At 61.7% G+C, this 57,671-nt stretch carries 36 protein-coding genes, 1 other RNA gene and 1 pseudogene (1 of these 38 running past the window's edge); 15 read left to right on the top strand and 23 right to left on the bottom strand.

Annotated features, from left to right (window positions below):
• Positions 1-39: 39 nt before the first annotated feature.
• A complete protein-coding gene (locus tag VHX65_18125) occupies positions 40-2,451 on the bottom strand; it encodes a diguanylate cyclase (GenBank protein ID HEX4000475.1) in 2,412 nt (803 codons plus the stop codon).
• 572 nt (positions 2,452-3,023) lie between these two features.
• Here VHX65_18125 and VHX65_18130 point away from each other — a divergent pair.
• Entirely contained in the window at positions 3,024-3,956 is a 933-nt protein-coding gene (locus VHX65_18130) for a PDZ domain-containing protein (protein ID HEX4000476.1), read from the top strand.
• A 476-nt stretch (positions 3,957-4,432) separates the two neighbouring features.
• Positions 4,433-4,837: a PilZ domain-containing protein gene (locus VHX65_18135; protein HEX4000477.1), complete on the top strand. Its 405-nt coding sequence runs from the start codon at positions 4,433-4,435 to the stop codon at positions 4,835-4,837.
• A 12-nt stretch (positions 4,838-4,849) separates the two neighbouring features.
• Here the strand turns inward: VHX65_18135 and VHX65_18140 are convergent, their stop codons facing one another.
• The 4 genes from VHX65_18140 to VHX65_18155 form a co-directional block, all read right to left on the bottom strand.
• Positions 4,850-5,188 carry a hypothetical protein gene (locus tag VHX65_18140; GenBank protein HEX4000478.1) on the bottom strand — a complete coding sequence of 113 codons (339 nt, stop codon included), beginning with the start codon at positions 5,186-5,188 and terminating at the stop codon, positions 4,850-4,852.
• 108 nt (positions 5,189-5,296) lie between these two features.
• Complete coding sequence (locus VHX65_18145; GenBank protein ID HEX4000479.1) at positions 5,297-6,589, bottom strand: DUF1552 domain-containing protein; 1,293 nt, start codon at positions 6,587-6,589, stop codon at positions 5,297-5,299.
• A 302-nt stretch (positions 6,590-6,891) separates the two neighbouring features.
• Positions 6,892-7,722, bottom strand: coding sequence for a formylglycine-generating enzyme family protein (locus tag VHX65_18150; protein HEX4000480.1), 831 nt, complete (start codon positions 7,720-7,722; stop codon positions 6,892-6,894).
• 202 nt (positions 7,723-7,924) lie between these two features.
• Positions 7,925-10,366, bottom strand: a complete 2,442-nt coding sequence (locus VHX65_18155) for a DUF1592 domain-containing protein (GenBank protein ID HEX4000481.1) — start codon at positions 10,364-10,366, stop codon at positions 7,925-7,927.
• Positions 10,367-10,659: 293 nt separating this feature from the next.
• On the opposite strand from VHX65_18155, the gene VHX65_18160 reads away from it, so the two are divergent.
• The 3 genes from VHX65_18160 (at position 10,660) to VHX65_18170 (ending at position 13,565) form a co-directional block, all read left to right on the top strand.
• Positions 10,660-11,676, top strand: a complete 1,017-nt coding sequence (locus VHX65_18160) for an NAD-dependent epimerase/dehydratase family protein (protein ID HEX4000482.1) — start codon at positions 10,660-10,662, stop codon at positions 11,674-11,676.
• A 133-nt stretch (positions 11,677-11,809) separates the two neighbouring features.
• Positions 11,810-12,938, top strand: a protein-coding gene (prfB, locus tag VHX65_18165; protein ID HEX4000483.1) for a peptide chain release factor 2 whose coding sequence is annotated in 2 segments (ribosomal slippage) — positions 11,810-11,878 and positions 11,880-12,938 — 1,128 coding nt in all. Because the reading frame shifts where the segments join, the coding sequence is not laid out codon by codon here.
• A gap of 87 nt (positions 12,939-13,025) precedes the next feature.
• Complete coding sequence (locus VHX65_18170; GenBank protein ID HEX4000484.1) at positions 13,026-13,565, top strand: hypothetical protein; 540 nt, start codon at positions 13,026-13,028, stop codon at positions 13,563-13,565.
• A 296-nt stretch (positions 13,566-13,861) separates the two neighbouring features.
• Here VHX65_18170 and VHX65_18175 read toward each other — a convergent pair whose 3' ends face one another.
• The 3 genes from VHX65_18175 to VHX65_18185 form a co-directional block, all read right to left on the bottom strand.
• On the bottom strand, positions 13,862-14,329 hold the full coding sequence (locus VHX65_18175; GenBank protein HEX4000485.1) for an ATP-binding protein: 468 nt from the start codon (positions 14,327-14,329) through the stop codon (positions 13,862-13,864).
• A 171-nt stretch (positions 14,330-14,500) separates the two neighbouring features.
• Positions 14,501-14,854 carry an STAS domain-containing protein gene (locus VHX65_18180; GenBank protein ID HEX4000486.1) on the bottom strand — a complete coding sequence of 118 codons (354 nt, stop codon included), beginning with the start codon at positions 14,852-14,854 and terminating at the stop codon, positions 14,501-14,503.
• Positions 14,855-14,972: 118 nt separating this feature from the next.
• A complete protein-coding gene (locus VHX65_18185; GenBank protein ID HEX4000487.1) occupies positions 14,973-15,527 on the bottom strand; it encodes a hypothetical protein in 555 nt (184 codons plus the stop codon).
• A 442-nt stretch (positions 15,528-15,969) separates the two neighbouring features.
• On the opposite strand from VHX65_18185, the gene VHX65_18190 reads away from it, so the two are divergent.
• A complete protein-coding gene (locus VHX65_18190; protein HEX4000488.1) occupies positions 15,970-16,893 on the top strand; it encodes a hypothetical protein in 924 nt (307 codons plus the stop codon).
• 167 nt (positions 16,894-17,060) lie between these two features.
• On the opposite strand, the gene VHX65_18195 is transcribed toward VHX65_18190, so the two are convergent.
• Positions 17,061-17,348, bottom strand: a complete 288-nt coding sequence (locus VHX65_18195) for a hypothetical protein (GenBank protein ID HEX4000489.1) — start codon at positions 17,346-17,348, stop codon at positions 17,061-17,063.
• 731 nt (positions 17,349-18,079) lie between these two features.
• Between VHX65_18195 and ssrA the strand changes: the two genes are divergently transcribed.
• Positions 18,080-18,442: a transfer-messenger RNA gene (gene ssrA / locus VHX65_18200) on the top strand.
• Positions 18,443-19,150: 708 nt separating this feature from the next.
• On the opposite strand, the gene VHX65_18205 is transcribed toward ssrA, so the two are convergent.
• Positions 19,151-19,972 (bottom strand): hypothetical protein, encoded by an 822-nt coding sequence (locus VHX65_18205; GenBank protein ID HEX4000490.1) that lies wholly within the window; start codon positions 19,970-19,972, stop codon positions 19,151-19,153.
• A gap of 153 nt (positions 19,973-20,125) precedes the next feature.
• Positions 20,126-20,380, bottom strand: a pseudogene (locus VHX65_18210) (NAD-dependent epimerase/dehydratase family protein).
• A gap of 466 nt (positions 20,381-20,846) precedes the next feature.
• Here VHX65_18210 and VHX65_18215 point away from each other — a divergent pair.
• Together VHX65_18215 and VHX65_18220 are read left to right on the top strand one after the other, a co-directional pair.
• On the top strand, positions 20,847-22,181 hold the full coding sequence (locus VHX65_18215) for a DUF6807 family protein (protein ID HEX4000491.1): 1,335 nt from the start codon (positions 20,847-20,849) through the stop codon (positions 22,179-22,181).
• Between the two features lie 236 nt (positions 22,182-22,417).
• Positions 22,418-23,173 (top strand): DUF1080 domain-containing protein, encoded by a 756-nt coding sequence (locus tag VHX65_18220; protein HEX4000492.1) that lies wholly within the window; start codon positions 22,418-22,420, stop codon positions 23,171-23,173.
• Between the two features lie 57 nt (positions 23,174-23,230).
• On the opposite strand, the gene leuS is transcribed toward VHX65_18220, so the two are convergent.
• Positions 23,231-26,101 carry a leucine--tRNA ligase gene (gene leuS / locus VHX65_18225; GenBank protein ID HEX4000493.1) on the bottom strand — a complete coding sequence of 957 codons (2,871 nt, stop codon included), beginning with the start codon at positions 26,099-26,101 and terminating at the stop codon, positions 23,231-23,233.
• Positions 26,102-26,570: 469 nt separating this feature from the next.
• On the opposite strand from leuS, the gene VHX65_18230 reads away from it, so the two are divergent.
• Positions 26,571-28,154 (top strand): AMP-binding protein, encoded by a 1,584-nt coding sequence (locus VHX65_18230; GenBank protein ID HEX4000494.1) that lies wholly within the window; start codon positions 26,571-26,573, stop codon positions 28,152-28,154.
• 223 nt (positions 28,155-28,377) lie between these two features.
• Here VHX65_18230 and VHX65_18235 read toward each other — a convergent pair whose 3' ends face one another.
• The 4 genes from VHX65_18235 to VHX65_18250 form a co-directional block, all read right to left on the bottom strand.
• Entirely contained in the window at positions 28,378-29,766 is a 1,389-nt protein-coding gene (locus tag VHX65_18235; protein HEX4000495.1) for a DUF1501 domain-containing protein, read from the bottom strand.
• Between the two features lie 307 nt (positions 29,767-30,073).
• Positions 30,074-30,607: a transposase gene (locus tag VHX65_18240; protein ID HEX4000496.1), complete on the bottom strand. Its 534-nt coding sequence runs from the start codon at positions 30,605-30,607 to the stop codon at positions 30,074-30,076.
• 197 nt (positions 30,608-30,804) lie between these two features.
• On the bottom strand, positions 30,805-32,028 hold the full coding sequence (locus tag VHX65_18245; protein HEX4000497.1) for a C45 family peptidase: 1,224 nt from the start codon (positions 32,026-32,028) through the stop codon (positions 30,805-30,807).
• Positions 32,029-32,385: 357 nt separating this feature from the next.
• Positions 32,386-34,593 (bottom strand): thioredoxin-like domain-containing protein, encoded by a 2,208-nt coding sequence (locus VHX65_18250; GenBank protein HEX4000498.1) that lies wholly within the window; start codon positions 34,591-34,593, stop codon positions 32,386-32,388.
• A gap of 435 nt (positions 34,594-35,028) precedes the next feature.
• Here VHX65_18250 and VHX65_18255 point away from each other — a divergent pair, with 435 nt between their 5' ends.
• The 3 genes from VHX65_18255 to VHX65_18265 all read left to right on the top strand — a co-directional run bounded on the left by VHX65_18255 (position 35,029) and on the right by VHX65_18265 (position 42,051).
• Positions 35,029-35,955 (top strand): glucosamine-6-phosphate isomerase, encoded by a 927-nt coding sequence (locus VHX65_18255; protein ID HEX4000499.1) that lies wholly within the window; start codon positions 35,029-35,031, stop codon positions 35,953-35,955.
• 617 nt (positions 35,956-36,572) lie between these two features.
• A complete protein-coding gene (locus VHX65_18260; protein HEX4000500.1) occupies positions 36,573-37,355 on the top strand; it encodes a PIG-L family deacetylase in 783 nt (260 codons plus the stop codon).
• A 112-nt stretch (positions 37,356-37,467) separates the two neighbouring features.
• Positions 37,468-42,051, top strand: coding sequence for a tetratricopeptide repeat protein (locus VHX65_18265; protein ID HEX4000501.1), 4,584 nt, complete (start codon positions 37,468-37,470; stop codon positions 42,049-42,051).
• Between the two features lie 419 nt (positions 42,052-42,470).
• On the opposite strand, the gene VHX65_18270 is transcribed toward VHX65_18265, so the two are convergent.
• From VHX65_18270 to VHX65_18300, 7 genes are all read right to left on the bottom strand, one after another.
• On the bottom strand, positions 42,471-46,409 hold the full coding sequence (locus VHX65_18270) for a c-type cytochrome domain-containing protein (protein HEX4000502.1): 3,939 nt from the start codon (positions 46,407-46,409) through the stop codon (positions 42,471-42,473).
• Between the two features lie 10 nt (positions 46,410-46,419).
• The gene (locus VHX65_18275; GenBank protein HEX4000503.1) at positions 46,420-48,966 is read right to left on the bottom strand and encodes a DUF1553 domain-containing protein; all 2,547 of its coding nucleotides are present in this window, start codon (positions 48,964-48,966) and stop codon (positions 46,420-46,422) included.
• On the bottom strand, positions 48,966-50,387 hold the full coding sequence (locus tag VHX65_18280; protein ID HEX4000504.1) for a DUF1501 domain-containing protein: 1,422 nt from the start codon (positions 50,385-50,387) through the stop codon (positions 48,966-48,968). Before VHX65_18280 ends, VHX65_18275 begins: the two co-directional genes overlap by 1 nt.
• 410 nt (positions 50,388-50,797) lie before the next feature.
• Positions 50,798-51,544 (bottom strand): polyprenol monophosphomannose synthase, encoded by a 747-nt coding sequence (locus tag VHX65_18285; GenBank protein HEX4000505.1) that lies wholly within the window; start codon positions 51,542-51,544, stop codon positions 50,798-50,800.
• A 194-nt stretch (positions 51,545-51,738) separates the two neighbouring features.
• Positions 51,739-52,806: a hypothetical protein gene (locus VHX65_18290; GenBank protein ID HEX4000506.1), complete on the bottom strand. Its 1,068-nt coding sequence runs from the start codon at positions 52,804-52,806 to the stop codon at positions 51,739-51,741.
• 80 nt (positions 52,807-52,886) lie between these two features.
• Positions 52,887-54,902 carry an AAA family ATPase gene (locus VHX65_18295; GenBank protein HEX4000507.1) on the bottom strand — a complete coding sequence of 672 codons (2,016 nt, stop codon included), beginning with the start codon at positions 54,900-54,902 and terminating at the stop codon, positions 52,887-52,889.
• A gap of 401 nt (positions 54,903-55,303) precedes the next feature.
• The gene (locus VHX65_18300) at positions 55,304-56,350 is read right to left on the bottom strand and encodes a hypothetical protein (GenBank protein HEX4000508.1); all 1,047 of its coding nucleotides are present in this window, start codon (positions 56,348-56,350) and stop codon (positions 55,304-55,306) included.
• A 114-nt stretch (positions 56,351-56,464) separates the two neighbouring features.
• On the opposite strand from VHX65_18300, the gene VHX65_18305 reads away from it, so the two are divergent.
• On the top strand, positions 56,465-57,163 hold the full coding sequence (locus VHX65_18305; GenBank protein ID HEX4000509.1) for a phosphoribosylanthranilate isomerase: 699 nt from the start codon (positions 56,465-56,467) through the stop codon (positions 57,161-57,163).
• A 178-nt stretch (positions 57,164-57,341) separates the two neighbouring features.
• A protein-coding gene (gene ahcY / locus VHX65_18310; protein ID HEX4000510.1) for an adenosylhomocysteinase crosses the window boundary here: on the top strand, positions 57,342-57,671 show its beginning. Its footprint extends 984 nt past the window's final position; 330 of the gene's 1,314 nt are visible here — the first part of the coding sequence; it begins with the start codon at positions 57,342-57,344; its stop codon lies off the right edge, out of view.

Here is a 57,671-nt window from a genome sequence, read left to right on the forward strand (position 1 = left end):
CGCCGCGCCCCTTCTTGGCCGCCGGAATTGGCAATGAACCTACCGCCGCTCGTCCTTGTTCAATAGCCATGGGACGAGCATGTGAGTCGCGCGGCGGAGGACGTTTTCATCGTCGCCGGCACGGCCGTGGTCTTCCGTGGCCATAAGATAGGATCGCAGGCTATTCAATACACCGCGGGCGCGCTCGACCGCGCCGCCTCGACGGCGATCGCGGTTGCGCTTCGGCCGCACGACAACATGAATTCGTGTGCGGGTCACGGTGCCGGTGATGTTCGAGCTTGCGTTGGCGCCTCGCACTTGTTCTTCGGCCAGCGAAAGCTCCATCAACAGCGGTGTGCCGCGGTCGTTCGAGCGGCGATTGAACGTGACCGGGCCCCCCTGGATTGAAATGCAAATGCGGCTGTCTTCGATCGTTTCGACATTGGCCCGCTGATCGGCCACGAAGCCGCGCAGTTTCTCGATCGTCACCTTCATCGGCACGGTGGTGATCAGATCTTGCTCGATCAGCGCATCGGGCAACGTCGACTGCCAGAACTGCCACCAGCGTCGGGGTGGTTGTTCGGCGGTGTCGTTGGCGGCGCCGAGTTGAACGACCAGGTTGCGGCCCGACTCCTTGGCCGACAAGAGCGCTCGGTCGGCTCGATTCAGCAGCGTTGCGGAGGTGTCGCCGGTCTGCGTTTGCGTGACGCCGAAACTGGCCGTGATCGACCGGCCGCCGGTGACGGGCTGGGGCAGCGCGGCGAAACCGCGGCGAATCCCTTCGGCCCGATCGAACGCCGTAGCCACGTTGCAATCGGCGCAGAGCATGACGAATTCTTCGCCGCCGTAGCGCGCCACGAGATCGCCGGAGCGGCACGAGCTTTTGAGCAATTGGGCGAAGCTGCGAATCACATCGTCGCCGGCCGGATGGCCCCAGGTGTCGTTGACGTGTTTGAAATGGTCGATATCGCAGATGATCAGGCTGCAAGGCAATCCGCGTTGCGAATGGGCTTCGATGAACAGGCCTTGCACACGGTCGAACTCGGCGCGATTGGCCAACTGCGTGAGCGGATCGCGGATCGCCTTTTCATGCAACGCCTGGCAGCGTTCTTCCAGCGACGTTTCCGGCGAGGCGTCGTGCAACAGCAGCGTGACGCCGTGCAACGTGCCTTCGCTCGATGCCACGGGAATGATGTGTGCATCGATGGTCACATCCTCTTGGTTCCGCCCGCGGATTGTCAGCCGCAACCGCGATTGCACGCCGGTTTGCAGCGAATGGGCGACGGGGCATTCGGCGTCGCTGAAGCGATCGCCATTCTGGTCGCGCATGTGGAGCATGCTGGGGATGAAATGGCGGTGCAAGACGGCGCTTGAGTCGAAACCGGTCAGGCGTTCGGCGCCGCGGTTCCAGAGCGTGATTTGCAGATCGCCATCGAGAAACACCACGCCGTCGTACATATTGTCCAGCAGCTTTTGCTGAAACAAATTGTCTTCGGCGGCGAGGTGTAATCCTCCTTCGGGAATCGAGGGACGCCAACTGGTTGCCGCCGCGGCGGGATCGAGCGCTTGCAGCCATTGGGCCGCCATGCGGCGGTGTAGCCGCTTCATGTCGTGTTCTTGCAGATCGGCGAAACAGGCCACAAGCCGCGGATCGAACTGCGTGCCCGCCGCGCTCTGCAACTCTTTCACGGCCCGTTCGTGCGAGAACGCGGGGCGATAGATCTGGTTGCACGTCATCGAATCGAACGCATCCATGATGGCGATCAATCGCGAGCCGAGCGGAATTTGTTCGCCCGCCGTCCTGTCTTTCGAGCGGCTGCCGTCGTACCAGGCCGAACTATGGGCCACGATGTTCAGCACTTCGTCCGACGCCGAGCAAGCGGCCAGCACCTGCAGCGTCATCGCCCGAAAGCGCTCCATCATCACCGCTTCTTCGCTGGTGAGCGGACCCGGCTTGAGCAGCACGCGGTCGGGCACGCCAATCTTGCCGACATCGTGCAGCAGGGCGGCGATTTCGATCGCATCGTGCATCGGTTCCGCGAGGTTCAAGGCCGTGGCCCAAGCCGAGCAGCCGAGCGCGACGCGGAGCGAATGGCTTGCCGTCGGCGTGTGCTTGCAGCGCAGGGCCAGATAGAGCCCGCCGGCCATTCCGAGCCGCGCTTGCACCAGATAGTTTTCCACGGCCAAGCCGGTATCGCCTTCGAGCGATCCGCCCGGGCCGCCGAGGGCGCCGACCGGCTTTTCCAGCCGCTCGAGCAGCGAGTTCAGTTCGCTGAGGCGCTCGTCGATCCGCTGGCTTGAGTCGGCCGACGCGTTCGATGCGGGTTTCGCCTGTGGAGCGGAAGGCGGCATGGGCAAAGGCGCTGTTGCTTGCGGCGCCAGCGATCGAGGCGGCGCGGCGGGCAGCACCACCGGCGGCAAGCCGCCCGGTAGATGGTGCGCGAACGCGAATTGATCGGCGGGGCGATTCATGGGGAGCATTGCAAGACTGGCATCAATACGCTGGACCGGCAAACGAAGTCGGAGCGCGACCCGCTAGCGGCGAGCCGGGAGACAACGGCCATAACACTAAAATCTAGGTTACGGTTCACCGCCGGTCCAATGCGCGGAATCCAGCGGTTTTGCCGGCAATGCCGAACGATCGCATCGTGCCGAACGAGCGGGGCCGCGAGCCGCTCGCGCGTTTGCCACTGGGCATCCCGAGTCCGCAGGCGAGCGGCAAGGCGCTAGCTGCCGGTTCTTGGCTGACGGAAGAGCGTTGCGATAGTTTCGCCCAACTTGCTCGTTCCGCGCCCAAGCCGGAGGCGCCTTTGACTCTGCGGCCCGTACAGATTCGCTGCTGACGCCCATGAACACGGAGATGGTATATCGATTGCTTGAAGGGTGTGTTTTCCGCACGGCGTTTGGTTCATGGTATTTTCCCGATGCGGGGGCATGCATGCGGCAATTCGAGAGCCGTGGCAAGGCGGGGGAGCAAGGGGGAATGCGGGGCCGGCGCGCCGCGTTTTTCGTCGCCCAGGTTTTTTTTCTAAGGAGTCGTCGTCATGAAGCGAATCTCATTGGTGTTGTCAGTCGCCGCGATCATGCTCGCCGCAGTTTCGATCGCATCCGCCCAGACCAGTCCGGCCCAAAATACTGCGGCCCAAAATACTGCGGCCCAGAAGAGTCCGGCCACCCGCCAGAACAATTCGGGACAACAGCAGGCCAGCAGCCAAGCGAACGAACAGAATCAACAAAACGACCGTGCGTTTCTCGGCGTCGCCTACGAGCCTGTCCCAAAGGCCATTGCCAGCCAACTCGCGAGCGGCTTCCCGCAGCTTGCGCACGGCTCTGGCGTCTTGATCACGCAAGTCATGCACAATTCACCGGCCGCCAAGGGAGGCATCAAGCCCTACGACCTCGTGACCGAAGTGAACAACAAGCCGATCAAATCGGCCGATGAACTGATGAAGATGGTCAGCCAGGAAAAGCCGGGTGAAAAGCTCGCACTGCAAATCGTCCGCGCCTCCAAGGCCGAGAATCTGAATGTTACGCTCGGCGAACGGCCGATCGTCCGTGGCCAAGCCCCGGAAAATTCCGCGGAAAACGACCAGAACGAAAACGCCGAGGGGAACGACCAAGCCTCGCAGGGCAACGTCGCAGCCGAGTTGGAATCGTTCGATGCCCTGTCGTTGGAGCGCACCGGTAAAGATCAATTCAAGGCCGAGATCAAATTCCGCGACAAGCAAGGCAAGATCGATACCCGCACGTTCCAAGGAAACCGCGAGGAGATCCGCAAAGACATCCTGTCGCAAAACGATCTTCCCAAGAGCGAACGTCATCAGTTGCTCGGCTCGCTCCGCCTGCCGATGGAACTCTTGCCCGCCAATTCCCAGCAATCCGGATCGCAAGAAAGCGGCACCCAGACGAAATCCGGCAATTCCTCGCAAGCGAAGGGCACGCGAGAAAACGGCAACCCGTCAAACAGCACGCATTGACGCCGCGTGACCGGTAAGCGGGCGTCAGCACACCTGCCGCGAACGGCTGCATCCGACCCGGGCTCTTGCCCGGCGACGAAGCAGCCGTTCCGCTTTGGTGGCCAGGCCCCGGCCGAAAAATCAATTCTCCACAGATCCCTCTCCCCTTGCGGGAGAGGGCAGAGTGAGGGGTTCGAAAAGCGGGAGTCAATTTTCGGCCCAGCCTGGGCCCGCGCACTGTGGCTCGAACAAAGTGCAACGAGCGACCAGATTCGAAATTCAATCGGCGCGGATTGTAGTGATCGTGGCGGTCCCAGCGCTCGTTGCAGTCGCAAAGTTTCATGGTCGCCCGGGCCGACCGATGGGGAAAAGCTACGATTGTTTGGGCATCCATGGAGTTGCGCGCCCGGAATCCGGTGAAAGTCTTGTTCAGGAAGATCGGCGCCGAAACTGGCGCGGTTCATTCGACAAACGCTCCATTCTGCGGAGAAGGGGAAATGACGACGCCAGCCACTCCATCGACTCCCGGACAGAAGTCTCTTCCGCTAACCTCCGCGGGAGAAATCGGATGTTTTGTGCGCGACATCGTGTTCGCCGTGCAAGGCTACGATGGAGTGGAGCGCCGCGCCGAGCCCCGCTTTGCAATTTCGATTCCGGTGGAAGTAACTCCCTACGACGTCGACCCGCTACGAGCGCATCCGAAGTTCGTCGCCGTCACGCGCGATATTTCCGCGTCGGGCGTCACCTTCCTGCATACCACCTCGATCGAAGAGACTTATTGGCTACTGAAATTCGCACATCCGCGAGCACGCGGCGTTCGGCTTGTGCTTGAGGTTCTCTACCGCCGCCCGATTGGCCCGCTCTGGGAAATCGCCGGGCGGTTTGTCACCGAGCCGCGCTGAGCGAATGCCGATTCATGGCGATTGCAATTCTTTCGCTAGCGCGGTAGCGGTGGCGTTGCCGGGATCGAGGGCCGACGCTTGCGCGAACAGATCGCGTGCCATCGCCTTTTCATCCTCCCCAGCGAGCACTTGCCCCAACTCGTTCATCACCGCCACGTCGGCAGCCGTGGCATCGAAGAACTCGGCGGCTGGAATCCTATTGCCCGTCGCGGCATCCGCCTTGCCCAATTCCTTGAACTCGTTGGACACGGCAAGGCTCGACGGATAGGCGACCAGCAGTTGCCGCACGAGGTCGGCCGACTGGGTGAACTTATCTTGCTTCCGCAGCGAAATGTGCCGCGGATCATGCACCGTCGTTGCGGCATTCGTCTGCCCTTTGAGAGAGGATATTAACGGGCACGAGCAAACGCTGGTGGCCCTGGCAATCGAAAAAGGGTGGCGAATGGCTGCCGTGAAGGATTATCCCGCGTCCAGGCCGGTTACGGTGCCGGTGCTGGTGCCGAATTTTTCCTGTTCGATGCCCATGCTTTGCATCATGGAAACGAACAGGTTGCTGAGAGGCGCGCTGTTCTTGAGATCGCCCTTCGGCGCGACGACGAGGTGCTGTCCGTGCTTGAAGCGTCCGCCGGCCAGCAGGATCGGCAGTTGATTGGTGCTATGGCTGCTGGCGTTTCCGAGATTGCTGCCGAACATGACGGAGGTGTTGCGCAGGATCGATTCGCCCCCTTCCTTCGTCGTTTTTAGCTTGGCGATCAAGCCGCCGATCGATTTCATCATCGCTTCTTCGACCCGTCGCAACTGTGCGATTTTTTCCGGCTCCTGACCGTGGTGCGAGAGGGCATGATGGCCCATCGTGACGCCCGGGATGGGCATCACATAATCATCGCCGCCGATGTGGATCGTCACGACGCGGGTGCTGTCGGTCTGCAGCGCCAAGGGCATGAGGTCAAACAGCAGATCCATTTTCCCGATAACGTCGGCGGCATTCTGCACGTCGCGCGGCACCGATGCACTCACCTTCGGCTTCGGCTTCTTCGACCAGGCTTGCATCGCCTGGAGGCGGCGCTCCATCTCGCGGACGCTATTGAAGTATTCATCGAGCTTGTCGCGGTCGGCCGCTCCGACGCGGCCGCCCAAGCGTTTGGCATCGTCGCTCACCGCGTCGAGAATGCTGCGCCCTTCGTTCAAGCGATCCATCTCTTGCCGCACTTCGTCGGGCGAGCCATCGAGAAACAGTTTTGCGAACACCTTCGACGGTTTGGTTTCCGCCGGCAACACGACGCCGCTACGATTGACCGAGATATTGCTATTCTCCACGCCCAGAATCAGCGACGAGAATCGCGTGACGGCGCCCAGTTTCTCCGCCACGAATTGGTCGACCGAGATGCTGTTGCGAAAGCCGGCGAGCTGCGGATTCGGAGCCGCAGTGAGAAACGTCACTTCCGAATTGTGGCCGCCGGCTTCGTTTCCCGGATGGGCGAAGCCGCTGAAAACCGTGTAGTCGCCACGATGGTCTTTCAACGCTTCGAGATACGGCGATTCTTTGAAGTCGCGGCCGATGCCGCTTGGAAAGAAGAGCGGGCCATGCATGCCCAGGGCCGTGCAAATGCAAACCATGCGCCTCGGTTGCCGCGCAGCCGCGGCGCCCCAACCACGCGGCATCATGGCATCCAAAAACGGCAACGCCAGTGAAACTCCGCTGGCACGCAGGAAAACGCGGCGAGTGAGAGCAGAGGCGACCGTGCGGTTCATCGTCTTCTTTCCTGGGAAGTTCATCGAGCCCGGCTGCGGGCGAATATATTCTTCGGCGAAAGCGCTAGAACCTGCGAACTACTGAGAATCAATGTCACGCTTGGCGTCGCTGTCCGCATTTATGCTTCGAACTAGGAATTGTCTCGAAACACCAGTCCACAACCCAAATAAGACCGAGGCGGTCACGCGTGTCAACGGCTTCCTCGCTGACGCTTCGGGCTAGTGTGGTTTCCTCGCTGACGCTTCGGGCTAGTGTTTTCTTTCGCCCGTAAAATTGCAATTGGCTCGGCGTGCCATCCAATTTAGTCGATGCTGAATGCCAGACGCAATCCGACGAGACTATGGCGTAGGCCCGGCCGGCTCCCGCCGCGATAGGCCGAGCGGCATTCCAGTGGATTATCGATCCACGAGCCGCCGCGGATCACCCGGCTTTCGCCGGTCGTGCCGATCGGATCGACCACGTCTTCCTTAGAGTATTTCTGTCCGAGCCAATCTTGGCACCATTGCCAGACGTTGCCATGCATGTCGTAGAGCCCCCAGGGATTGGGCGAAAAACTCCCGACCGGCATGCTTCGCTCGCGAAACACGCCCTTTTTGCCGTCGCCGTAGGCATAGCCGCCGTTGTAGTTCGCCTGATCGGTAGAGATGGTTTGGCCGCAATAGAAGGGCGTCGTGGTGCCGGCGCGGCATGCATATTCCCATTCGGCCTCGGTCGGCAGCCGATACGGCTTGTGATCTTTCTGCTGCAATTTCTTGATGAAGGCCTGGCATTCGTTCCAATTTATATTTTCGACCGGCAGGTTCTTCTCGCCTTTGAATTTGCTGGGATTTGAGCCCATGACCGCCGTCCACTGCTCCTGCGTTACGGTGTCGACGCCGAGGTAAAACCCCTTGGTCAGCGTCACTTTGTGCAGCGTTTCGTCGTCCTTCCGCTCCTTTTCTTCCTTGGGGCTGCCCATCATGAATGTGCCCGGCGGAATCCAGACGAACTTTACGCCGAGGCTGTTGGTCAATGATTTTTCGGGCGTTGGCGTCGAGAGTGCGGCAGCGGCGGCCGGCGCGATGGGTTCCGCGGCAAGCGCCGGGGCGCAAAGCAACGCGAACACCAGCGCCATCCGATAATTCAGCTTCATCAGGTCCTCCGATGCGACGCGTCGGCCCTGACAGGGCCGTTCAATAACGCGGCGCGAATTGTCGAACGGCCCCTACAGGGCCAGACAACGCGTCGCATCACCCAACCAGGGCTACACCGCCTATGCGGCTCCGCCCTGGTCTGACGGAATGAGCCTTTCAGGCTCGGGTTTCGGATGCAGCAACTAAACCGCCCCGGCCGACCTATTTCGACCGGAACAGCGGGCTTTGCACAAGTTCGTGGATCAGCGTGCGGAGACCGTAGGCATGGGGCTTCGAGCGATCGAGAATTTCTTGCACTTTGGCCCGATCGGAAAACGTCACGCCTGCGCCGGTTGAATAGGCAACCAGATTGTTTACAAGATTCCGGGCCACGGCTTCCTGGTCGTCGAGCAACAGCTTTTTGAATCGCTCGATATTGTCGAATTTTCGGCCGTCGGCCAACTCGCCGCTAGGATCGACCGGCGGTCCGAAGCAATACTGAAGGCCGCGATGGGTAAGCGGATCGACGGCCCGCTTGCCTTTTCCTCGGCTGCGATACGTCTCGCGCCAGCCGCCGATCACGTCGTAATTCTCCAGCGCGAAGCCGGGCGGATCCATGTATTTGTGGCAGGCGGCACACGTCTGCGAACGGCGGTGCTTGGCCAGTTGCTCGCGGATCGTCGTCGCGCCGCGCGTGTCGGGCTCGATGGTTCCGGCGTCGGCGGGCGGCGGCGGAGTTATCCGGCCAAGCAGGCGCCTCATCACCCAATTGCCGCGCACCACGGGCGAACTCAGCGTGCCGTTGGCGGTCACTTTCAAAATGCTCGCTTGGGTGAGCAGGCCGCCGCGATGGCTGCCGGGCGAAAGCGGCACTTTGCGAAATTCCTCGCCGACCACGCCCGATATGCCGTACTCCTCGGCCAGCCGGCGATTGAGCATCGCAAAGTTGGAATCGATCATAGTGGCCACACCCAGATCTTCTCGCAACAGTTCGTCGAAAAAAGATTCCGTCTCCTGGACCATCGCCGCTTGCAGAAGTTCGTCGAACTCGGGATAGAGGGCCCGATCGGGAGTGGTGGCGTCGATGGCGCGAAGATTCAGCCACTGGCCGCAAAAATTCTCGGTAAACGCTTCGCTCTTGGCATCGGCCAGCAGCCGATCGGTTTGGGCCCGGAGCGTTGCCGGCTCGTGCAGTTTTCCCTCCGCGGCGAGCTGCAACAATTCATCGTCGGGCATCGTGCTCCAGAGGAAATAGGAAAGCCGCGACGCGAGGGCATGATCGTCGAGCCGGCCCGGATTTTCCTGGAGGAAGAGAAACTCCGGCGACACGAGAATGGCTTTGTAGGCCCGCCGCAGCGCGCTTTGCAGCGACCCGCCTTCCGCCACAGCATCGTGGGCAAGTTGGATATATCGAGCCGTCTCCGCTTCGGAAACAGGCCGGCGAAACGCGCGGCTGGCAAATGCCGCTACGAGTGTGCCGATGTCCTTTGTCGGATTGGTCGAAACGACTTCGTAGGCAATTTCGCGGCGCTTCGGCTTGACGATTGCCTTGATCGGAAGATCGCCGAACAGGCGGCGCATGCTCGGGAGGGGCCACGAATCGAGCAGCGGCCCCTCCATTTCCACCCACTGAATGGCCATGCCCGAGCCCGCGTATTTCTCGCCGCCGATGTCTTGCACGTGAGTGCCATCGGCGGCGAAATCGCAACCGGCCGCGCTCATAAACAGCAACTCGCCCTTTTGCATTCGCATCGTGATTTCCGCGACGCGTGGTTTACCGACGGGAAGGTCGAAGGCGGCGGCCATGCGATTGCGGGCAAAGTTGGTCACCATCAGCTTGGCCACGACCGTCGGCCGGCCCGTGCTTTGATACGCGTAACCCGATAGCCGCACGCGATACATGCCGCTCACATCGGCATGCGCGTCGCGGAGCAGCGTGCCGCCGTAGGTCTCGTTCGGAAAAATCACCAGCGCATCGGGCAGGGCGCGGTAGTTCTGCTGAAATCGCGAACCGTCTTTGGTGAGCGATCCAGTCGGCTTGGCCAGTTGCTCTTTGATCTGTGGAAGATCGAGATACGAAATCCGCAGTTTCTTGAACGCCGGCCGAGGGCTGAAGTTCAAAGCCGCGTCGAGGGCCGCATCGGCAGCCTTGAGATACGAATCGATCTGCGTCGATGAAAGCCGGAGCGCTTCGGACACATTGTCGAAACCATAGGCCGAACCATCTTCCGGCAGCATTCCGGCGAGCGGGATGTCGATCGACAGCAGGTCGTGCACCGTGTTTTCGTATTCGACGCGGTTCAGCCGGCGCCAGGGCACTCGTCCGGTTGCGGCGTGCCGGGCGGCGTCGTGCTCGCTCAGAAAACCGCCGAGCGATTTCAGAAACGCGGCGACTTCATCCGCCGGCGGCTTCGCCTCATCCTTGGGCGGCATTTCGCGCCGCTGCACGCGGTCGAAAACGTACGTCCAACGTGCCTCGATCGGCGGATCGTCGAGTCGCGTCGAAAGGGATTCCAGATCGAGGCCCCCCTTTTTGCTCTCCGCATCGTGGCACTCGACGCACCGCGATTCGATGAATTCGCGAGCCGGCTTGGGCAGTTCTGCGGCATGCAGAGCCGCCGCTGCAAACGGCAGAACGAAGATTGCGAACACACAATGCTTCATGGCAGAGGCGGCGTCCACGCTCGCTCGACAGTCGGCAAACCAAGCGGGCGAGACGGAAGGCAAGTCGGAAGGCGGGGCTGGACTGGGCAGTCCTCCATCATTTCCAGTACACCGGCCGCTCGTCAAGACGATCGCGTCAATCCATCAAAGGTCTTGCCCTTAAAGCTGGCTCGGCAACCATTGTCGCCCTACAATGTCGAGCGACTCGAGCGCTGGCACTCGAAATCCCATATGCGCCGCGCTTCGCCGTTACTTTGGTCATCGCCGTTGGTTTGCTGAGGCGCCCATCGAAAATGCTGACTCTCGTTACCGGGGCCACCGGGCTTGTCGGGAATAATGTCGTGCGGCTGCTGGTCGAACGTGGGGAGCAAGTGCGGGTTTTGGTGCGCGCGAATTCCGGAAGCGGCCGCGGAGCTCAGGCTTTGGAGGGCCTGCCGGTCGAACTCTCGATCGGCGATGTTTGCGATGCCGAGTCGGTGCGGCGGGCTTGCCACGGCGCCCAGCGCGTCGTGCATGCCGCTGCGATGGTGCAAATCGGTTGGACCGGCTTGGAAGCACAGCGAGCGATCAACGTCGGTGGAACGCGCAATGTCGTCGCGGCCGCCGCGGCCGAAGGGGCCCGGCTGCTCTATGTTTCCACGGTGAACACGCTCGGCTTGGGCGACCGCGAGCATCCGGCCGACGAAGAGACCGCCGGCGTCGAGCCAGTGCTCTGCCCGTACGTCATCACGAAGCGCGAAGCGGAGCGCGTGGTTCTGGATGCGGCCGGCAGCGTAGCGGCCGGCAGCGTAGCGGCCGGCAGCGGATTGGACGCGGTGATCGTGAATCCAGCCTATATGCTCGGGCCGTGGGACTGGAAGCCGTCGTCGGGCCGGATGCTTTTGCAGATCGCGGGTGGTTGGGCCAAACTCGCGCCGCCGGGAGGCAACGATTTTTGCGACGTGCGCGACGTGGCGACCGGGATTCTTTCGGCGCTTGCGCGCGGTCAGCGCGGCCGGCGATATATCTTGAGCGGCGAATACATGTCGTTTCTCGATGCGTGGCGGATGTTTGCCCGCATCATCGGCGTGAAGCCGCCCTGGTTTGCCGCCCGCCGGCCGGGTCTATGGGTTTACGGCCATGCCGGCGATTTATGGGGAAAACTGACCGGCCGGGAACCGGAGCTGAACAGCGCCGCCGTGGAGATGGCAAAGCTCGAGCACCATTATTCCTACGCCCGCGCCGCCGCCGAACTCGACTACCGCCCCCGCCCCGCGCTCGAAGCCGCCGAAGCGGCGTGGGCATGGTTTCTGGAGCATCGGTACGCATGAAGGCGCTGCTAGCCTCGCCGCTTACGGCGGGTGGAACCGCCATTGAACCCTGCTGTTTGATCATCGGGTTGGCGGTTATAATTCCCTGCTGTTCAGGGTTGCAATTATTTCGCGGCAAAGGAATCGTGTCGTCATGGATAAAGAGTTGAGCGATCGCGTGGCGTCGTTTCATCGGAGGTTGGTCCAATTGCGGGATTCTCTTTGACTTCGCTACGAAGCAAGCCGAAACCGCGAAGATCGACGAGCAGATGGCGACGGCCGGTTTTTGGAACAACCAGGAACGGGCTCAGGCCGTCGTCGGGCAGCGGAAAGCGCTGAACGCCATCGTCAAGCCGATGGAAGAACTGCTCCGCACCGACCAGGAACTCGATGCCCTGGTGGAAATGGCGCGCGAGGATGACACGTTCGTTCCCGAATTGCGCAGCGAATTGGATCGGGCCGAGCCGGCGCTGGCCGATCTAGAACTGAAATCGCTCCTCAGCGGCCCGCACGACGCCAACGCGGCCATCATGACGATCAATGCCCGCGATGGCGGCACCGACGCCAACGATTGGGCCGAAATGCTGCTGCGGATGTACACGCATTGGGCCCAGAAGCAAGACTACACGGTCGAGCTGTTGGACCGGCAAGACGACGACGTGGCCGGAATCCAAAGCGCCGCGATCATCGTCCGCGGGCCGATGGCCTATGGGTATCTCAAGGGCGAGACCGGCATGCATCGGCTGGTGCGCATCAGTCCGTTCAACGCGGAAGGAAAGCGGCAAACCAGCTTTGCGGCCGTCGATGTGTCGCCGGAAGTCGCCGAGGCGGCGGAAGTCGAAATTCGCGACGAAGATATCCGCGAAGATGTGTTTCGCGCGAGCGGGGCCGGCGGCCAACACGTCAACAAAACCTCGAGCGCCATCCGCTTGACGCACCTGCCGACGAATATCGTCGTGCAATGCCAGAACGAGCGCAGCCAGCACAAGAACCGCGCCACCGCCTACAAGATGCTGCGGGCCCGACTGGCTCGGATGGAAGAAGAAAAACGCGAAGCCGTCCAAGCATCGAAATACATGGGCAAGGCGAAAACGGGCTTCGGCTCGCAGATTCGTAATTACTTCCTACATCCCGACCAGCGTGTAAAAGATCAGCGAACCGGCTATTACATGGGCAACTTTCAAAACGTGCTGGATGGCAATATCCAGGGCTTTTTGGATGCGTATCTGCGCTGGCGCGTTATCGGCGCGGCGCCGGAAAGCGCGAAGTCCGACGACGATTAAACCTTCATCTTTCCTTCGGCCACGCGGCATCGCAGCTCGCTTGCGGTTTCGCAAGTCTGCGGTCAGGCCCGGTGTGGATCACCTGCCTTGAACGAACTGCTGCTGACCGCCGGCGACCGCTTGCAACTGCGCTTCGCGCGCCGCGGCGACCGTTGGGAACACATCGTCGAATTTCGAACCGACGGCAAACTGGCGTGGCGATTGAACTCGATCGAAGGAACGCCCGACAACGATTGGCCGTCGAGCCCGGCATTTCAAAGCTTGGCGATGCATGCGGGGCCCGAGGGCCGAAAGTTCGCGCTGCTGGTGGGCATGGCCGGCGCCAGCCATTGGTCGGCGAGCATCGAGGCAGACCCCGCCGCCGAGCGGATCGTGTTCGACATCGCCTGCCGGATCAAACAGGAACCAAAATGGCTGGGCAGCAGTTATCTCGCATGGCCGTCGGACGGTAAGGAAAGCAGACTGGTTATCGAACCGGCCGGCCCGCAATCAACAAGCGACATTTCGCGGCCGGTGATCGAAGTCGAGGCAAATCAGATCCGGATTTGCGTGCCGCATCGAATTGATCCGCTGCCACGAACCGTGCGCTGGAAATACTCGATCCCGGCAAGCCCGGAATCGGTCTAGTTACCCCGCGCACTGGCTCAGGCTTGGCCATCGAAATCCGGGCTTGCATGGCGATGCTTGTTTGATAATAAATAACCACTCATTCAGAAAAGATTCCACCCCACCCAATTGGCCGATGCTTTATACACTTCTTGGCAGTTTGCTGATTCTGGTTGTCATCTTCGGCGTGGTCGCGCTGGCGGCGCGGCTTACGCTCGGGGAGTAGGCTGCCGACCGAGACGGGGCGACGGGCGAGGAGATGCTTTGCGCGCGACTCAGAGTAGCCCGGGGAAGCGAGTTGCCATGGGCAAGGCGGTTCAGTGGAGGTCCCTCGGCTTGGCGGCCGGATTGGTGGTGGGGCGGGGGTTGGCGCGGTGTTTTTCCATCACCACCCGCTTGCCCTGATCGCTGAATTCGACGCGCGACATGAAATTGCGCATCAGCAACACGCCCCGACCGCACGGGCATTCGAGATTCTCTTCCGCCGTGGGATCGGGAAGCTGATCGGGATCGAATCCCAAGCCCTCGTCGATGATCTCGATCCAGAATTTCTCGGGCGTTCCGCAACACGCCACGCGCACCTGCTTCGACGCGTCGTGCCGATTCCCGTGCTTGATCGCGTTGACGATCGCCTCTTCCACGGCCAGATGCACGCTGAACACGTCGTGCGGGCTCCACTCGGCGAGCTCAAGCCGCTCGCGCACTTGCTCGACGACTTGTTTCCCGGCGGCCTGAGAGCTGGGAAAACTGATGCGAATCGACCAATTGTTGGACGTCTCTGACATGGCCGATGGGTTCGGACAGCGGTCGATGGTGGCGTGCGTTGAAGACGAAAACAGGGGCGGTTTGGATTGTCTTCGGCTCGGATCAAGAACGCAGGTTGCGAACGCGGGCGTTGGTCGTTTTCGCTTCTTCGATTCTTCTCTTCGGGCTTCGCTACAGGTCGGTTCGGCGGTTCAAAAAGCCGCCAGCGCGTCGGCCTCACCCTCTTTAATGTCGAACAGCTTGTTCAACTTCGTAATCGCGAACACTTCGTAAATCTGCGGCCGAATGCCGCTGAGCTTCAGCCGTCCGCCGTGGAGCTTGACTTTCTTATCGAGCGTGATCAGTTTTCCGAGCGCGGCGCTGGAAAGAAACTCGACGTTGGAAAAATCCAACAGCAGGTTCTTGCGGTTCTCCTCTTCGACCAATTGGAACAGCTCTTGGCCGAGCTCTTGAATGTTCGATTCGTCGAGGATCTTTCGATCGACGAAGCGTACGACCGAGACTTCGCCCTTTTCTTGAATTTCGAGCCGACGACGTTGGGCCATCGAATTCCTCCACGGAACCGGCCGGGGAATGGCCTGAAACTGGGCCGCCTGGCGCATTGCGACTATCTTACATTCCCGTCATCTTATTCGGCCCGGCGCGCCTGTCAAGATGCGCCCCTCAAGGCGCAGCCGCCGTGCGCGGTAAATGCGGCTTGAGCGTCGCCTGCGAGAGAAGCAAGAAGTTCGTGCCGCGGAACTCGGTCAGTTCGCCCGTCACCGTCCAAAACAATGTCTCGGGCGAATCGCTGACCGTTCGCGCAATCCGCTGCCCGCAAAGGTTCTCCAGGCAATCGAAATGCAACGTCCCATCCAGCGATGTGAAGCTGACGCGGTCGCCGGCGATCTTGAACATCCCGAGTTGGTCGATCAGCCGGGTCCCTTCACGCCAATGGCCGTTGATTTGCCCGCCGTCGATCCGCGGGCCGCGCGGCGTCGCGGCTTTCGCGGCTGTCGCCATCGTTGCGCCGCTCGGATTCGAGCTGCCCGGCGAACCGCCTGCCGGCGGCGTTGCCGAGGCGATCGCGATGGCATCGGGTCCTGTGAAATTCGAGCTCGAGCCATCGGATGGCCCGCCGCCAAACGCGACGCCGCCGGCGAAATTCAATGCCGCCAGAACCGCCAACGCCAGCAGCATCGGCTGCCGCAGCCATCGACCGATCGGTTGAATGCGCATGTCTTCTTGCCTGATCTCGGTTGCAACGAGCGGCGCGAACGTCGCCGGCTTTGCGGCAACGTTTGGCCCGGTCGTTGATTGGTCGGCTACTGCAAGTATTCGACATAAAGCGGGCGCCGCGGCAAGCGCGGGCCACGCATCCTGCGAAAATTCCAAAACGAACTGCGAAACTGTCGCCCGAGGCGTAAGCGCAGGCATGCCAGCGTGGCTCTCTCGCTGTAGTCTTCCGGCTATGGGATGATGCAAACGAGCGACATCGGTTGCGGTTCGACAACACGCCTCGCAAATTGAATCGCGCCGAAATGCCACAATCTGGCGGCGCAAAGCGATGGCCTGCCGCAGCTTTCGCAATTCGCAGCCCGCGGCGTTTTTCGCAGGCATGGCATGTGCCTTGGAATCGGTTCGTTCTCGTCCGAACCGCAGCCATTCCAAAGGCCATCTGATGAACGGTGTTGGTTGTATTCTTCGCCGGCGCACTCTAATCGCACTTGGCGGCATCATCGTTACGGCCATTCTCTTCGCTACCGCGCGCCGCAGCGCCGCCGACGATCGCGTCGGATCTCGGCGCGACGATCCGACGCCAATCGGCTCGCTGAGCGTGTCGGTCTTGAGCGGCCGCACGTTTGAGGGCCAGCTCGATCCGCAAACCGATCGCGAGCTACTTTGGCTCCGCGTGGGCGAAGGGGCAATCGTCTTGCGCCGGCCGATCGAATGGAGCCGTGTCGTGCGCGTTCGGCAGGGCAACAAGGAACTCTCTCCGGATGAACTGCGCGCGATCGCCCATTCCGCGCCAGCGGCGACCCGAGAGCCGCTGCTTCCGCCGCCACCGGTTCCCGCCACGGATTGGACGGTCGCAAAAACCTGGCTCACTGCTCCGGCAAACCGCAGCGCTCCGGCCGCGCCGCCGAGCCCCGTGGCCGCTTTGCAAATCGATGTCGAGCTCGGCCATTGGACGCCGGGCGTCGAGCCGAGCGGCATCGTGGTCTGCATCCATCCGACCACCGCCGATGGCAGCCTGGCGCCCGTCGACGCGACAATGGCCGTCGATCTCATCGGCCAACGGCCGGCGAGCGAAGGGGCGGGCGACGGGCTGGCAACCATCGGCCGCTGGACGCAAGCGGTGCGTGCCGGCGATTTTGGCCCGCTGGGAGCCGAGTTCCGATTTCCGTTCCAAGCAGTCCATCCTGACTTCGATCTGGAATTGCGAGCGCACGGATTGGTGCATGTGCGCCTCAGCGTGCCGGGCCAGGGAACATTCGCGGCCAGTCAGGCGCTGGTCCGCCTCCGGCCCTATAGCGCCGTGCGCGACCGCCTGCAAGAACACACCGGCAGCCGCTTCGCCCCCATCGAAGAAACCGACCGCTAGACCAGCGCAGCAACGAACCGCGGATCACCCGGATAACAAACGCTTCCGACGGACGTGGCCGAAATAAGTCTCGGCCGAAAAACAACTTCTCCACAGACCCTTCTCCTCTTGCGGGAGAGGGTAGGGTGAGGGGTTTGAAAAGCGGAAGTTATTTTTCGGCCGGGTGACTATCCGCCGGGTTTTTTCATTGCCAGGCTGTGAAGGATCAATACCGAGCCCATCGACATCAGCGACCAACCGAGCCAACTTGGCGGGCGAACGACTTTGCGGGCCACAGAGCTATTGGTGGCGAAGAACGGGCTCGCGACCGCGGCCGACGGTGCGTCTTGAAACCGGCTGGCTAGAAATTGCGTCGTCTTCGGGCTGAGCGTGGCCGATTCGAACGTGCGAAACTGCAACCCCAAGAGCAGCAGCACCACGCCGATCATCATGAACTGGTTGCGATTGAATTCCATGGCAGCGAGCTTTCCGGTTCGCGTGAAAGAATCGGACAGGTTCTTTCACAGGGCCTTGCCGGTCCGTCGGCCTGAGAATCCCTCCTCCTCTGCATACCTTATCGAACCGGCCTGTCGAAAAAATTCAACATCGGGGCCTACTGCGCAGGCTAGCGCGGTTCTGCCGAACAAATGGCCCCACGCGCAAATCGCCTCACCGAGGCCTTTTCCGCGATCCCTTTCGCATTTCCAGCCGATCAAGGAAATTGGTCTGGATCGCCGCTCGCTTCGGCGCCAGCGGCGTTGTCGGGCCATTCCGGGGCACCGAAAAGCCTGGGCCTCGCCCCACCCCACGCAATGTTCAATGCGCCTCGACCGTGCGGCGATGCGCAGATTGTCTGGTGAAGGCGCGGGCGGGAGCAATTCGACTAAGGCTCGGCCGCAAAACAACTTCCGCTTTTTGAATCCGTCACGCTGTCGTCTCCCGCAAGGGGACAGGGGTTGAGAAGTTATTTTCGGCCGAGCCTGGGCCCATTTCTATTTCCGCCACGAACTTCACAGCGGCGCTTTCGCGGTTCGCCGTGTACGGGCTTGGCGCGTGCTTACTCAGCGCGGCTCGCAGGTGTATAATGTCGGTGGAAGAAAGTTGAGCAGAATCGGCTGGAACGGATCCGCTGTCGTGGAGCCCGCAGAGCAAGGGGGATGTCTTCCTGCGGCGGCTGGCGGCGGGGCATGCTTCGGCCGATTGCCTTGGGGGCGAACTGGGTTCGACCGGATGGCTGAAGTGCAGGTGGCGTGTCGTGGTTGGTCAGTTGGCCACGTTAATAAGCTGACCAAATCCTTCATTTGCCGAAGGTAGCTTCGCGTTGGCTGCCTAGAGATAGACAGCCCCGACTGCGGGTCTTCGTCGGAGAGGCCCAAAAGTTCGGTCACCAATTCCGAATCGTCTCAGGTCATTGGCGGGCACGCCCGAGACTAAAAACTGTTCCTGCCTAGCTCAAAGGGCGCCCCGCCGGTTGGGGGCCTGCGAGCGAGAGCGTAAATGATCCGGCTACACACGTAGAAGCCTTCACGGAAACATTGCGGGACGCGGGTTCGATTCCCGCCGCCTCCAATCGAGGCTGCTTGCGCGCGAATCGCAAGCAGCCTTGTTGATTAAAGTCATGGCGACAAGTGCCACACAAGAGACGCGAGTTGGTTTCCCGCCGCACGCGCAACAGCTTCCAGACATACTTCAATCGGATGACGGCGTATCCTTTTCAAACCATCGAGGTTTGCTAGACCGGGCCGCATTCGATAATCTTCGTGGAGGTGTTCATCGTAGGCGGCCTTGTCAATTGCAAGCCGGGGCAACCCCGATCGATTCCGGCGATCCCCCGCCGGACCGGCCATCCGAGCACCGCGATTTCGGCATCCTCGCGCTGTGCAGACCGGGCATCAAGCGCGACGAGTTGCTGCACGGAGCGAGCATGTTTGGCGGAATCTTATCAAGACGATGCCCGCCATCCCCAGGCCTCGACTTGCTGCGCGAGTTGACCGGCAGGATCCCGATGAGCAGCGATTGGTAAAGATCGTCGCACCTCTGCTGCGTTATCTGCCGAGTGCCGCGCCCAACACGGCTGTCTGTAGAAGTCAGACACTCTATTACATAACCCACTTGGGGCGCAATAAACGCCAAAATCGTGGGCTCGTGATGGCATGGATTTCGTGAGGGGGGTACAATCGCGCCAGGTTTTCTACGGAGCAGTTCTGACCCCTTTTTCTCGGGGACGGAGTCTCTATTTCTTCTTTTTATGGAAAAGCTCCAGAGGATTCTCTCACATCTATGGTTCTTTTCGTTCACCGGCCGGGTTTGAGTTGCCGTTTTCTTCCCCTACTTTGTTCTTCTTGAATGTGCCGGTGAATTGGAAGCCGAGATAGCTCATGAATTCCGGAGCGCCGGTCTCGCGGTCGCGGCAGCTTCGGCCGGCTGATCCGATCAGCGCCACGTTTTCGCTGAACTTGTAACCGAAACCGACGTTGAAAAACGGATCGTCTGGCAGGCCGTGTTCGGGGAACGTGAAATCGGCGAATTCCGCCATTAGCGAGAATTTTTTCGTTGCATCGTATTCGGCCGCGATGCCGCTGAAAAAGCTGCTATAGCGCGAGCCGCTCAAGCTCAGGTAATATTGTGCTTCGCCGTAGACATAGAGCTTCTTGTCGAAGAAATGTTTGCCGAATTCGAGCGGCAGAAGAAGCTCCGTCAGCCCGCCACCGACGCCGGTCGCTTTATTGCCGGTGGGAATCAGCACCTGGGGAAATGTCGAGATGCTTATGCCGTAATCTTTTTCGTCGATGAAGCGATCTTTGTAGCCAAGTTCGAGGTCGCCGAAACCGGCGGTGGGCTCGCCCCCATTTTCGGAGCTGACATAGTTTATGAGCGGAAATTCGGCAGTGAATTGATTGTGGTCGTTCGTGCCGTAGTTGAGATCAAGAAACGGCGCGGCCTGGATCAGTACATCCCGAGTTTTTGTTACGTCGTCGGAAACGTCGAATTCATAGCCATTGGCGCCGGGCGTGTCGGGATCATTGGTCACCAGTGGCGGCCCGGCAAGCGTCGGCGTCGCTCGCAAGAGCACCGCTGCGGCCAAAAGGCCGGAAAACATTACACGAAGGTTCCGCATCTTTTGCACATCCATGCGGCGTTACCGGTTGCGGGGGGTTGGCCGAAGAGTTGGCGAGCATCCATGCGCCCAACGACGGGCCTATCGGCTAGTTTCGACCAATTTTGCTCGATCGGGCAAACCGATTTTGCAAGTTTATTGGCCTGCTGGGTGAGCGGTTTGGATCAGGCAAGATTTGCCGGCATAAGCCCGGGCGATGGCCGCGAGTTCGCCGGCCCGTTTGCTGCGGCCGTAGATCGACGCAGGAGCAGCCGGGTCTTCCTCGACTTTCGGCCGCCCAGCGATGGCCGGCCCGGCAGCGGCCAACCAGGAAATCAGCACGATGACCAGCGGCGTCGGCGCCGATCGACAGGCATCGAGCACATTCGTCAAACCCGTCTCATTGACGGCAAAGAACTCCGCTTCGCTTCACGGCCGCGTCAGCCCGGCAACATGGTAGACGATGTCGGCCCCGGTCACGGCCGGCCCGAGGCTTTCCGGCGCGATGACATCCCCTTTGACGACGCGAGCGCCCAGCTTTCGCAACTGCTCGCAGCGCGATCCGCGACGGGCCAGGCACGTTACCTCCTCGCCTGCCGCGACGAGTGCCGGGCCAATCGGCCGCCGATGTATCCAGTGGCGCCGGTGACGAAAATCCAGGGATTCTTGTGATCTTTCACGGTCGATTTCGGAGGCGATGGCGCCGAGGTCCGCGAGTCGACGTTCGTCCCCGGGAATTTCGCCGCGATAGTTGAGCCACCGCTCGCCAGTGAGTATTCTATGTTCAGTGATCGCCCGGTCGAATCTTTTCCCGCCGAAATACCTCGGTCGATCGCCGATTCTTCCGCCCACCATTCCCGCCTCAGGAATCCATTCCATGCACCGCATCGTCCGCTGCGCCGGCCTCTGCGTCGCCGCACTTTGTCTCACAGCACTTTTTCTCAATGCTCGATCGGCCGTGGCCGAAAGCGGCAATTTCGAAGTCACGGTCGAAGCCGGAAAACTCGACCGGGCCAATACGCCGGTCTCGGTCGATGTCGAAGTTCCGGCGGCGCTCGCGAACGCTTCGGTTCAACTACACGACGCCGACGGGCATGCGATTGCCGGCCAATTGACGCCGCCCGGCTTGAACGATTCCGATGCACCGCCGCCGCCGGCGGCTGCCACCTTGCCGCGCGAATTGCATTTCATCCTGCCGAAGCTCGCCGCCGGCGCCACGCTGCAATTGAAAGGCACGCTCGCCACCGATCTGCCCGACGCGACCAAACGGACGGCCGAATTCCATTGGCAAGACGTTCCGAAGGATCACATCCGGCTGAGCTTCGGCAGCCGGCCTGTCATGGACTACATCGATGCGCCCTACGACAATTCCGACAAGTCGACGCGGGAAAAGACGTTTAAAGTCTATGACCATCTCTTTGATCCGGAAGACGGCAAGCGGCTTGTAACCAAAGGCCCCGGCGGGCTGTACACGCACCATCGCGGGCTTTTCTACGGCTTTCAGCGCGTTAGCTACGGTCCTAAGAACGCCACGAAAGTGAACATCTGGGAATGTCCCAATGCCCACCAGTCGCATGAAGGCGTGTTGTCGAGCGAGGCGGGGCGGGTGCTGGCGCGGCATCTGCTGGCCATCGCTTGGCATGGGCCGGAGAAGGCCACCGGACCAGCCGGACCCGTGTTCGCGCGCGAGAAACGGGAGATGACGGTTTACGACGTGCCCGGTGGGACGATGATCGATTTCGTGTCGCTTTTGCGGACGACCGATCTCGGCCCGATCCGCCTCGACGGCGACCCGCAACATGCCGGCTTTCAGTTCCGAGCCTCGCAAGAAGTGGCCGACAAAACGCATGGCCAGACGATTTACATCCGGCCCGACGGCATCGGCCAGCCCGGCGAGACGCGCAATTGGGATGCCAAGGGGCGCGATGCGCGGTGCGTGAATTTGCCTTGGAAGGGAATGAGCTTCGTGCTCGGCGACCAGCGCTATACGGCGGCGCTTTTGGACCGGCCCGACAATCCCAAAGAAGCCCGCTACAGCGAGCGCGACTACGGTCGCTTCGGCTCGTATTTCGAATACGATTTGAAGGACGATCATCCGCTGCTGATCCACTATCGATTCTGGCTTCAGCGCGGCGAACCGGCGCAAAAGCAAATCGCCTCGATGGACGACGACTTCGTAGAACCGGTCAAAGCGACTGTAAAGATGCTGTAGCTGATTGTAGCAGGCACACTCCGTGTGCCGTCGGCGCAACGCGGGGGTGCCTGCGCGCAGTGCAGGGCAGATGGCACACGGAGTGCCTGCTACATTGGTCGCGGCTCCGCCGCGATGTGGTGCCCCGGAGCCCGCAGCCCAGGCACGGACGAAATCGCTGGTAAAGGCAGCGGCACACAATTCATCACACCCATAATGCCCACGATCGACGAACTTTTCTTCGAAGGACAACCATCATGAAGCGATGTTTCTGGCCGATGTTGGCGGCGATTGCGGTTGCCGGTTTGTTTGCGGCCGGTTCGCCGGTGCGTGCCGCGGAATCCGAAGCGCCGCGCGAATCGGCGTGGAACATGGATTCGCCCGACAACACGCCGCCGCCCGGCTTCATCGCGCTATTCGACGGCAAAGATCTGAGGAATTGGAAAGGCTTGGTTTCGCCGTCGGGCGGGCCGCCGGCGCGGGCAAAGATGTCGCCGGAGCAGCTTGCTAAAGCCCAGAAAAAGGCCGATCAGCAGATGCGCGATCATTGGAAAGTGATCGATGGCGTGTTGCACTACGACGGCAAAGGGCAAAGCCTCTGCTCGGCAAAAGACTACGCCGACATCGAACTCTGGGTCGATTGGAAAATTACCCCGAACGGCGATAGCGGCATCTATCTCCGCGGCAGCCCGCAGGTGCAGATCTGGGACCCCTTCCACACGAAGATCGCCGCCGCCGGCTCGGGCGGGCTCTACAACAACCAGAAATATCCACACGATCCGCTGGAAAAAGTCGACCGGCCCATCGGCCAGTGGAACCGCTTCTTCATCCGCATGGTCGGCCCGAACGTCAGCGTTTATTTCAATGGCAAGCTCGTGGTCGACAACGTGGTGCTGGAAAACTATTGGGAGCGCAACAAACCGATTTATCCGAAGGGCCAAATCGAGCTGCAGCACCACAACAGCGAACTGTTCTATAAGAACATCTATCTTCGCGAGCTGAAAACAGAATGAGCCGCGGCGGCCTTCGCGGCGCAGAACACACTAACGCGATGCGTTCGCGAGGGACACCTACTTCACGACAAAACTCACCATGCGGCTGGGGATCACGACGACTTTAACCACGGTTTTGCCGTCTAGTTGCTCTGCGATCTTCGCGTCGGCGCGAGCGAGCGCTTCCAAGGCCGCGGAATCGCTTCCTGTCGGGGCCTGGATCCGCGCGCGCACCTTGCCGTTGATCTGCACCGGAAGCTCGATCGTGTCTTCCCGCAGCCAGTCTGCATCGGCCGCCGGCCAAGGCTCGTAGGCCAACGACTTCTTGTGGTCCAACAGTTCCCAAAGCTCCTCCGCCAAATGCGGCGCGAACGGCGACAGCAATAGCACGAACGATTCCATAATCTCGCGCGGCCGGACGTCGGCCTTGGTAAAAAAATTGGTGAACTCCATCATCCGCGCGATGGCCGTGTTGAAATCGAGCCGCTCGATGTCGCGCGTCACCGCGGCGATCGTCTTGTGCAGCAAGCGATTCTGCTCCGGCGTAGCCGCGATTGGCTGCACGGCCGGATTCAGTTCAAGCGATTCGCTTCGCTCGGCCACGATCATCCGCCACACGCGGTCCAAGAAACCGCGCACGCCGTTCACGCCCGTCATGCTCCAAGGCTTTGTCGCTTCGAGCGGGCCCATGAACATCTCATACAGCCGCAGCGAATCCGCGCCATATTCTTTCACCACGCGATCGGGATTCACCACATTCCCGCGGCTCTTCGACATCTTGTATGCCCGGCTATCGACTCGGATCGACGGATCGGCCGTGAGCACGAAAAACTCGCCTTGCTTCTCGACCACCGATGCCTCGACGCGCACCGGCTTGGCCGGCCGGCCGCTTTTGCGCTCGACCGGCTTGTTGTCGGCATCGAGCCGCACGTCGGCCGCGCTCAGCCAGCCCCCTTCTTCTTTCCGATAACCGGTGAATTCCATCTCGCCAAGAATCATGCCTTGATTCACCAGCTTGCGAAACGGCTCCGGCATGCTCACATGCCCGCGATCGAAAAGCACTTTGTGCCAGAAACGAGCATAGAGCAGATGGAGGACGGCGTGCTCGGCGCCGCCGATATACAAATCGACGGGCATCCATGCGCGCTCGAGCTGCGGATCGACCAGTGCCCGGTCGTTGCGGTTGTCGATGAACCGCAGATAGTACCAGCAGGAGCCGGCCCATTGCGGCATCGTGTTCGTTTCGCGCTTGTAGCGGCGGCCGTCGCGAGTGACATAGAGCCAATCGGGCGGCGCTTTTTCCAGCGGCGGTTCGGGGCGGCCGATCGGTTTGAAGTCGGCCAATTCCGGCAGATTCACCGGCAGTTCGCCGGCTGGCACGGTGATCCGCCGGCCCGTCGGTTTGCCGGCGGCATCCACTTCGTGCAGGATCGGAAACGGCTCGCCCCAAAACCGCTGCCGGCTGAAGAGCCAATCGCGCAGCTTCGTGTTGACCGCGACGCGACCGAGGCCGCCGCGGGCCAGATTGGCGGCGATCTTCTCCTTGACCTCCGCCGTCGACAGCCCGTCGTAGGCGCCGGAATTGATTGCGGCACCTTCGCCGACGAAAGCGGATTGGAGACTGGCGATTTCTTCGTGGATCGCCGGAAGAGGCGTCAACGGTGCGACCACTTGCACGATGGGCAATCCGAATGTTTTCGCGAATTCGAAATCGCGCTCGTCGTGGGCCGGAACGGCCATGATCGCGCCGGTGCCGTAACTGGCCAGCACATAATCGGCGATCCAGATCGGCACGGGCTGAGCGTCGACGGGATTGATGGCATACGATCCGGAAAAAACGCCGGTCTTTGTTTTGGCAAGTTCGGTGCGATCGAGATCGCTTTTGGTGGCCGCCTTATCGACGTAGGCTTTCACGGCCTCGGCATTTTCCGGCCCCGTAAGCCGGGCCACGAGCGGATGCTCCGGCGCGATGACCATGTAGGTGGCGCCAAAAAGCGTGTCGGGCCGAGTGGTGAAAATTCGCAGCACATCAACCGGCGGCTTGGCCGGGTAATCGCTCTTTCCCCGGGCTGATTTCCAAGATTCAAAATCGGCGACGGCCGGTTTGCCGTCGCGATTCCGCGATTCGCCGACGAAGAAATCCACTTCCGCTCCCGTGCTGCGGCCGATCCAATCGCGCTGCAATTTTTTGATGCTCGCCGGCCAATCGACCAGTTCCAGATCGTGCTCGAGCCTGTCGGCATAGGCCGTGATTCGCAGCATCCATTGCCGCAACGGAAGCCGAACGACCGGATGCCCGCCGACTTCGCTCAGGCCTCCGACAACTTCTTCGTTGGCCAAAACGGTGCCGAGCGCGGGACACCAATTCACGGGCGCTTCGTGCTCGTAGGCCAACCGATGTTCATCTTGATAGCGGGCAATCACGTCGTCCCCCGCGGCGGCGATTTCCGCCGGGACCGGCAACTCGCGGATCGGCCGCCCTTTTTGTGCGGCCGAGTCGAACCATGTGTCGTAGAGTTCCAGAAAAATCCACTGCGTCCAGCGGAAATAGTCGGGATCGGTCGTGGCCAGTTCGCGTTGCCAATCGTAGCTGAAGCCGAGCGACTTCAGTTGCCGGCGGAAGTTGGCGATATTCCGCTCGGTGCCGATGCGCGGCGGCGTGCCGGTTTTGATGGCATGTTCCTCGGCCGGCAGTCCGAAGGCGTCGAAGCCCATCGGATGCAGCACCGCTTTGCCGCGCATGCGTTCGAAGCGGCAGACGATGTCCGTGGCAGTGTATCCCTCGGGATGGCCGACGTGCAGGCCATCGCCGCTGGGATAGGGGAACATGTCGAGCACGTAGAGCTTCGCCGCACGGGCGCCCGGCAGCCGTGGGGCGGCAAACGTCTGCTCGGCCTCCCAGCGGGCTTGCCATTTCGGTTCCACCAGCGCGGGGTTGTAGCGGGGCATAGATTGCTCGGCGACCCTCGAAGCCAAACGGCCGGGATCGAACGTCGAAAGGTGCTTGAATCTCAGGGCGCGACGCGGCGACAGGCAGCGGCGATTTTAGCGATTCGTCCCTCCCGCCGCAAACGCCGTAAAACTGGTACGCATGCCATGCCGAAGAATCTCAGGCAGGCAACGCGGAAGAATTTCACGCGGAGACGCGGAGACGCGGAGGAGACGGTAGCGAAGCGGATTTTGGAGTTCGGAAGAGGATGAAAACATAAAAGTCAGTTTGCCACTACATACCGAACCACTTCCTTCCCTTCTCCTTTTCTCCGCGCCTCCGCGCCTCCGCGTGAGATTCCTCGTCCGCGACTCCGAGCGAGCATTCCTCGTTTCAAGCTCCGTGATCCTCTGGCCCAATTCGTGGCGCGCGAGTATGTTTGCAGTCATGGGTGCTGATTCGCTGATCTTGCCGCGGGCTTTTTTGAGAATGTGCCGTCGCAATTGGCGGCGCGAAAAGGTCGCCGATTCGATGGGCGCTCGGCTCACCGCCGGCGAACTGCTCCTGCGCACGCTCATCCTGCGGCGGATTCTCTTACGCGACGTTCTCGCGCCGGACGAAAAATTCGTCGGCCTACTCTTGCCGCCCTCGGCCGGCGGCGTGATTGCCAATGCCGCGATGCCGCTTGCCGGCCGCATCGGCGTGAATTTGAACTACACGCTTTCGACATCGCTTTTGAACTACTGCATCGAACAGTGCGGCATTCGGCATGTGCTCACCAGCCGGCGGTTCATGGAGCGCGTGAAGCTCGAAGTGCATGCCGAGTTGGTTTATCTCGAAGACTTTGCCGCCAAAGCCACCTGGCGCGACAAAGCAGCCGCGTTCGTGCAAGCCCGACTGCTGCCGATGGCGACGCTCGAGCGCCGGTTGGGACTCGACCGGCTCAGACCCGACGATTTGTTGACGGTGATCTTCACGTCGGGTTCGACCGGCAATCCGAAGGGCGTCATGCTCAGCCAGGCGAACGTCGGTTCGAATATCCACGCCATCGAGCAAATCGTTCACCTCGGGGCCGAGGACGTGGCGGTCGGCGTGCTGCCGTTTTTTCATTCCTACGGCTATCTGACGGGGCTTTGGACCGCGCTGGCCTTGGAGCCGAAGTTGGTTTACCACTTCAACCCGCTCGACGCCCAGCAGATCGGAAAGCTTTGCCGCGAGCACCAAGCCACAGTATTCATGGCGACGCCGACCTTCGTGCGCACGTATCTCAAGCGCTGTGCCGCCGAAGATTTTCGCACGCTCGATGTTCTCTTTGCCGCGGCCGAACGATGTTCGCCCGAACTTTTCGACGCCTTCGAAAAGAAATTCGGCAAACGGCCGCTCGAGGCCTATGGCTGTACGGAGCTATCGCCGCTCGTGGCCGTGAATATTCCGCCGAGCCGCAGCCTCGACGGCGCGAAGACAGGCGTCCGCGAAGGGACCGTCGGCCGGCCCATTCCAGGCGTAACCGTAAAAGTGGTCAAGCCCGAATCAGTCGCCGATGGATCGATGCAGGAACTTCCCGCCGGTCAGTCGGGCATGCTGCTCGTGCGCGGGCCGAACGTAATGAAGGGCTATTTGCACCAGCCCGAACTAACGGCCAAGGTAATCCGCGACGGTTGGTATATCACCGGCGATCTGGCGTCGATCGATGCCGATGGCTTCATCACGATCACCGGCCGCGAAAGTCGCTTTTCCAAGCTGGGCGGCGAGATGGTGCCGCATGTGCTGATCGAAGAGACGCTGCAAAACATTCTCGGCGGCGACGACGAACATCTGCAAGCCGCCGTGACGGCCGTGCCGGACGAGCGCAAAGGAGAACGGCTGGTTGTGGTTCATCTGCCGCTGCAAAAAACGCCGGAGCAGATCGGCCAGGAACTATCCGCCGCCGGGCTGCCGAACCTTTTTATCCCGTCGCCCGACAGCTTCATTCAGGTCGAGCAGATCCCGGTGCTCGGCACTGGAAAGCTGGACCTAAAGGGCATCCGCGACATCGCGCTGGCGCGGTTTGGCGCTGCAGCGGCGAGCAAATAGATGCCGCGCCGAGAAGAGCGCCGGCAGATCGCTTGCGGTTTCGCGCGTGCTAAGTGGCCGACGGCATACGGAGTATGCCTGCTACGTAGTAGGCACACTCCGTGTGCCGTCGGCGAGGCAAGTCCGCGTGCCCACCGATCGAAATCCGACAAAAGCAAATGCGAACACGCAAAGGAAACAGACGATCAAAATCTGCGTTCCCATCCGACTTTTCGGAACGAACTCACCCGATCAACCCCGGGATCGGTTCCGCGGCGACGACTCGCGCCAAATCCGATGGTACGCCCGGCATGGTGCGCAGCTTGCCGACGTCGAGCAAAGCCTGCAAGACCGTCGCGACGAGATTCGGAATGGCCACCGGGTCGCTGTTGGCTTCGCCGCCGTCGCGGGTCGATTGGCCGACGACGCGGCCCATGTTCAGTCCGCCGCCATAGAGCATCAGCGGGGCGAGATTGCCCCAGTGATCGCGGCCTCCTCTGGGATTCAAGCGCGGCGTGCGCCCCATCTCGCCGCAAATGACCAGCAAGATACGTTTGCTCAGGCCGCGTGCTTCGACGTCTTCGATGAAGGCAGACACGGCGTGATCCAGCGGCCGCCCGCAATAGCCCATCCCTTCTTCGACCGGCGCGTTGTTTTGATCGGCGTGCATGTCCCAAACGAAATTGGTCGTAACGGTGACAAACCCACAGCCGGCTTCACACAAGCGGCGCGCGAGCAGCATGAGCTTGCCGAGCGAGGCGACATGGTCCGCATACTTCTCGTGGTTGTTCCATCGTTTGCTGATCGATTCCGGCCTCACCAGCGAGCTCGTGTCGTAGCGCTTGATCGTGCGCGGGTCCTCTTTCGACCAATCGAAGGCCGAACCGACGCCGCCTAGAATCGCATCGAAGGCCTGCTGCTGCAGCCGGTCGAAACCTTGCCAATCGGCCTGACTGTCGACGCCGCGCTTTAGCCCGTCGAGTTGGCGGAGCAGATGCCGGCGATCGTCGAGCCGATTGCGTGGCATTTTTAGTTGCAGGTCCTGTTGAAACGTGCCGTCTCCGCCCGGGATAAAGGGTGCATAGGCGCTGCCCAGCGAACCGACCGCGTCGAAGCGGCCGAAGTTCATCGTGCCGGCTTGCGCTTTCGGATCGACTGCCCGTGGGAAGAGCGCGACATTCAGCGGCATGCCGCTGATCGGGTCGTTCGTGCCGGCGATGCGTGCATAGAGCGAACCGAGATTGGCGTCGAGCGTGTCTTTGCAGACCACCGGCTTGATGTTGTGGATCGCATCGCCCGTGCGGAACGAACGGACGATCGTCGTCTTGTGTGCGAGCTTGGCCAGCCGCTCGAACGTGCCTCCATACGTCACGCCGGAAAGCGAAGTGGCGATCTCGCCGGTGGCGCTGCGAATGTTCGACGGGGCCGACATCTTCGGGTCGAACGTCTCGAACTGCGACGGGCCGCCTTGCAAAAACAAGAACACCACCGATTTATCGGTGACCGGCCGGCCGCCAGAGGCCGCCTGGGCTTGCAATTCCCACAGCCGCGGCAAGGTGAGCCCTCCGAGAGTCAGCCCGCCGACACGCAAGAATTCGCGCCGCGTGCGCCGGCCGTCGAAGAAGGTGAGCATCGCGCTTCCTGCCACAGTTGGGTACGCCGGACCTATCATTCGCCACGAAGGATAGTTGTACCCCAATGCCGGGGCGGAATGCAAATTCCGCGGGTCGAGCTGTGCATGGCTCTGCGCAATCACCGTTAGCGGCAAGGCGCTAGCCGCCGATGAATCCAGCGGCTACGATGAACCGGGGAAGCGACGTGCCGCAGTGTTCCACGACCGCTTCGTTTGCGGTTGGGGCGTGCCAGGTGGCCGACGGCATACGGAGTATGCCTGCTACGTAGCAGGCACACTCCGTGTGCCGTCGGCGATGCCGATTCGCTCACGCTCCCATCGGACACCCGTAGTGCAAAAATTCCCCTCCGTTCAGATTCGCCCGCATCGGGTTGTCGGCGATATAGGCCCGAAGATGGTCGAACTGTTCCGGGCTGCGCACCAAATGGTCGAAGCTCTCTTCCTGCCAGAATCGGCCTGCGGTGCCGAGCCGCGCGTTTATTTCCCGGGCCGTGAACCGCTTCCATGATTTGCACTGCGCCTCGATGTCGGTCTCGCCCAGCAGGCAGCAGAGCAAATGCACGTGGTTCGGCATTACGACATAGTCGCCCAAAAGGTAGCGAACGTCGTTGAATCCGTGCAGACTATTGGCGACAATCGCAGCCGGCGCCGGCGGTCGAAGCGCGCATGCGCCGAGGCCGCGGACGAGATAGCCGTCGAATTCGGCGGTGAAAGTTCGATGGAATTCGTACTGCGCCTGTGAAGCGAGATCCGCGAGGGCGATCTTCCAATCGGCTGAGTTCGGGTCGATGCCGCGCTCGCGTAACCATTTCGCTTTGCGCCTTTGCCACTGGGCTGCCAACGCGTTGGGGCACGAATCGTCGGTCGGAACGTGGCGAAATAGGTAACACCGGGCTGGAACCAATGGGGCAGATTGCCCTGCCGCATCGCCCATTCTTGCTCGCGGTCGAAAAGCTCGAACGGCATGGTGGCACCCGGTTCAAGTGGCCGAGCAATCGTCGGCTCGGCGTACACGCTCTGCTCCAAAATTACCGGCGACTAGTGCGTTGCCGCAGACGTCGCGCTCCAGTGCGGGATTTCTTTTGCCGCCGGATCGGGCTTTCGCGCGAGAAGTTCCGTCAGTTGAAATGCATGATACGGTTGCTCGGCGGCGGGTTTGCCGTCGGGGCTGGCGTTGGCGACCCAGAATTTCGTGCTCGCCGGGGCGAAAAGCACGTCGTGCAGATTCGATTTCATCGCCACGCCTTCGTCCATCAGATGCCGGGCTCCCTCGGCATCGAGCTTGCCATGAGCAGCTTCGGCTCGCCGCACCAATTCGTCGTACCGCTTGCCGGCCGAGAGCAGCACGCAATCTTTCACCGGCTTCGGCAATAGCGGATCGGTCTCGCCCGGCTTGACGATTTTTAGCATTTCCCAAGTCGCTTGCACCCCGACGGCCCGATTCGTATTGCCGTCGGCGATAACGTAGAAGTATTGGCAGGTGCGCGGGTTGTCGCGAAAGATTTTCACGGCCGCATCGACATCGCCGGCCTTTTGCAAAACCTCTCGCACCAGCAAGGCCATCGGCATGCCGGCCCAATGCCCTTGGCCCGAGCCACCCATTTCGCCAATCGAAACATGCCGGGCGTTCATCCCCGTCACGGAGCCAATGAAGCCGGCGTAGGTGACGTTGACGAACGGAATCCCACCCTCCGGCTCCGCGACGATAACCACCGCATGATCCTGCAAATGCCAATCGCATTTGTAATCCAAGACCCGGCCATGATAGAGCGTGCCGTCGGTCGTGGCCGAATTCATGACGGCGAATCCGCTGCAATGGAACAGCTCGGGCAGGAAATTCCCGGCTTGGATATCGCCGAGCGGCAGATCGGCGCCGGCCGCGAGGCCCTTGAGTTCGTCGAAATAACCCCGGGGCACATATTTGCGCTGCTGCTCGACGAGGCTATCCACGAGCGGCCGCGGCTTGAGCGTCAATGGCCCCAGGTGGAACGATTCGGCGGCGAGGATGCCGACGATATTGTGCATATTCTCGCGGACCGAGTCCTTCATGAGCGCGCCGTGCTGATAGCCCATTTCGTAGGGCGTGCCCTTGAGATGCAGCACCGGATAGCCGCCGATTTTTTCGAGCCAGCCTTGGCCGCAACGGGCGACGGTTTCGGCGCGGGCCTGCGTCGCTTGCAGCGAAAGGCCGATTACCAGCAGCGCGAACGCAACGATGATCTTGCACGGACCGATCGCTCGAGCGACGGAAGATCGACGCATGGCGGCACTCCTTGTGAGCGGCGATGAAATCCCAACTGCTGCCGAAATTGTACCTGCGAACGAACGAACGCGCTATGGCGAATTTGCTGCTAGCATTCGCTGCGAGGCTGAGCATGAACGCCGAGGCGGCGATTGCTCGGCACGCCGACGGCACACGGAGTGTGCCTACTACGTAGCAGGCATACTCCGTATGCCGTCGGCCACTTGAAACGGATACCACAATGTCGTTCGATCGATGCGCCGCTGGCAAGCATAGGCTGCCAGCCGAAACTTGCGCGGCCCCCCGCACTGGCGGACTGCGCTTGCCCGTGGCACACACGTCCTTGCTAGCGCGGCGGGCTCCGGGGGACGGCCTGTTCAGTTCTTCACTTTCAGCGGCACCGGCACGGGTTCGGCTGAGCCGCCTGCGGTCAGTTCCAGCGGAATTGTCCACACGACGCTGCCGGTCTTACAGACGCCGTTTTCCCCTTCCTGGCAGTAGTAGTAGTTCATCGAAAGCGTAATGGTTTCGCTGCCGCTCGTTTTTTTGACGGGCAAGCGAACGTCGAACGCATCGGCCGGTTTTTCAAGCTTCTGAAGCTTTCCGAAAGCCGACGGATCCAGCGGCCCTCCGGCTTGCGATCCATCGATCCAGTATCGCATCGGTGCAAGAGTGTTGATCTTGTAGCCCTCGGGCAGTTCCAATCGCACAGCCAGATGCACGGTGCCAGCGACCGGCTTGACCTTCGCCGGGGCGAGCGCGATTTGCTCGGCCCCTTCGAAGCTCGGCTTTTTGCCGGCGGGCTTTTCGTCACCGGGCTTTTTTCCGGCCGGCGGCTCGGCCGCAGCCGGCGGCTCGGCCGCAGCCGGCGGTTCGAGACCATCGACCACAAATGTGCTCACCTGCCGATTGCCGTCGATGGCGATCGTGCGGATCAAATGGTTGTTGGTATCGGCCACATACAGCTTGCCGGCGGCGTAGGCGATGCCGCCCGGCTCGTCGAACGTGGCATCGGCGGCGTGATTGCCCGCCGCCTCGCCGTGGCCCGCGGAACCGGCGCCGGCGATTGTTCGGGCAGTGTGGCGCTCGGGATCGACGACTTTGATCTTGTTGTTGTAGGTGTCGGCCACGTAGATCAGGCCATTGTGATACGTGATTCCAAGCGGATGCTGGAAGCGAACTTTGGCGCCCGTTCCGTCGACATCGCCGAAGGTGAAAAGCCGATTGGCGGGCAACTCGGCAGTGCCGATCACGGTATGCACTTCGCCGTGATCGGTCGCGACCAAGGGCACCGCCCGAATCGAACTTCCTTCGCTATCGGCGACGAACAGCCAGCGGCCATCGGAAGCCAATCCGCTGGGCTGGGCGAACGACGCGAAACCGGTGGCGAACGGCGCGCGCGGCAACAGCGGGCCATCGACGATGTCTTCGCGCGAATTGCCGGCATAAGGGCCGATCTCCGATTCGCTCAACGGCATTTTCCAAATCTGATGCGTGCCGGCCATCGCGATGTAAAGATCTTTGCCCTGAATCAACAGGTCCCACGGGCTGCTGATGGCGGTTTGCCTTGGCCGGCCGCTGAATCGCTGCGGCAATCGCCCGCGTCCGGCGAGTTGTTCGGCCATGGCGCCCGGCCAGCCGCTTTCCGCTTGCTTGCCGGTTCCGGCAATCGTGGTGACACGCTGTTCTTTGAGGTCGATCTTGCGGAGCAAATGATTTTCCGTGTCGGCGACATAGAGCATGTCGCCATCCAGGGCCATTCCTTGCGGACGGTTGAATTCGGCTTTCGCAAAAGTGCCGTCGGCGCGGCCCTGAATGCCGCTGCCGATCGTGGCGATTAGTTTGCCGTCCAAGCCGGCGACGATGATACGATTGTGGTTGCTATCGGAAATGAAGAGCCGGCCGCCGGCTTCGTCGGCCGTGATTTTGCCGGGGAAGCGCAACGGCGTTTGTGTCGCATGGGATCGCGCGAGGTCGAAGCGGAGCGGCCGCTCGTCGAGCAGTTTTTTATTGCGATAAAACGGAACCGCCATTTTAAGAAATTCATTCAGCGGATCGGCCTTCGTCTCGCCGGAGTGGTCGTAGATCACGTATCCCTCGGGATCGATCAAGACCAGCGTCGGCCAACTTTGCACTTCGTATCGCTTCCAAATCGCTTGGTTCGCATCGTTCACCACGGGGTGCTCGAGCTCATAGCGTTGCACCGCATCGGCGATATTCTGAGAATCGTGCTCGGCCTCGAATTTCGCCGTGTGCACGCCGATCACGACCAGGTTGTTCGGATAGGCATGCTCGAGTTTCTTCAACTCGGGTATGATGTGCATGCAATTGATGCAGCAATATGTCCAAAAATCGAGGAGCACGAATTTGCCGTGCAACTCCTTAAGATCGATTGGCCCGGCGGTGTTGATCCAGCCGACGCCGCCGTCGAGCGACGGGGCACGGACTTTGCGCTGGGCAAACAGTTGCTCAAGCGAAGCATGTTCGCTGCCACGGCCCGGCTCGGCCCCGACCGCGGCGATCCTTGTTGCAATCATGCCGACGCCTGCGACCGCGACGGTCGCCACGGTGGCGATCGCGACCAAGGTCCGCGGTCTAAAAAATTGCAAGCTGCGGTGGTTCGTCATCGGCGATTGCTCCAAGCGTGGAAAGTGGCCGCGATTCCGAGAGCCGTTTTGGAGAACCGCAGGCCTAACTATTTTCGCCGATGAACTCGCCATAGGCAAATCCCCGCGCGGCCGAGAAACGCCAAACCTCGCTTGTCTGCAAGGAACGTCGTGCAAGAATCGCGTCGGTCGTCGGCCAAAACCGCGAAACTGCCTCCCATCCAAGGCGACTTAACAGAATGGGAATCAGGTCAATAAGAACAATCTCGGGCCGCGGCCTGTTTTGGCTAGGTAAGGTGCGACAGGCCGGCGTGCCGAACCCATTTGCTTACAGGGAAAAACGTTGGCAGTGCGCAATCGAATAGGCGCGCGTGAAGCTTTGCCAGATAGCATGCTTTGAACGGTGAGAATGCCATGCGACCAAAAAGCAAAATCAGTCCCGAGTGGTGGGACTACACCACGCTGGGTCGGGAAATCTTGGAGGATGCCGCCAAACTTTCCGCCGACGATTTGGCGGCTCTGGCGCGGCCGGGATTTTCCGTCAAGTTCTATGAAACTCGCGAAGACTTCTATCTGGCCGAGGCGCTCGAATATATCGATGCCTGGCGGCAGGCCACTCCGGATCGTCCTGCTGGGATTTGCGGCCCGATCGGTCCGACCGAACAATTGCCGCTTGTGGCGCGGCTTGTGAATGAACTGGAATTGGACTTGCGCCACGCGCATTTTTGGGGCATGGATGAATGGGTCGTAGACGGTCGCGAAGCGCCGCCGGATTTTCCTCTCAGTTTTGCCAAAGCCGACATGGATCTCTGCTTCAATCGCATCCGCGCCGATTTGCGAATGCCGAAAGAGAATCTGCACTTCCCGGCAGCCGATCCGAGCGAATATCTTCGCAGTTGGCAGCGCGCGCGTTGCGTCGTGATGCAAGGGGGCCAAGGCGAGGTCAAACACTGGGCCTTCAATGATCCACCGCGTCGCGAAGGGAGCTGGATCGACGAGCCGCCGCCCCCCGCCGAGTATCGCAAGCTATCCACGCGCATCGTCGACCTGCATCCGATGACCATCATCCAAAACGCCCGCACCTCGGGCGGCGGCATGGTGACGAACGTCCCGACCCAAGCCATTTCGGTTGGGCCGGCCGAGACATGGCTTGCCGAGCAGGTGTCGATCTGGCATTTTGGCAATCACGACAACCCGTTTGGCATGCGGCTCACGGCCCTCATGATTTCCCAGCGGATCGCCGACTCATCCGTCCCTATGTCGCTCTTGGCCGAGCACCCCAACGTGCAGTTCAATTATTACCGGCCTGCCATCGGCAGTTGCAGCGCCGAAATGCATTAGCCTCCGCCTCAAAATCCCAAACCGACGTGCATCCAACATCGAATCGGTCGCGTCTATCAAGGATTGCCTCGCTAACGCTTCGGGCTAGCCTTTGCCTTAAAACACTAGCCCGAAGCGTAAGCGAGGAAGCCCCGCAACGACGGCGCCGTCGTGCTGCGCGACGGCAAAGCCGCATGCGCATCGGCGCGAGGCGCTAGCGAGGGCGATCCCACATCGGAGCGCACCCTCGCTAACGCTTCGGGCTAGCCTTTGCCTTAAAACACTAGCCCGAAGCGTAAGCGAGGAAGCCCCGCAACGGCGGCGCGTCGCGCTGCGCGACGGAAAAGCCGCATGCGCATCGGCGCGAGGCGCTAGCGAGGGCGATCCACATCGGAGCGCACCCTCGCTAACGCTTCGGGCTAGCCTTTGCCTTAAAACACTAGCCCGAAGCATAAGCGAGGAAGCCCCGCAACGGCGGCGCCGTCGCGCTGCGCGACGGCCAAGCCGCATGCGCATCGGCGCGAGGCGCTAGCGAGGGCGATCCACATCGGAGCGCACCCTCGCTAACGCTTCGGACTAGTGTGCTGATCGGCGAGTTGAAAAAAACCCAGTCTCTTCAAAACAGGCCAACCACCGCCATGCGACGCGCATTTGCTATTTTTGCCCACCCCGACGACATCGAATTCGTTGCCGCCGGCACACTGCTTCGGTTGCGTGAAGCCGGTTACGAAATCCACTACATGAATGTAGCGGACGGATGCTGTGGTTCGACGATCCACGGCCGCGAAGAACTTGCTCGGCTGCGGGCAGCGGAGGCTCGCGCCGCGTGCGACGTGGCTGGCGCACTGTTCCACCCGCCGATCGCACACGACTTGGACATCTTTTACGATCGACCCACGCTCGCCCGATTGGCCGCGGTCGTGCGAAAGGTGGTGCCCGAGATTTTGCTCACGCATTCGCCGGTCGATTATATGGAAGACCACACCAACACTTGCCGTCTGGCGGTCACGGCGGCATTTTCTCGGGGCATGACCAACTTTTCTACCGAACCTCCGCATCCGCCGATCGATGGTCCGGTCACGATCTATCACGCACAGCCGCACGGCAATTGCGACCCCTTGGGTCAACCGGTCGCGCCGACGCATTTTGTCGACGTGACGGCCGTATTGCCGACGAAAACAGCCATGCTGGCTTGCCATCAAACACAAAAGCTTTGGCTGGACCAGAGCCAAGGGCTCGATTCCTATTTGCATTCGATGCGTGATGGCGCCCGCGAGTTGGGCTGCCTCTCGGGCCGCTACGAGTTCGCCGAAGGCTGGCGGCGCCATTCGCATTTAGGATTCTGTGCTTCAGACGTCGATCCCTTGACGACAGCGCTCGGGGATCTTTGCCACGCGGTCGGCCCGAGAGATGGACATTGACCCGGGACGCGCCCAACCGACTGACCGCTTTAGTCCCATCGGCTGTCGGTTCCGCGAGCGGCGTCATACAATGGCCATACAGCATCCGATCGGCAATACCGGAGGTTCGTCAATGCGCCGTGCCATCCTTTCGCAGGTGATTCGAGCCTTGAGCCTTTTGAAGATCGCGGCCATCTGGCTGCTGGCGCTGGCCGGTGCTGCCCAAGCAGGTGATCCGTCTTTCGACGTGATCGTCACAGCGACCTCGACGCACGTGATGGCCGGAGAGAAGCCGATCGGCGAAGTTCAGAAGGATACGCGGCTCACGGTCAGCCAAACCAACGGCGATTGGTATCTGATCGGCCTGCCGAATACGAACCCGCCGCAGCAGGGCTGGATCCGCAAGGGCGACGTTCGATTGTCTCCCGCGGCGCCGGCCGCCAGGCAACTCACGCCCGACCAACAGGAACAGCTCAAGCGGCGCGACGAGTTGGACCGCGAAACGAACCAGCTTCGCAATGCCGGCAAGATCGACGAAGCCATTGCAGCGGCGGAGAAAATGCTGGCCATCGAGCGAACCGTTTTGGGGAGCGATTCCGGCGACGCACTCGGTTCGCTTGATGAATTAGCAAGACTTCACGAGCTGAAGGATGATTTCGTTGTCGCCCGTAAGCTCCGCCAAGAGGTGCTGACGACAAAAGCGAAGCACCTTGGCAAAGATCATTGGCAGGTGGTCGACGCCCGGCTGGCGCTCGAGCAGACATCGCTTCTGGAAAAGTTGTCTTCGGAACAACGCGGCCAGTTACAGCAGGCCGAGCGGCTGATGGAAGCGTCGGAGAAACTCTATGGCGCGGGCCATTTTCCCGACGCGCTCGAATCGGCCGAACGTGCACTGGATATCCGTCGCAATATCTTGGGCGAGCGGCATCCGCTCTGCGCCGTCAGTCTTTGCATGATTGGCGACATTTATCAGCAAATGGGCAATTTCGCGGCCGGCGAGCGCCCCTTTAGGCAGGCGCTTGCAATTACGAAAGAGACGCGGGGCGAAAACAATCCGAATTATGCGAACATCAGCAACGATCTGGCCATGCTGTACTACAACCTGGGCGATTACACCAACGCGTTGCCCCTTTGCAAGCAGGCGATGGAAATCAGGAAGCAGACGCTCGGCAGCGAATCCGCCGAATATGGCAGCAGCATGAGCTTTCTGGCCACGCTCGACACCGACATGGGCGACTACGACAAGGCCGAGCCGCTCTATCGACATTCGCTGGCGATCAAGAAACAAGTCCTCGGCGAGCGAAACATGAGCTACGTGATCGGCCTCGACAATCTGGCCCGGCTCTATACAAGGATGGGCGACTACTCCGACGCCCTGCCGCTGAGCAAGCAGGCCCTCGAAATCGAAAAGACGTTGCTTAACCCGCGGAGTCCCGATTATGCCGTCAGCTTAGCCAATCTGGCCGAGACGTATCTGAGCATCGCGGAATTCTCCGAATCTGAATCGCTTTTCAAGCAAGCCTTGGAAATCCAGCGGCAAATGCGCGGGGAGAAGCACCCCGACTATGCAGCCACCTTGAACAACCTGGCGAATCTGTATTCCGCGACGGGCGACTACGCCAAGGCCGAATCCCTCATCAAGCAAGCGTTGGCCATCCGCAAACAATCCCTGGGAGAAAAGCACCCCGACTATGCAGCCAACCTCGTAAGCTTGGCGCGCCTGTATGAACGACTGGGCGAATATCGAAAGGCCGAGGCACTCCTCTTGCAATCGCTGCAAATCCGCGAAGAGGTGCTCGGCGAAAAGCACCCCGACTATGCCGACACCCTCGACGATCTGGCATCGGTGTACCGGAGCATGGGCGATTACGCCAAGGCCGAATCGCTGTTCCTCCGCGCTGTCAAGCTCCGCAAGGACTCGCGGCGCGTAAGGACCGCCAGCTACGCCACCGGTCTGCAAAGCCTGGCCACGCTGTACCAAGACATGGGCGACTACGCCAAAGCCGGGCCGCTCTTCGACGAGTCGTTGGAAATCGAAAGGGCCGTCTTGGGCGAAAAACATCCGAACTATGCCACGACTTTGAACGACCGCGCCGGGCTCTATCTCCGCATGGGCGACTACGGTGCCGCCAAGCCGCTCTACGAGCAAGCGCTGGACATCGAAAAGCATTCGCTGGGCGAAAAACATCCCGACTACGCCGGCAGCCTCGGCAATCTGGCGTCGCTTTATATGGACATGGGCAACTTCGCTAAGGCCGAGCCGCTCTACCGGCAAGCGATGGAAATCACGAAGGAAGCCCTCGGTGAACAGCATCCCGACTTTGCCAAACGGCTGAATGACATCGCCTTCCTCTCCATCTCCATGGGCGACTATGCCAAGGCCGAACCGCTCTTGCGCCAAGCCATTCAGATCGACAAGGCAGCGCTGGGCGAAATAAATCCCGACTACGCCAACCGCCTGCACAACCTGGCCTCGCTCTACGACGCCATGGGCTCCTTTGCCAAAGCCGTGCCCCTGTATAAGCAGACGCTGGCGATCGAAAAGCAAGTTCTCGGCGAAAAACATCCCGACTATGCAAACAGCCTGAACAACCTCGCGCTGCTGTATCAAAAGACCGGCGACTACGCGAGCGCCGAGCCACTTTACGAGCAGGCAATCAAAATCCGCAAGCAAACGCTGGGCGAAAAACATCCCGACTACGCCATCAGCTTGAACAACTTGGCGCTGCTAGACCAGAAACGCGGCGACTTCGCCAACGCCGAATCGCTCTTCCGGCAAGCGCTGGAAATCGAGCGGCAAGCACTGGGCGAAAAGCATCCCGACTACGGCGTCGTCCTATCCAACTTGGCATTGTTGTACTCCGATCTAAATGATGACGCGCGGGCCGAGCCTCTCGCGCGCCAGTCGCTGCAGATCTCGCGTGAATGGCTCGATCGGACGGCGGCTGTTCAGTCGGAGCGGCAACAATTGCGCATGGCCGAAGTGGTGCGCGCACGGCTCAACATCTATGTGTCCCTGGCTCACAACGCAAGCCTCCCGGCGGAACCGGTGTATGCCGAAGTTCTGGCTTGGAAAGGAGCAGTCACCGCCCGGCAGCAAGCCATGCGGCAACTGCGCCGCGGACAGGAAAATCCTCAGGCGGCCGAATTGTATCGACAGCTTGCCGATACGGCCCGCCAGTTGGATAGCGCCTCGCGCGCGACACCCGAGCCCGGGCAAGCGGAATCGCATCGCCAGCAATTGGAACAACTGAGCGACGCCTTGGAAACGCTGGAGAAACAACTGGCGACCGCGAGCGCCGCTTTCCAACAACAATTGAGCCAGCGCCGGCTCACGCCCGACGACCTGCGCCGCGTCTTGCCGAGCGAAACGGCGCTGGTCGATTTGTTGGAGTATCAAACGACCAAAGCGCAGACGAAGCCCGAGGCTAAGCCGGGGCAACAAGAGCTCGAATCGCGGCTCGTGGCGTTCGTCGTTCGGCCCGATCAGCCCGTCGAGTCGATTTACCTGGGCCTGCTCGATCCGATCGCGGCGGATATCGCCGATTGGCGGAAGAATTTTGGAACGGTCCGCGCGGGGGCGGCGGATCCCGGCGCCGATTTGCGCCGCTTGGTTTGGGACAAATTGCAACCGCGTTTGCAGGGCGCGAAAACCGTCCTGATCTCGCCCGACGGCGTCACCGCGCAATTCCCTTGGCCGGCATTGCCGGGAGAAAAGCCGGGCACGTATCTGATCGACGACGTGGCGATCGCAATCGTGCCGGTTCCCCGTATGCTGCCGGAGCTGCTGTCTCGCACGGCGACTCGATCCGGCAATCAGCCGCGAACTGCTCCTTCGTTGCTGCTGGTGGGCGACGTCGATTTCGGCGCCGCCCCGGGCGAATTGTTGCCCGATTCAAGCAGCACCAATCTCCTGGCCGCACGCGGCGGCCGATCGTTTCATTGGCAATCGCTGCCTGGCACGCGCGATGAAGTGGCCGCCATCATGGCCACGTTTCAAAAGCAGTTTGGCGGCGCGGCATCCGCCGAAGCAGATGAGTTGACCGGCGCGCGGGCCACCAAGAGCGCCGTGCGGCAAGCCGCGGGCCGCCACCAATTCATCCACTTCTCGACGCACGGCTTTTTCGCGCCACCAGAGCTTAAATCCGCTTTGGATGCAGGCTTATCCGCCAACAACAAAACGACCTTCGCGGAGTCGACATCGTTTCAGAATCTATCGGGCCTCAATCCCGACCTGTTGTCGGGGCTGGTCTTGGCTGGCGCAAACCGACCGGTCGAGCATGGTCAGGACGATGGCATTCTTTCCGCTCTCGAAGTGTCGGAAATGGACCTAAGCCACGTCGAACTCGCCACGCTGTCGGCCTGCGAAACCGGCTTGGGCCAGTCGGCCGGCGGCGAAGGCCTCTTGGGTTTACAACGGGCATTCCAACTTGCCGGCGCCAAGACGACCCTGGCCAGTCTGTGGCAAGTGCCCGACCGGGCAACGCAGTCGCTCATGTCGCGGTTCTATCAGAATCTTTGGCAACGGCGGATGTCGAAGCTGGAAGCCTTGCGCGAAGCCCAGCAATGGCTGATCCGCGAAGGACCAAAGAAGCCCGAACTGCTCCGCGGGCGCGGCCTGGACCTGGATAGCGAGCCCGATAAAGAGGTCACGCAATCCGGCGGCTTGTCCCCGCGCTACTGGGCCGCTTTTGAACTCAGCGGCGATTGGCGGTGACCTGATCGGCAGCACGCGCGTCGAATCCGCCCGACCGATTTGAGACCCGCCGCGACTTAGTTTCTTACCGATGAACTTCTCCGCAACTTGCGGGGAAGGTTTGGAGCTCCGCGAGTATGCCATGGCTCTGCCAGTATCTTCGCGAGCGGAGTATGCCGACTCGCAGTTCACACTTGCAGAGCCAGTGGCACACGAGAGCGACCTTTGGCCGCAACCAACGTAGCAGGCACACTCCGTGTGCCGTCGGCGCTCCGCGGTGCGTTGCGAACAGTGCGTGGCGGACGGCACACTCCGTGTGCCTGCTACCATCGGGCCGTCTCGCCGAGCGTTGCAAAGATTTCGAACGCTAGTTGCTGACCGACGAACTTCTCCGCGACTTGCGGAGAAGTTGTACTGTGGTCGCACAATTTGAGGCGCGTTCAACGATGCAGCGCGGTGTCGGCCGGTTTGGTGGATTGGCCGGGGCGACGGATTCGCAGCCACACCGGCAGCGATGCCTGACCATCCACCTTTGGCTGATCGCGGGCGGTTTTCGAAACGGCAAAAAACAACCGATCGATCGGAGCCACCCACGGCGCGGCGGAAAGATAAACCGTTTGCTCATTCTGGCCCGCCGGAATCAGAATGCCGTTAAGACCGATGTTGTCGACGATCACGCCGTGCGGCAAATCGTTCACGTCGAATTCCAGCGAGCCGGTGAAACCGTGGCGATCGATCGAAAGCTTGCACGTCGTCGTGGTTCCCGGCGCAAGGACGACTTCCGGAATCGGCGGCGGTTTCGAATTTGCCGCCGCGGCGGCGGTCTGCGCGGGCTGTAAATGCACGACCACGTTCGGCGCCTTGCCGAGCTTGATCTGGCCAAGGCTGCCGACGCGGTGCGCCACTTCGCGGCGATCGATTTGTGCCGTGGCCGTGATTTCGGAAAGGCCGGCGTTTTGCGGCACCGGCTGCGGCGCGCCGTCCAACGCATAGAGCAAGCCCTCTGCTTCCAAATGCCCGGCCTGAATCACCAGCGGCGAGGTCACGAAGAAGCCGGGGGGAATGCCGGCGATATCGACCCGAATATCGCCGTCGAAATAGTCGAGCCGATCGGCTTGAACTTTGAATTGCTGCCCGCTGCCCGCATTCACCGTCGGATTGGCGCCGACGACGTTGATATGGAAATCGGGATGCGGCGTGCGAACCGTCAGCCGGAAGATATAGCGCTCGCCGGCTTCACCCCGGCTATCGACGACGCGGATCACATACCAGCCGTCGGCGGGAGCGGTGAACAGCAGCCGCGAATCGCGGCCCAGCTTGCGGTCGCCGTCGTCGTCGTTCGAATAGTAAATCGGAAACGACGGCAAACCGTTGTTCGGGAGTTTCGTTCCCGGCGGGTGCGGCTCGACGACATACACGGGCTCGAAATTGGCGTGTTCGGTGGCGCTGGTGTCGAAATAGGCGCGCCGCCAACCGTTAAGGGCTTTATACAGCCCGAAGTCGGAATCGGGCCCCCGCGGCGTTCGAAAGAGCTTGCAGACTTCGCCCCCCATGTAAATGTATTGGTTCAACTCCATTTCCTCGTAGCTCTTCAGCCGCGGCTCGGTGGCGAGCGAATCGATACCGCGGAAATTGATGTACGAATCGCGCACCGCTTTCAATACGACCCGCTCGATCCTTTGGCCATCGGCGGTAAGCACATCAATGCGGGTGTCGATGGGCGAGCCGCGGCTCGCGGCTTCGGTCTGAATGATCCACTGCTGGCCGGCTTTCGACTGGAAACGGTAAAAAGCGGCCGCCGACGGCAGTCCGCTACCGTCGGTTGTTTTTTTACCCGCCCGAAGCATAGGTGAGGGAGGCGCGACGTCGACGTGGTGCCCTTCCTCGCTAACGCTTCGGGTTTTGCCGTCGCTAACGTGAAGCGCAAGCGAGGCCGCGCGTCCCGTGGCGCCTCCCTCGCTAACGCTTCGGGCTAGTGTGGCCGGCGCTGGTGAAGCCGGAAGAATGCGGCCGGCGGCGCTGCCGGGGGCCGCGATGAGCGCCGCGCGCGCGAGCGTGTCGTTCGTGTTGACGCCCTCGGCGGATTCGGCGGGCACCGTTTCCGGCAGTTCGCCGACCAGCACCTTGATCGGGCCGCGGGTGTGGAATTTTGCGTCGATCGGCACGGTCGTTTCCCCGGACGAGCCGGCTTCGACTTTGGCCTTCGAATGCGGCGGCAGATTGTAGCCGATCAACTCGACTTCGGTCGTTTGCTTGGCGGGCAAGCTGAGCGGATAGCAGCCGACAACGTACGGAATCGCCCCGATGGTCAGCTTGTAGGCGTGATCCCGGCCGCCGGCCATGGATCGATCGTCGATGCGGATTAGATACCGCCCGGTGCGATCGAAATGGTAGACCAAGAGCGGATCGCTTTCGGCATCGAACTCGCTCCGATCGCGGAGCAATTTTCCGCCGGCGTCGAATAGCGATAATCGCGGCTCGGCCTTCGAGCCGATGCGGCGCGCGGCGGCGTCGAAAACAAACGTTTGCCCGGCGGTCGCGTCGAAGCTGAAATAATCGATGTCGCCGGCCGCGCCCAAAGCGCCAGCGACCGATACTGGAAGCGTTTGCAGCAAGTTGGCTTGGGCGGGCGTGTTGTTCGGCTCGACCTCTTGTTGCTCGGCGATACCAGCCCGAAGCGTAAGCGAGGGAGACGCGCGGTCGACGTGGCCCGCACCCTCGCTAACGCTTCGGGCTGGTGTGGACGCGGCGGCGATCGGCTTGCCGCTGGCCGGGTCGTAAAACGCCAGCGAGCCGTCCATCCGGCCGACAACAAGCGGCGAAATGCCGCCGCGCTGGCCCGGCTCAAATGCGAGCGCCGGGGCAACGTCGGGCTGCGGCTCGATGGTTCGCTGCTCGGCCAGCGTCGCCGCATTCCAGAACTTGATGAGCCGATCGTCGGCCGAGGAAACAAGCGACTGGCCGTCGGGCGAATAGATCAATTTCACCAAAGGCTGCTCGTCGGCGAACTCGGCGAGTTCGATCGGATTGGTTCCTTCCTTGCCCGTCTCGCTGATCTTCCAAATGCGGATGCGATTGTCGGCCCCGGCCGCGGCAAGATGCCGGCCATCGGGACTGAACGCCACGGTGTATTGATCTTTCAGCGGCTGGCCAAACGTTTCCAATCGCTCGCCGGTCGAAACATCCCATAGTTTCACCGTTCGATCGCCGCTGGCGCTGGCCAACAGCTTGCCTCGTGGATCGAAGGCGAGCGCGAACACGGGGCCGTTGTGGCCGACGAGCGTTCGCAATTCCGCGCCGCTGCGGAGATTCCAGAGCTTGATCAGCGAATCGTAGCCGGCGGTGGCGAGGATTTGCATATCGGGACTGATGGCGACGGCATAGAGGCTATCGCGATGCCCGCGGAATTTGTGGACTAGGGCTCCATCCGACACGTTCCAAAGCGTCGCCTCGCCGAACACGCCGGCCTGCCCCGCGGCAACGGCGAGCAGCGAGCCATCGGCGCTGAACGCCGCGTCGTTGACATTGCCCGGCTGCGGGGCGAGCGTGCGGACGACCGCGCGCGTTTCGGCCGATAGCAATTCGACAGTGCCGTATCGGGCCACGGCGATCCAATGTCCGTCGGGCGAACAAGCGACGGCATTGATCGCGTGGCGAATTGGGCCGACCGGCGCGACGTGCGGCACCACCAGCGCCGTGGGGTCGAGGGGAGCGCCGCTCGGACTTTTTGCTCCGGCTTCGATCCATGCGGACAGTAGCGCGATTTCTGCCGGCTTCGGTCCCTCGTTGTCCTTGGGCGGCATCGACAGCTCGGCTTGGCCGTTGAGAACGCGCAGCAGCCGGCTTTGCTCCGGATGGCCGGCGACGATCTCCGCGCCGCGTTTGCCGCCCCGCAGCAGATCCGCGTAGCTTTCGAGCACCAGTTTGCCTTCTCGGTCGTCCGAGTTGTGGCAGCCGGCGCAGTATTTTGTCAGCAGCGGCTGAATCTTGGCGTTGAATTCGGGGGCGGCGGGCGCGGCGCCGGTGCCGGGCGCGGCGCCAGCGGCCAGCGCGGCAGCCGGCATCAGCGCGCAAGCGGCGATGGCCAGCAAAAATCGGCGGAGCGCATCGACCGTCGGCAGCAGCCTCCGCGCCACAAACGTTTGGATTTGTCGCACGGCGCGGCGGGACGGCCCCGATGTAGCAGGCACACTCCGTGTGCCGTTCGAACTGCCGCCGACGCCCGCCTTCTGTTCGACGTCGCTCGCCGCCGCGGACGGCACACCGAGTGTGCCTGCCACGTTGGCCTGAGTCACTTGCCGCCGCACGGATCGCCACGGAGGGCGTTCCCTACGGAAATCTGCGTCGGTTTCCGATTGCCGGTTCACGAAGGCTGCCATCCGCTGGGGTTCAATGGTCGAACAAGAATTCCCGGCTGCTGAGGAGGCTCCAATACAAATCCTCGACCGCCGGCCGGCGATCCTTGGCCGGCGACTTGTCCAAGAGCTCGCTGAGTTGCCGGCGCTCGTCCGCCGTCGGCAACCGCGACAGGGCGCTCAAATAGGCTTCGTCGATGATAGGGTCGGTCGGCGTGTTGCTGACGAGAAGTTGCTCGATTCGATTTCCCTTGGCGGCGAGCTTGGCGTTGAGCGTGTCGCCGTTGCTCATGTGCAGCACTTGCACCATGCTCGGCGTCGCGGTGCGCTCGCATTCGCAGGTCAGCTCGCGCACCGGCCGGCCAAACGATTTCAAGAAATACGAATCGACGTTCGAGTCGGGCAACTGCTCGGCCCGCCAGCCGGGGGCGTAGTTCTTGAATTCGGACGGCGCGCCGGTGACTTGGGAGATGGCGTCCAGAAGCACCTCGGCCCGCATCCGCCGCGGGAAGAAATGGGAATAGAACCGCCGATCGGTCAGATTTTCGGAACTCGTTTGGCTCGAGCGTTGATAAGTTTCGCTTTGCAAGATGACGCGCATCAGCGATTTCAGATCGTAGCGACTATCGCGCAGATATTTCGCAAGCGCCGTAAGCAATTCGGGGTTGTTTGGTGGATTGGTGAGCCGCATGTCGTCGACCGCCTCGACCAGCCCGACGCCCATGAAATTCGCCCAAACGCGGTTGGTGATCGCGCGGCTGAAATACGGATTCGCGGGGTTGGTGAGCCACTCGGCCAGAGCCGCTCGTCGATCGATCGGCGAATCCATCGGAATCGGCTCGCCGTCCAAGGGGCAAGGGGGCTGGGGCCGGCCGGTCCGCGGTTGAAGCAATTCGCCCTCGGTCGTGGAAAAAACCGTGAAATTGCCGGCTCCCTCCGCATTTTTCACTTTCACCCGGCTGAACAGATTGGCCATGCCGTAATACTGATCGTTGGTCCATTTTTCCAGCGGATGATTGTGGCAATGGGCGCACGTGATCGACATGCCGAGAAATGCCTCCGAAGTGGTCTCGGAAAGCTCTTGCGGGTCGCGGTGCAAGACGAAGAAATTGGCGGCGCCGTTGTCGAGCGTGCTGCCCGAGGCGGTGACGATGCCGCGAACGAATTGGTCCCAGGCGACATTTTGCGCCACCTGCGTGCGAATCCAATGGTAGTAAGACCACATTGCCGGGCCGGGCAGCTTTTCGCTATTGACCAACAACAAGTCCGACCACTTGTAGGCCCAATGATCGACGAACTCGGGCCGGACCAGGAGCGCCTCGATTAGCCGGTCGCGCTTGTCCGAGCTGGTGTCGGCGAGAAATTTTCGTGTCTCGTCGGCGGTCGGCAGCACGCCGATCGTGTCGATCATCGTCCGGCGAATGAATTCGCCGTCGGTCGCCCGGCCGGAAGGGGGCACGTTCAACCGCCGCAACTTGGCCAACACCAATTCGTCGATAAAATTTCGTCGCGGCGAGCGATCGAATGCCTCGGGCAGAACCTGTTGAACATAGGGCACCGTGATCGTCGCCACCTTGATTCGGCTGGCGAACCACGCGCTGACCACTCCCTCGCCCGAGCCCACGATCTTCACATGCCCCTCGGCATCGACCTGGGCGACCGATTCGTCGGACGAAGTGAATTTGGCCCAATGCGTCACATCGGCGGAGTGGCCATCGGTGTAGAACGCGCGAACCAAGAGTTGCTGGCGGTCGCCCGGCTTGAGCAGCACGCGCTCGGGCAGAATCTCGAGATGATCGAGCTGCGGGTCATCGGGCTTGGGGGGCGCTGCGCCCGCGGCAATCCAGCCGAGCACGATGTTGTAATCCGGCGAGTCGACTTCGAAACGCACGCCCCCTTTATGGGGAATCGCGCCGCTCGGCTTCAGCAGAATCAAACTTCGAGCCGGATCGCTGGGAACGATCCTGCGGCCGCGGGCCTGGCGGGTGATCGTGAAGTAGTCGGCATCGGCGTCGTAGCCGCGAAGCGAAAGTTTGAAGCCATTCTTTCCGGCGGCTGCGCCGTGGCATGCGCCGGAATTGCAGCCCGCCTTCGCAAACACCGATTGCACCTGATTGCGGAAACTCACGCTGCTCGGGCGATCGAAGCCGACGACCTTCACATCGATCGAAACCGATCGATCGCCGACTTTCGCGGCGAGCTTTGCCGAGCCATTGCCGGTGGGTGTCGCAATATTATCCTTGACGACGGCAACTTTCGGATCGCTGGTCGTCCAAACGATGCCCGCCGTGATTTGTCCGACGAAATCGTCGCCGCGGCGGATTTCGGCCAACAGCCGCTGCCGCGCCGCAGGGCCGGTAAGCGTCAGCCGTTCGGGAAGAATCGTGAGTTGATCGCCGGCTGCAAACGTTGGGACGGTGGGCTGCGCGTGGGGCATGCTCGCCGCTTGCGGTTTCGCAACCGTTGCCGCCGGCAGTGGAAAATTCGCAAACGCTATTGCCAACACAACAACGATCCCGATCGACATCCGCCGCACTGCCTGCAACTTCATCGCGTGCAATTTGATCCCCTGCATCTTCATCAGAACAACTCCTTGATGGGATGCTTGCCGTAGTCGACCAACGGGTACGGGCGGCCTTGCGGGCCGGGAAGATGCGTTTCGATGTCCAAGCCGAGGCTGTGAAAAATCGTGGCCACGACTTCCGCCGGTTCGACGGGCCGCTCCGCCGGCACGCCGCCGATGGCATCGCTGCGTCCGACGACGCGGCCCCCTTGCACTCCGCCGCCGGCGAAATAAATCGTCCAGCATTGCGGCCAGTGATCGCGGCCGCCGGCCGGATTGATGCGCGGCGTGCGGCCGAATTCGGCCAGATTGCACACCAACGTATTGTCCAACATGCCACGCCCGGCCAGATCCTCGATGAGCGCGCTATAGGCTTGATCGTACATCGGAGCCACCTCGTGCCGCATTTGCGCCACCGAGATAAACGGGGCCGACCCGTGAATGTCCCAACTCAGTTCGTTGAACACCGTGAGAAACGTATTGACGGTGACGAACCGCACGCCGGCCTCGATCAGCCGCCGGGCGAGCAAGCAGCACTGGCCGAAGCGATTCATGCCGTAGCGCTCGCGCACTTTTTGCGGCTCTTTCTCAAGATCGAAGGCGGCGCGTGCCTGCGGGCTGGTCATCATGCGGAAGGCGGCTTCAAAGTTGGCGTCGAGCAGTTTTGCGTCTTCGCTCGATTCGAATTGCCGCAGCTTCCCCTCAACCACCTCGCGGAGCCGCCGGCGGCGCTCCAACCGCGCTTCGCCGATCTGCGGCGGCGGCAGCAGATCGGGCACTTTGAAATGCGGCTTCGAGGGGTCGGCCATGAGCACGAATGGATCGTAGGCCTTGCCCAAAAAGCCCGCGTCCTGCCCATGCGACATGCCCCCGCCGGTGTTGCCCATCGGCTCGGGCAAAAGCACGTGCGCCGGCAGATCGGTGCGGCGGCCGAGCAAATAGCTCGTCACGCAGCCGGCATGCGGCGTGTTCACGCCACCGGTGAAGAACCGGCCGGTTTGCATCATCTGGTGTCCCGAATCATGCACCGCCACCTGCGTGTGATAACACGTGCGCACCAGCGAAAACTTGTCGGCCAGTTTGGCATGCAGCGGGAAGAGTTCCGAGATTTGAATGCCCGGTGCGTTGGTCGCGATCGGTTTGAACGGGCCGCGAATTTCCGCCGGGGCGTCGGGCTTCATGTCCCAGGTGTCGAGTTGGCTGGGGGCGCCGAGATTGAAGATCATGATCACGCTGCGATCGTCGGCCGGCTTTGCCGCTACCCCGTTTGCCGCTGCCCTTTTCGCCGCTGCCGTTTTCGCCGCTGCCGCCTGAGCTTCGAGGGCGAGCAAATCGGGCAGCGCCAAACCGATCGCGCCTAGCGCACCGACTTGGAGAAAATCGCGGCGGGTGACGCCGTCGCACGTGTGGGCCGTGCCACGGCCGGAAAGATTGAGCATCGCGGTTCCTCCGTTCGCGCTCCGGGCGGCCGTCGCGCCTTCGGTCGCGCCGTTGTGCGGTTCGCCGGCGAGAACCGAAATGACCGGAGGGATTGTTCTCAAAAACCGCGCACAGCGCTCGAGCAACCGGCGGCGGATGTCGCCGGACAGGCAGGGCCCCCCCCGGGCTGCTATCCTATCATTTGGCCGATTCGGTTTCAAATCCGCGCCAAGGACTGAATCGGGGCAGATGCTTCCGATACGAAATCGGCCGACGAGCATCCAACGCGCTTCGTCGATCGCACATCGCAGGGATCGGTCGCGCCACATTCGGGGCTTCCAATACTCGAACTTCCCGAGCGTGAGCGGAAGTCGCAGTTCGTTCACTCCGGCATCAGACACTTTGGTCGCCTTAAGATTGGGCCTGCCCCTTATCGCCCCAGCAGATTTTGCAGTCCCAAGCCGAGAATGATTCGCAGCGCGGCGACAGCTTCTTTTGAATTGATTTTCGAGCTTCCTTTTTCGCGGTCGGCGAAGACGATTGGCGTTTCGCCGAAGCGGGCGCGGGCCCGCCGCAATAGCCACAGAATCTCTTCCTGAAACGAATAGCCGCGCGAACGGATGCGGGTGAAATCGATTCGCTCGAGCGTTGCCGTGCGGTAGCAGCGGTAGCCGCCGCTGCAATCTTTCGGCGCCAGCCAGAGTAGCCAGCGAGCGTAGAGATTCACGCCGCGGCTCATCAAATGCCGCTTCAAGGGCCAGCCCTCGATGCTGCCCCCCGGCACGTAGCGCGATCCGATCATCACGTCGATCGCCGGACCCGTGGCCGGATCCATGCCGCCGACCATGGCCGGCAGATAACGTGGCGGATGGCTGAAATCGGCATCCATGTTGACGACGTATTTGTAGCCGTGCTCGATGCCATATTTCAGGCCGGCGACGATGGCCGTGCCGAGGCCCAGCTTTCCGGTCCGATGCAGGCAATGCAACCGCGGATCGATGCCCGCCTGACGATCGCACCATTGGCCGGTGCCGTCGGGCGAATTGTCGTCGACCACCAGCACGTCGGCCTCGGGCGCGAATTGAAATATCTGCTCGACGAGGCGCGGGAGATTCTCGATCTCGTTGTACGTGGCCGTCATCACCAACGTTCTATTTTGGGCGGCGCTAGCGGGCATGCGGCTTCCTCGGGCTGACGGATCATCGAGCGGAACCGCCAGATTTTACCGGCTTCGCTAGCGCGGGCGAACGGCAATTTGCGGGAGAAACGGCCAAAACGGCCGTGCGAACCGATAGTGTGCGGCGGACTCGCGAAACCGCAAGCGAGCCGCATTCTTAAGCGGAGTGGGAAGCTCGCTTGCGGTTTCGCGCGTCAATCGCGGACGACGCAGCCCAGCAGCCGGGCGCCGGCCAAGAAGAGCGAACTCGAAGCCCGTACGGCGGCAGCCCGAGATGTGCGGCAGAGATCGAGCAGCAGCAACGTGCCGTCGCTGGCGGCGGCAAACGGGGCCAACATCGGTTCGCAGGCGTCGGCCGCGCGGATCAACACGAGTTGGTAGCTGGCCTTCCACTCGGCAACCAAATCTGTCGCGGTCGCGCGCAACCTCGAATCCGCGAAAAAATCGGCTCCATATGCCAAAAGGCCGATGCGGGGAACGGCCGTCGGCTCGACCGCATCTCGCCAATCGACGTTCCCGCGCAACACGTCGCTTAAGCCAAAGCGGCAGGAAAGACCGAGATGCGAATTGAGGCTGTAGCGATCCGTCTGCCCGGCTTCCGATGTGGCCGGCCCCTGCGTGCCGTCGACCAACAACACCTTGCCCGGATTTCGCTGGGCAAACGCGACCGCCGTCGGCAGCACCCAAGCGGCATCGTCGGGCGCGCCGCTTCCGGCAGCGATCAGCACCCACGGCGGCGAATCAAGCAGCGCGGCGGTCAGATTGTCCCATAGTCGGCCATAGGAACGATCGACCGATACTTCTGCCAGCGGATCGGCGGCGGGCTGTTCGCTTGGCCGTTCGTGCAGGGGCTTCGGTTGCAGCAAAGTGCTTTTCGGTTGGTACCAATCGTCCTGGGCGGCTGCGAGGGCCTCTTCCGTACGCTCGGTTGCCTCGATTGCCGCGTCGGCCAATTCCAGGGTCCGATTAAACCAGGGATCGTCGAACAGGTGGACTGCGGACGCGGGTTCGGTTTTCGTTTTCGCCGGATCGACGAAATCTGGCTCGACGACCGTAGTTTCGACGGCCGCCGGTCCGACCTCGCTATCGCGAACGCCCAAGAAGGAATAATCGGCCGCCATCGGGTCAAATTCTGCGGGCGAGCGGCCGCTGCCGGCCGTGGCCTGCGGTTCTTCGCGCGAAATATCTGCGGCCGGCGCCGGGGCAGGATCAACGGGCGCACGCCCATCCAGTTGGACCAGCGCATTGCGAAGTATGCCCATCCGAGTGCTCCCCACAATCGACTCTCGCCAGGCCTACGCAGAATCGCAGTCGCTCGACAGCACGGCCCCGCCATGGCGAGCTACGAACCGCGGCGCAATCGCGCAAACAACTGTCGATATTCCTGACGGCGCACCGCGCTTGCGGTCGGCGACGGCTGCGGAACCGGATCGTCTTCGATCACGATCACATCCACATCGTCCATCGATTCATCGTCACATTTCGGTTCATCGCGGCCTCTCAAGGCGTCGGACACATTTTCGACACCGGGCGAACTGGCTCCGCTCACCGCATCGACGGAATCCACCGGCGGATGCAGAGCGGGCTGCTCGCGGCGCGGCATCGCGACGACGGGTGCCGCGCCGGTGGCCGAGTGGCTTCGCGACATCGGAATTGTCGGCTTCATCCCGGCCGCGCGATGAATCGATTCGCCGCTGCACGGCTCTTCCGGCATGACCGGATCTTCCGATGGATGAATCCAAGCACGACCGATCGGAGGCATTTCGGCCGGGAATTCGTCGGCCCCGGCGACGAACCACGAGGAATGATCCGACAGATCGCCGAAGGTCGGCAGCTCGGCATCGCTCATCGGGCCGACTTCGATCGATAAATTTTCTAGCGGCCGGCTGATCGGCCCAGTGATCGGCCCAGTGATCGGCGAGGTCGCAGGCGGCAAGGCGACCGACGCCGGCGCTGGCGGAGCATCAAACTTCGTCGCCGCGGAGGGCCTTCGATCGCCCGCGTCCGCAGATGGCTTCGCCGAAGGCTTGACCGCGGGTCTTTTCGCCCGTGCATGCGGCGCCAACATCGAAGACAGCTCTGCTCCTTCGGCGCTGCGAACGATCGGCGCCTCGGCGAGCGGATCTCGTCCGCGGCCGGCAAACCGATCGACGATCACTTCTTCTTCTTCGAAGGGTTCTTGGAACGGATTGATTTCGGCATGGGATAACACGAGTTCGACCTCCGGGCCAATCGTTCCGGCCGGTTGGAATTGTTCGTCGATAGAGCCCAAACGGTCTTTAATCCGCTCGATTCGCTGCGTCGGCTCGCCGGCGAAAAGCGATTCATCGCAAAGCGCCGCTTCGTCGGCTGCGACCGCATGCAGGCGCGGCGCCGGTCCGTGTGCGGCTTCGTGCGGCATGGGCGTCGCCAGTGTTTCGTGGGCCAGCGTCGGTCGCGGCTCGTCGTCGGGCGAGATTCTGGCGGCAACGGCCGGTTCGTCCAGACTGCCGAATTCGATGATGTCGGCCGACCGGCTTTCGACACCCGGGGCGGCGTTCCATGGCGCCGGCAACTGCTGCAAATCGGCCCAAGCTTCGTCGATCACCGCAGCCGTCAGCGGCGTCGCCCCCGCGGCGCATGCAAGCAGCAACGCATGATCGCACAATTGATTGACCAGCCGCGGCACACCGTCGGTCGCCCGATGCACGGCGTCGAGGGCCTCGGCGGTGAAAAGCTGATCTGCATTCCCCCCGACTTGCGAAATCGCCCGGCGAATGTAGCCGAGCGTCTCGGCATGTTGAAACGACTCCAAATAACAGCGGGCGGCGATCCGCTGGTTGAAGGATTCCAGTTTCGGGCTGCCCAGGTGCTCTTCGACCAGCGGACTGCCGGCGAGCACGACCCGCACGCGCGATTGCCCGCCGCGCACCAGATTGGTCAGTTGATGCACTTCCGCAAGCAGCCGCAAAGGCAAGCTCTGGGCTTCATCGATCACCAGCAGCAATCCGTCGCTGGCGGTTTGCTGCGCTGTGAGATGGCCCACCAGCGCCAGTCTCAGTTCTCCCTCATCCATGCCACGGTACGGCAAGCCGAGCTCGAACAGCAGCGATTGGAGAAACGCCTTCCGGGTTTCAAGCCGGCTGCTGGCCAAGAGCGCGATGGAAAAACGGCCGCGAAACTGCTCGGCGAGCGCCTGGCACAAAATCGACTTTCCGGTTCCCGCCGGCCCGACCACGAGCGCTGCCCCCTCGGCCCGTTCGATACACCGCCCTACCGTCTGACGGGCCGATTCAATCCCGGCGGCCGGATAATAGCGCCGCGCCGCAGGGGTTGCGGCAAACGGTCGGTCGCTCAGCCCAAACGAAGACTCGTACATGTCGATGGGTTCCTGTGGGCACCGGTTGCCGCGCGAGCGTAGATTTTGGCGGCGTTGCGCGGCCGTCGGCATCGGCACGTTCCACCTACCTTACGTCGGCGCGCCGCGGCGGCAGACTCAACTTGGCTTTCCATGCCCCGTCGCCGATTTGTTCGATCGCTATATTTTCTCCAGCTTTCGCAGGCCGAATAATTCGCTCGACCAGCCACTTGAGCCCGCAGCGCTAGCAAGGATGAGCTGCTATTGGCCCCAAAGCGCATGCGAAGACGACGCGAGCCCGAAGCGTTAGCAAGGGAGCTCCAGGCTCCGCGTTCTCAAATAATTGTTTTTGCAAGACACTTCCTTGCTAGCGCTGCGGGCTGCCTTCGGTCGCATCCCTCACCACACGTTTCGGACTACCATCACGCCGCGTTTTCGCTGCGGCGGTTCGTGCCCGGACCGACGCGGCCGAGGACGGGCAGGCCGAGCGTTGCCTCGATTTCATCGGCGCTCATGAATGTCAACGTCCGCCCTTCCAAGCGGCGCGCCGCCAACACGCCCGCGAGAATCGACAATAGCGTGAGGATCGCGATTGCTCCAATAGGAATCGGGCGATTACCCGGCTCGCTGCCGGCTTGGCGCGACAACCCGGATTCGCGATCGTTCGGCCGTAGATCGACGTTGCCGGCCCGATCCGACGCCGATTGCCACATGCCCGGTGGGCAGGCGTTCCACAAGGACGTCTCCGATTGGACAGCAGCCCGATACGCTTCACGGGCCCTTCCGGCGGCGAGCAGCATTTCGCGATAGTGCTGTTGCAGTACGGCTGAGGGGGGATTCGCGCTCGGCGCATCAATGGCATCGCCGCTCGATGGTAGCGGCGGCGCCAGCGGAGTCTTGTTGGCGGCGGCACTTGCGATCTCATTTAGGTTGGCAGGCAATTCGGCCGGCGTTGCGGCGAGTTGATCCTGCAACTTCGCGATCTGGCTATCGAGCGATTGAACCGTCGGATGAGCGGGCGTCAATTTTTCCAGCAATTCTCCCCGAGTGCGTTGCATCTCGGCAAGTTGGCGGTTCAACGCGACCCATTCCGGATTCGGTCGGATCGTCGGGCCGACGGGCAGGGGACTCGTCGGCGACTTGGGTTCCCGCGGCGCTCGAATCGCCTGCTCGGTCGAATCGACGAAACGAGCGTTCAGAAACTCGAACAGCGCGAGTTCCGCCACATCGGCGTTCCGCCGCGCATCGGCCGCCCGATCTCGCGCCTCGCGAAGTTTCTTGTCGAATGCAATTCGCTCGTCGGCATTGGCGTGCAACGGGAGTGCGACCGCAATCTCCGTCGGCGGCGAATGCAATTCGGACGATTCGACCGCGATCAGCAGGCCGCCAAGCAAGAACACGGCTGCAAAGCCGGCTGCAAACGCTGCCGCACGCCGCCGTCCGACTGAAGCCCAAGAATCCCCGATCACAGAAATTTCCCTGTCGGTTTTCGATTTCGTTTGTGGCGTGTGCCGGAACATATTGCCGAACCATCGTGGTTTATCGACACGCCGCAAAGCCCGACTTGCAGCTATAATTAAGATATGTTTCGCATTAAGATTTGCGGTGTCACCACGGCGGCCGATGCCCGCGGCGCAGCCCATGCCGGCGCCGACGCGATTGGCTTGAATTTCTACCCCGGCAGCCGCCGCTACCTGCCGCCGGCAGCCGCAAAGGAAGTTGCCGCCGCGATTCCGCAGGGCGTGCGCAAGGTCGGCGTGTTCGTGAACGCCGAGCCGGATTTTGTGTGCCGTGAAGCCGACCGCTTGCGGCTCGACTTGATCCAACTCGCCGGCGACGAGACGCCGGAGTATTTGTCCAAGCTCGGCGGGCGGCCGGTGATGCAAGCATTTCGGCCTCGACTGGATCACGCCGATGCACTTCGGACGATCGTTCGTTTCGTCGAAGCGGCGGCGCGACTCACTTGCGCGCCGAAGCTCACGCTGATCGACGCACATCGGCCGGGCGAATATGGTGGGACGGGCGAGGCCGTTAATTGGACTTTACTGTCGCGGTTGTGGAACGAGCTTGACGGTGCCGCGCCCCGTCTCGTGCTAGCGGGCGGACTGTCGCCCGAGAATGTCGCCGACGCAATCGCGGCCGTTCGCCCCGCGGCGGTCGATGTCGCCAGCGGAGTCGAATCGTCGCCCGGCGTGAAAGACTCGGAACAGGTGCGTCGCTTCGTCGCCGCCGCGAACGCCGCATTTCGCATCAATGAATCACGCGTTAGCCCGCAGCGCTAGCAAGGGAGTCGGACTGATTGCGCCCCATGCCGGCCGACGCGGCCCAAAAAACCCACGCGGAGAATCGCATCCTTCCTTGCTTGCGCTGCGGGCTTACGAGCGCGCCCCACTAGCCGCCAACCGCCGCTGCTTCCTATAATCGCCAGTCGTTCAATCCCTTCCGATCGAGGAGAGCCCTGTGTCGCAGGTCGAAACCAAGCTGCCGTACAAAGTCGCCGATATGTCGCTGGCCGGTTGGGGCCGCAAGGAAATCATGCTGGCGGAAAACGAAATGCCGGGCCTGATGGCCTTGCGCTCGAAGCACGGCGCCACGAAGCCACTCACCGGCGCCCGCATCGCCGGCTGCCTGCATATGACCATTCAAACCGCCGTGCTGATCGAAACGCTCACCGAGCTCGGCGCGCAAGTGACCTGGAGCAGTTGCAATATCTTCTCGACGCAAGACCATGCCGCCGCGGCCGTGGCCGAAACCGGCGTACCCGTCTACGCCTGGAAGGGCGAAACCACT

The organism is Pirellulales bacterium, from assembly GCA_036267355.1.
In the GTDB taxonomy this organism is placed as follows: Bacteria; Planctomycetota; Planctomycetia; order Pirellulales; family DATAWG01; genus DATAWG01.

Coding starts and splice junctions, on each gene's coding strand:
- VHX65_18125 (HEX4000475.1), bottom strand. CDS start 2,451: ATGAATCGCCCCGCCGATCAATTCGCGTTCGCGCACCATCTACCGGGC.
- VHX65_18130 (HEX4000476.1), top strand. CDS start 3,024: ATGAAGCGAATCTCATTGGTGTTGTCAGTCGCCGCGATCATGCTCGCC.
- VHX65_18135 (HEX4000477.1), top strand. CDS start 4,433: ATGACGACGCCAGCCACTCCATCGACTCCCGGACAGAAGTCTCTTCCG.
- VHX65_18145 (HEX4000479.1), bottom strand. CDS start 6,589: ATGAACCGCACGGTCGCCTCTGCTCTCACTCGCCGCGTTTTCCTGCGT.
- VHX65_18150 (HEX4000480.1), bottom strand. CDS start 7,722: ATGAAGCTGAATTATCGGATGGCGCTGGTGTTCGCGTTGCTTTGCGCC.
- VHX65_18155 (HEX4000481.1), bottom strand. CDS start 10,366: ATGAAGCATTGTGTGTTCGCAATCTTCGTTCTGCCGTTTGCAGCGGCG.
- VHX65_18160 (HEX4000482.1), top strand. CDS start 10,660: ATGCTGACTCTCGTTACCGGGGCCACCGGGCTTGTCGGGAATAATGTC.
- VHX65_18175 (HEX4000485.1), bottom strand. CDS start 14,329: ATGTCAGAGACGTCCAACAATTGGTCGATTCGCATCAGTTTTCCCAGC.
- VHX65_18180 (HEX4000486.1), bottom strand. CDS start 14,854: ATGGCCCAACGTCGTCGGCTCGAAATTCAAGAAAAGGGCGAAGTCTCG.
- VHX65_18185 (HEX4000487.1), bottom strand. CDS start 15,527: ATGCGCATTCAACCGATCGGTCGATGGCTGCGGCAGCCGATGCTGCTG.
- VHX65_18190 (HEX4000488.1), top strand. CDS start 15,970: ATGAACGGTGTTGGTTGTATTCTTCGCCGGCGCACTCTAATCGCACTT.
- VHX65_18195 (HEX4000489.1), bottom strand. CDS start 17,348: ATGGAATTCAATCGCAACCAGTTCATGATGATCGGCGTGGTGCTGCTG.
- VHX65_18205 (HEX4000490.1), bottom strand. CDS start 19,972: ATGTTTTCCGGCCTTTTGGCCGCAGCGGTGCTCTTGCGAGCGACGCCG.
- VHX65_18215 (HEX4000491.1), top strand. CDS start 20,847: ATGCACCGCATCGTCCGCTGCGCCGGCCTCTGCGTCGCCGCACTTTGT.
- VHX65_18220 (HEX4000492.1), top strand. CDS start 22,418: ATGAAGCGATGTTTCTGGCCGATGTTGGCGGCGATTGCGGTTGCCGGT.
- leuS (HEX4000493.1), bottom strand. CDS start 26,101: ATGCCCCGCTACAACCCCGCGCTGGTGGAACCGAAATGGCAAGCCCGC.
- VHX65_18230 (HEX4000494.1), top strand. CDS start 26,571: ATGTGCCGTCGCAATTGGCGGCGCGAAAAGGTCGCCGATTCGATGGGC.
- VHX65_18235 (HEX4000495.1), bottom strand. CDS start 29,766: ATGCTCACCTTCTTCGACGGCCGGCGCACGCGGCGCGAATTCTTGCGT.
- VHX65_18245 (HEX4000497.1), bottom strand. CDS start 32,028: ATGCGTCGATCTTCCGTCGCTCGAGCGATCGGTCCGTGCAAGATCATC.
- VHX65_18255 (HEX4000499.1), top strand. CDS start 35,029: ATGCGACCAAAAAGCAAAATCAGTCCCGAGTGGTGGGACTACACCACG.
- VHX65_18260 (HEX4000500.1), top strand. CDS start 36,573: ATGCGACGCGCATTTGCTATTTTTGCCCACCCCGACGACATCGAATTC.
- VHX65_18265 (HEX4000501.1), top strand. CDS start 37,468: ATGCGCCGTGCCATCCTTTCGCAGGTGATTCGAGCCTTGAGCCTTTTG.
- VHX65_18270 (HEX4000502.1), bottom strand. CDS start 46,409: ATGGCAGCCTTCGTGAACCGGCAATCGGAAACCGACGCAGATTTCCGT.
- VHX65_18275 (HEX4000503.1), bottom strand. CDS start 48,966: ATGAAGATGCAGGGGATCAAATTGCACGCGATGAAGTTGCAGGCAGTG.
- VHX65_18280 (HEX4000504.1), bottom strand. CDS start 50,387: ATGCTCAATCTTTCCGGCCGTGGCACGGCCCACACGTGCGACGGCGTC.
- VHX65_18285 (HEX4000505.1), bottom strand. CDS start 51,544: ATGCCCGCTAGCGCCGCCCAAAATAGAACGTTGGTGATGACGGCCACG.
- VHX65_18290 (HEX4000506.1), bottom strand. CDS start 52,806: ATGGGCATACTTCGCAATGCGCTGGTCCAACTGGATGGGCGTGCGCCC.
- VHX65_18295 (HEX4000507.1), bottom strand. CDS start 54,902: ATGTACGAGTCTTCGTTTGGGCTGAGCGACCGACCGTTTGCCGCAACC.
- VHX65_18305 (HEX4000509.1), top strand. CDS start 56,465: ATGTTTCGCATTAAGATTTGCGGTGTCACCACGGCGGCCGATGCCCGC.